This window comes from Marinobacter denitrificans (assembly GCF_008795955.1).
In the GTDB taxonomy this organism is placed as follows: Bacteria; Pseudomonadota; Gammaproteobacteria; order Pseudomonadales; family Oleiphilaceae; genus Marinobacter; species Marinobacter denitrificans.
Window position 1 is genome coordinate 1,268,775 of record NZ_VMHN01000001.1, and the last position, 57,061, is coordinate 1,325,835.

General features: G+C 58.3%; 52 protein-coding genes (2 of these 52 only partly in view). 24 read left to right on the forward strand and 28 right to left on the reverse strand.

What is annotated here, in order from left to right; translation table 11 throughout:
- The 4 genes from FO268_RS05895 to ald all read right to left on the reverse strand — a co-directional run.
- Nucleotides 1-478: the 5' end (the start) of an ABC transporter substrate-binding protein gene (locus tag FO268_RS05895; RefSeq protein WP_150990682.1), read on the reverse strand. 794 nt of this gene lie to the left of the window's left edge; 478 of the gene's 1,272 nt are visible here — the first part of the coding sequence; its start codon is at nt 476-478; its stop codon lies off the left edge, out of view.
- Between the two features lie 30 nt (nt 479-508).
- Nucleotides 509-1,861, reverse strand: coding sequence for a carbohydrate porin (locus FO268_RS05900; protein WP_225316509.1), 1,353 nt, complete (start codon nt 1,859-1,861; stop codon nt 509-511).
- 379 nt (nt 1,862-2,240) lie between these two features.
- Complete coding sequence (locus FO268_RS05905; protein ID WP_150990686.1) at nt 2,241-2,813, reverse strand: glutathione S-transferase N-terminal domain-containing protein; 573 nt, start codon at nt 2,811-2,813, stop codon at nt 2,241-2,243.
- A gap of 23 nt (nt 2,814-2,836) precedes the next feature.
- Nucleotides 2,837-3,955, reverse strand: coding sequence for an alanine dehydrogenase (gene ald, locus FO268_RS05910; RefSeq protein WP_150990688.1), 1,119 nt, complete (start codon nt 3,953-3,955; stop codon nt 2,837-2,839).
- A gap of 264 nt (nt 3,956-4,219) precedes the next feature.
- On the opposite strand from ald, the gene FO268_RS05915 reads away from it, so the two are divergent.
- On the forward strand, nt 4,220-4,948 hold the full coding sequence (locus tag FO268_RS05915) for a dienelactone hydrolase family protein (RefSeq protein ID WP_263645058.1): 729 nt from the start codon (nt 4,220-4,222) through the stop codon (nt 4,946-4,948).
- A 4-nt stretch (nt 4,949-4,952) separates the two neighbouring features.
- Here FO268_RS05915 and FO268_RS05920 read toward each other — a convergent pair whose 3' ends face one another.
- From FO268_RS05920 to FO268_RS05935, 4 genes are all read right to left on the reverse strand, one after another.
- Complete coding sequence (locus FO268_RS05920) at nt 4,953-5,648, reverse strand: lysophospholipid acyltransferase family protein (protein ID WP_150990692.1); 696 nt, start codon at nt 5,646-5,648, stop codon at nt 4,953-4,955.
- 138 nt (nt 5,649-5,786) lie between these two features.
- Nucleotides 5,787-5,993 (reverse strand): cold-shock protein, encoded by a 207-nt coding sequence (locus FO268_RS05925; RefSeq protein ID WP_007154967.1) that lies wholly within the window; start codon nt 5,991-5,993, stop codon nt 5,787-5,789.
- Nucleotides 5,994-6,234: 241 nt separating this feature from the next.
- Entirely contained in the window at nt 6,235-6,615 is a 381-nt protein-coding gene (gene crcB / locus FO268_RS05930) for a fluoride efflux transporter CrcB (RefSeq protein WP_137436223.1), read from the reverse strand.
- Nucleotides 6,616-6,733: 118 nt separating this feature from the next.
- Nucleotides 6,734-7,648 carry a LysR family transcriptional regulator gene (locus tag FO268_RS05935; RefSeq protein ID WP_150990694.1) on the reverse strand — a complete coding sequence of 305 codons (915 nt, stop codon included), beginning with the start codon at nt 7,646-7,648 and terminating at the stop codon, nt 6,734-6,736.
- 187 nt (nt 7,649-7,835) lie between these two features.
- Here FO268_RS05935 and FO268_RS05940 point away from each other — a divergent pair, with 187 nt between their 5' ends.
- Both FO268_RS05940 and FO268_RS05945 read left to right on the forward strand, forming a co-directional pair.
- On the forward strand, nt 7,836-9,347 hold the full coding sequence (locus tag FO268_RS05940) for a CoA-acylating methylmalonate-semialdehyde dehydrogenase (protein WP_150990696.1): 1,512 nt from the start codon (nt 7,836-7,838) through the stop codon (nt 9,345-9,347).
- Nucleotides 9,348-9,375: 28 nt separating this feature from the next.
- Nucleotides 9,376-11,046: a GMC family oxidoreductase gene (locus FO268_RS05945; RefSeq protein ID WP_150990698.1), complete on the forward strand. Its 1,671-nt coding sequence runs from the start codon at nt 9,376-9,378 to the stop codon at nt 11,044-11,046.
- A 7-nt stretch (nt 11,047-11,053) separates the two neighbouring features.
- On the opposite strand, the gene FO268_RS05950 is transcribed toward FO268_RS05945, so the two are convergent.
- The 3 genes from FO268_RS05950 to cysZ all read right to left on the reverse strand — a co-directional run bounded on the left by FO268_RS05950 (nt 11,054) and on the right by cysZ (nt 17,266).
- Complete coding sequence (locus FO268_RS05950; protein WP_263645059.1) at nt 11,054-13,507, reverse strand: acyl-CoA dehydrogenase; 2,454 nt, start codon at nt 13,505-13,507, stop codon at nt 11,054-11,056.
- Between the two features lie 103 nt (nt 13,508-13,610).
- Nucleotides 13,611-16,475: an RNA polymerase-associated protein RapA gene (rapA, locus tag FO268_RS05955; RefSeq protein ID WP_150990702.1), complete on the reverse strand. Its 2,865-nt coding sequence runs from the start codon at nt 16,473-16,475 to the stop codon at nt 13,611-13,613.
- A 35-nt stretch (nt 16,476-16,510) separates the two neighbouring features.
- Complete coding sequence (gene cysZ / locus FO268_RS05960; protein ID WP_150990705.1) at nt 16,511-17,266, reverse strand: sulfate transporter CysZ; 756 nt, start codon at nt 17,264-17,266, stop codon at nt 16,511-16,513.
- 144 nt (nt 17,267-17,410) lie between these two features.
- On the opposite strand from cysZ, the gene FO268_RS05965 reads away from it, so the two are divergent.
- On the forward strand, nt 17,411-17,764 hold the full coding sequence (locus tag FO268_RS05965; protein WP_225316510.1) for a VanZ family protein: 354 nt from the start codon (nt 17,411-17,413) through the stop codon (nt 17,762-17,764).
- Between the two features lie 426 nt (nt 17,765-18,190).
- Here FO268_RS05965 and FO268_RS05970 read toward each other — a convergent pair whose 3' ends face one another.
- Entirely contained in the window at nt 18,191-18,856 is a 666-nt protein-coding gene (locus FO268_RS05970; protein ID WP_150990709.1) for a class I SAM-dependent methyltransferase, read from the reverse strand.
- Between the two features lie 99 nt (nt 18,857-18,955).
- Here FO268_RS05970 and mnmH point away from each other — a divergent pair, with 99 nt between their 5' ends.
- From mnmH to FO268_RS05995, 5 genes are all read left to right on the forward strand, one after another.
- Entirely contained in the window at nt 18,956-20,047 is a 1,092-nt protein-coding gene (gene mnmH, locus FO268_RS05975) for a tRNA 2-selenouridine(34) synthase MnmH (RefSeq protein ID WP_150990711.1), read from the forward strand.
- 158 nt (nt 20,048-20,205) lie between these two features.
- A complete protein-coding gene (locus tag FO268_RS05980) occupies nt 20,206-21,039 on the forward strand; it encodes a mechanosensitive ion channel family protein (RefSeq protein ID WP_150990715.1) in 834 nt (277 codons plus the stop codon).
- Nucleotides 21,040-21,210: 171 nt separating this feature from the next.
- Nucleotides 21,211-21,768 (forward strand): aminoacyl-tRNA deacylase, encoded by a 558-nt coding sequence (locus FO268_RS05985; protein WP_150990717.1) that lies wholly within the window; start codon nt 21,211-21,213, stop codon nt 21,766-21,768.
- A gap of 86 nt (nt 21,769-21,854) precedes the next feature.
- Complete coding sequence (locus FO268_RS05990; RefSeq protein ID WP_150990719.1) at nt 21,855-23,141, forward strand: FAD-dependent monooxygenase; 1,287 nt, start codon at nt 21,855-21,857, stop codon at nt 23,139-23,141.
- Between the two features lie 39 nt (nt 23,142-23,180).
- A complete protein-coding gene (locus FO268_RS05995) occupies nt 23,181-23,546 on the forward strand; it encodes a histidine triad nucleotide-binding protein (protein ID WP_150990721.1) in 366 nt (121 codons plus the stop codon).
- A 342-nt stretch (nt 23,547-23,888) separates the two neighbouring features.
- Here the strand turns inward: FO268_RS05995 and phoU are convergent, their stop codons facing one another.
- The 5 genes from phoU to FO268_RS06020 all read right to left on the reverse strand — a co-directional run bounded on the left by phoU (nt 23,889) and on the right by FO268_RS06020 (nt 29,406).
- Nucleotides 23,889-24,611 (reverse strand): phosphate signaling complex protein PhoU, encoded by a 723-nt coding sequence (gene phoU / locus FO268_RS06000; RefSeq protein ID WP_150990723.1) that lies wholly within the window; start codon nt 24,609-24,611, stop codon nt 23,889-23,891.
- A 32-nt stretch (nt 24,612-24,643) separates the two neighbouring features.
- Nucleotides 24,644-25,540, reverse strand: a complete 897-nt coding sequence (pstB, locus tag FO268_RS06005; protein WP_265103230.1) for a phosphate ABC transporter ATP-binding protein PstB — start codon at nt 25,538-25,540, stop codon at nt 24,644-24,646.
- A gap of 11 nt (nt 25,541-25,551) precedes the next feature.
- A complete protein-coding gene (gene pstA, locus FO268_RS06010) occupies nt 25,552-26,829 on the reverse strand; it encodes a phosphate ABC transporter permease PstA (protein ID WP_150990725.1) in 1,278 nt (425 codons plus the stop codon).
- Complete coding sequence (gene pstC, locus FO268_RS06015; RefSeq protein ID WP_150990727.1) at nt 26,822-28,210, reverse strand: phosphate ABC transporter permease subunit PstC; 1,389 nt, start codon at nt 28,208-28,210, stop codon at nt 26,822-26,824. The genes pstA and pstC overlap by 8 nt, the downstream gene beginning before the upstream one ends.
- Nucleotides 28,211-28,356: 146 nt before the next feature.
- On the reverse strand, nt 28,357-29,406 hold the full coding sequence (locus FO268_RS06020; protein ID WP_150990729.1) for a substrate-binding domain-containing protein: 1,050 nt from the start codon (nt 29,404-29,406) through the stop codon (nt 28,357-28,359).
- A 192-nt stretch (nt 29,407-29,598) separates the two neighbouring features.
- Between FO268_RS06020 and FO268_RS06025 the strand changes: the two genes are divergently transcribed.
- Nucleotides 29,599-30,003 (forward strand): acyl-CoA thioesterase, encoded by a 405-nt coding sequence (locus FO268_RS06025; protein ID WP_150990731.1) that lies wholly within the window; start codon nt 29,599-29,601, stop codon nt 30,001-30,003.
- A gap of 32 nt (nt 30,004-30,035) precedes the next feature.
- On the opposite strand, the gene FO268_RS06030 is transcribed toward FO268_RS06025, so the two are convergent.
- Together FO268_RS06030 and FO268_RS06035 are read right to left on the reverse strand one after the other, a co-directional pair.
- The gene (locus FO268_RS06030; RefSeq protein ID WP_150990733.1) at nt 30,036-30,836 is read right to left on the reverse strand and encodes an ABC transporter permease; all 801 of its coding nucleotides are present in this window, start codon (nt 30,834-30,836) and stop codon (nt 30,036-30,038) included.
- Complete coding sequence (locus tag FO268_RS06035; protein WP_150990735.1) at nt 30,823-31,431, reverse strand: ABC transporter ATP-binding protein; 609 nt, start codon at nt 31,429-31,431, stop codon at nt 30,823-30,825. The genes FO268_RS06030 and FO268_RS06035 overlap by 14 nt, the downstream gene beginning before the upstream one ends.
- A gap of 88 nt (nt 31,432-31,519) precedes the next feature.
- Between FO268_RS06035 and FO268_RS06040 the strand changes: the two genes are divergently transcribed.
- The gene (locus FO268_RS06040) at nt 31,520-31,903 is read left to right on the forward strand and encodes a porin family protein (RefSeq protein ID WP_225316512.1); all 384 of its coding nucleotides are present in this window, start codon (nt 31,520-31,522) and stop codon (nt 31,901-31,903) included.
- 25 nt (nt 31,904-31,928) lie between these two features.
- On the opposite strand, the gene arsJ is transcribed toward FO268_RS06040, so the two are convergent.
- Genes arsJ through FO268_RS06055 form a run of 3 tightly spaced genes read right to left on the reverse strand, consistent with a single transcriptional unit; the run spans nt 31,929 to nt 34,936 of the window.
- On the reverse strand, nt 31,929-33,122 hold the full coding sequence (gene arsJ, locus FO268_RS06045) for an organoarsenical effux MFS transporter ArsJ (RefSeq protein ID WP_150990737.1): 1,194 nt from the start codon (nt 33,120-33,122) through the stop codon (nt 31,929-31,931).
- A gap of 1 nt (nt 33,123) precedes the next feature.
- Nucleotides 33,124-34,128: an ArsJ-associated glyceraldehyde-3-phosphate dehydrogenase gene (locus FO268_RS06050; protein WP_150990739.1), complete on the reverse strand. Its 1,005-nt coding sequence runs from the start codon at nt 34,126-34,128 to the stop codon at nt 33,124-33,126.
- Nucleotides 34,129-34,171: 43 nt separating this feature from the next.
- The gene (locus tag FO268_RS06055) at nt 34,172-34,936 is read right to left on the reverse strand and encodes a metalloregulator ArsR/SmtB family transcription factor (protein WP_150990741.1); all 765 of its coding nucleotides are present in this window, start codon (nt 34,934-34,936) and stop codon (nt 34,172-34,174) included.
- Between the two features lie 146 nt (nt 34,937-35,082).
- Between FO268_RS06055 and FO268_RS06060 the strand changes: the two genes are divergently transcribed.
- The 5 genes from FO268_RS06060 to corA all read left to right on the forward strand — a co-directional run bounded on the left by FO268_RS06060 (nt 35,083) and on the right by corA (nt 39,533).
- Nucleotides 35,083-36,405, forward strand: a complete 1,323-nt coding sequence (locus FO268_RS06060; protein WP_150990743.1) for a permease — start codon at nt 35,083-35,085, stop codon at nt 36,403-36,405.
- A gap of 32 nt (nt 36,406-36,437) precedes the next feature.
- On the forward strand, nt 36,438-36,668 hold the full coding sequence (locus FO268_RS06065; protein ID WP_150990745.1) for a thioredoxin family protein: 231 nt from the start codon (nt 36,438-36,440) through the stop codon (nt 36,666-36,668).
- Between the two features lie 29 nt (nt 36,669-36,697).
- Nucleotides 36,698-37,414, forward strand: a complete 717-nt coding sequence (arsH, locus tag FO268_RS06070; protein WP_150990746.1) for an arsenical resistance protein ArsH — start codon at nt 36,698-36,700, stop codon at nt 37,412-37,414.
- A 10-nt stretch (nt 37,415-37,424) separates the two neighbouring features.
- On the forward strand, nt 37,425-38,492 hold the full coding sequence (gene arsB, locus FO268_RS06075; RefSeq protein WP_150990748.1) for an ACR3 family arsenite efflux transporter: 1,068 nt from the start codon (nt 37,425-37,427) through the stop codon (nt 38,490-38,492).
- 87 nt (nt 38,493-38,579) lie between these two features.
- A complete protein-coding gene (gene corA, locus FO268_RS06080) occupies nt 38,580-39,533 on the forward strand; it encodes a magnesium/cobalt transporter CorA (protein WP_150990750.1) in 954 nt (317 codons plus the stop codon).
- 323 nt (nt 39,534-39,856) lie between these two features.
- Here the strand turns inward: corA and uvrD are convergent, their stop codons facing one another.
- Nucleotides 39,857-42,022 (reverse strand): DNA helicase II, encoded by a 2,166-nt coding sequence (gene uvrD / locus FO268_RS06085; protein WP_150990752.1) that lies wholly within the window; start codon nt 42,020-42,022, stop codon nt 39,857-39,859.
- Nucleotides 42,023-42,269: 247 nt separating this feature from the next.
- Between uvrD and FO268_RS06090 the strand changes: the two genes are divergently transcribed.
- The 5 genes from FO268_RS06090 (at nt 42,270) to FO268_RS06110 (ending at nt 47,365) form a co-directional block, all read left to right on the forward strand.
- Nucleotides 42,270-43,883: a methyl-accepting chemotaxis protein gene (locus tag FO268_RS06090; protein WP_150990754.1), complete on the forward strand. Its 1,614-nt coding sequence runs from the start codon at nt 42,270-42,272 to the stop codon at nt 43,881-43,883.
- Nucleotides 43,884-43,917: 34 nt separating this feature from the next.
- The gene (locus tag FO268_RS06095) at nt 43,918-45,120 is read left to right on the forward strand and encodes a hypothetical protein (RefSeq protein ID WP_150990756.1); all 1,203 of its coding nucleotides are present in this window, start codon (nt 43,918-43,920) and stop codon (nt 45,118-45,120) included.
- Nucleotides 45,121-45,131: 11 nt separating this feature from the next.
- Nucleotides 45,132-45,545, forward strand: coding sequence for a substrate-binding domain-containing protein (locus FO268_RS06100; protein WP_150990758.1), 414 nt, complete (start codon nt 45,132-45,134; stop codon nt 45,543-45,545).
- A gap of 189 nt (nt 45,546-45,734) precedes the next feature.
- On the forward strand, nt 45,735-46,919 hold the full coding sequence (locus tag FO268_RS06105; RefSeq protein ID WP_225316513.1) for a porin: 1,185 nt from the start codon (nt 45,735-45,737) through the stop codon (nt 46,917-46,919).
- Between the two features lie 14 nt (nt 46,920-46,933).
- On the forward strand, nt 46,934-47,365 hold the full coding sequence (locus FO268_RS06110; RefSeq protein ID WP_150990760.1) for a phosphate ABC transporter substrate-binding protein: 432 nt from the start codon (nt 46,934-46,936) through the stop codon (nt 47,363-47,365).
- Here FO268_RS06110 and FO268_RS06115 read toward each other — a convergent pair.
- Nucleotides 47,362-48,816 (reverse strand): NAD-dependent succinate-semialdehyde dehydrogenase, encoded by a 1,455-nt coding sequence (locus FO268_RS06115; protein WP_150990762.1) that lies wholly within the window; start codon nt 48,814-48,816, stop codon nt 47,362-47,364. The two genes, FO268_RS06110 and FO268_RS06115, sit on opposite strands and share 4 nt — an antisense overlap.
- A 160-nt stretch (nt 48,817-48,976) precedes the next feature.
- On the opposite strand from FO268_RS06115, the gene FO268_RS06120 reads away from it, so the two are divergent.
- A complete protein-coding gene (locus tag FO268_RS06120) occupies nt 48,977-49,990 on the forward strand; it encodes a histone deacetylase family protein (protein WP_150990764.1) in 1,014 nt (337 codons plus the stop codon).
- Nucleotides 49,991-49,994: 4 nt separating this feature from the next.
- On the opposite strand, the gene thiI is transcribed toward FO268_RS06120, so the two are convergent.
- Entirely contained in the window at nt 49,995-51,449 is a 1,455-nt protein-coding gene (thiI, locus tag FO268_RS06125) for a tRNA uracil 4-sulfurtransferase ThiI (protein WP_150990766.1), read from the reverse strand.
- A gap of 163 nt (nt 51,450-51,612) precedes the next feature.
- On the opposite strand from thiI, the gene ppnN reads away from it, so the two are divergent.
- Nucleotides 51,613-53,007: a nucleotide 5'-monophosphate nucleosidase PpnN gene (gene ppnN / locus FO268_RS06130; protein WP_150990768.1), complete on the forward strand. Its 1,395-nt coding sequence runs from the start codon at nt 51,613-51,615 to the stop codon at nt 53,005-53,007.
- 28 nt (nt 53,008-53,035) lie between these two features.
- On the opposite strand, the gene FO268_RS06135 is transcribed toward ppnN, so the two are convergent.
- Complete coding sequence (locus tag FO268_RS06135; protein WP_150990770.1) at nt 53,036-53,371, reverse strand: c-type cytochrome; 336 nt, start codon at nt 53,369-53,371, stop codon at nt 53,036-53,038.
- A 184-nt stretch (nt 53,372-53,555) separates the two neighbouring features.
- Between FO268_RS06135 and FO268_RS06140 the strand changes: the two genes are divergently transcribed.
- Nucleotides 53,556-54,659 carry an enoyl-CoA hydratase/isomerase family protein gene (locus FO268_RS06140; protein WP_150990772.1) on the forward strand — a complete coding sequence of 368 codons (1,104 nt, stop codon included), beginning with the start codon at nt 53,556-53,558 and terminating at the stop codon, nt 54,657-54,659.
- A 10-nt stretch (nt 54,660-54,669) separates the two neighbouring features.
- Here the strand turns inward: FO268_RS06140 and FO268_RS06145 are convergent, their stop codons facing one another.
- Nucleotides 54,670-55,365, reverse strand: coding sequence for an ankyrin repeat domain-containing protein (locus FO268_RS06145; protein WP_150990774.1), 696 nt, complete (start codon nt 55,363-55,365; stop codon nt 54,670-54,672).
- Nucleotides 55,366-55,445: 80 nt separating this feature from the next.
- Nucleotides 55,446-57,061, reverse strand: the 3' portion of a protein-coding gene (locus FO268_RS06150; protein WP_150990776.1) for a tRNA(Met) cytidine acetyltransferase TmcA. 514 nt of this gene lie beyond the right edge of the window; 1,616 of the gene's 2,130 nt are visible here — the last part of the coding sequence; the start codon falls outside the window, past its right edge; the stop codon is at nt 55,446-55,448.

Sequence of the window (57,061 nt, forward strand, 5' to 3'; positions counted from 1 at the left end):
GCCAGGTATCCGGCGCCTCCAGGCCGTACTTCTCTAACAAGTCCTTGCGGTAATACAGGACCCCGGCGTCGGTAAACCAGGGCATGGCAACCAGGCTGCCATCCACCGTGTTGTTTTTTACAAGCGCCTCGAAGTGATTGTCTTCCGCGCCCCCGGTGTACCCCGACAGATCCACCAGATGGCTGGCCAACATACCGGGCCAGACCACATCGATCTGGAACACATCCACGTCACCCGAGCGGGCGGCAAACAGCTGCTGATAAAGCGAGAGGCGTTCGGTGGCCGAATTCGGGGTAGAGACCACCTTGACCTCATGACCGGTTTTCTCCGACCAGGCCCGGGTGCCTTCTTCACAAATCTGCTTCTCTGCTCCGACGGCACCGCAGGAAATAGTGATGGTTTTGGCCTGCAGCCCCCCGGCCAGCAGGCTGACGGCGAGGCCGCCTAGAATCCATTGAAATCCACGGGATCTGAACATGGTGCTTACCTCATCTTGTTGTTGTGAGTATCAGAACCAGATTTCCATCTGGGTACCAAAGGTCCACTGGCTACCACCAAAGTCTTCCTGGCCCAGGGCATCACCGCCATCATAGCGGTCAAGCTCATCATCCCAGGTGGAGTAGCTGGCGAAGACACGGATCTCCGGGCGATTCCAGAAGCCGCCGGCCTGTGGCTTGAAGGTTGGAGCAATGGTAAAACGGGCGTAGTCGCCATCGACGTCAGCACGCCCCTCATAGCCTTGCGTCTGCAGATCCATAATCTGCCAGGAAGCCTCGTACTGCATCTCGAAGTTGGCCCCCAGCTCGTTGGCCAGGCGGGTATTGAAGGTGAGCCACTGGTATTCGTCGCCTTCCACATAACGGTCTTCACTGGTTTCCGCCATGATCATTGGAGCAACCCGCCAGCTGTCGCTCAGCCGGGTGGTGCCGTAAAGGGCGACCCGCGTGCTGACGGCGTCTTCGTGCAGGTTGCCATCGGCGCCGATGTTCTTGACCTCCGTGCCCAGGCCCTGGCCGTGTAACAGCGCCACCTTGAAGTTGCCATCCGACAGTCCGAAGAAGCTGTCGCCATGGTAGGCCAGCATGGTATTCACGCCGGTGTCGGCCGCTTCCATGACGCCGCCGACCACACGCTCATCGTTATCCGCCGCGGACATGCCATTGAGCATCCACTGAACGTTGCCGAAGTAGTTGTTGGCAGTGAGGATCAGGTTGTCAGTATCCGAGGTGCCCTCGGTGGCGTCGGGGTCGGACGGAAAGTCCAGAAAGCTGCGGCCATAGAGTGAGAAGTTGGACTTCACCGACTCGCTGAAGGTGACATCGTAGAGACCGGCCCCGGTGCCTGCCAGGAAGACGAAGTCGCTGTCGAGCCAGTGGATGTCAAAGTTGTCCCGGTCAAAGCGCTTACCGGCCCAGATGGAGGCGTCTTCGAAAATGCCGGTGAAACCGGCCAGGTTGCTGAATTCCACATAGGCCTGGCGAACGTTGAGGGCGCCATCGTCCGAAGTCCAGTCGTTACTGGAGGTGGTGGAATCGGCAATCATCAGTCGGTAATGGGACCTGGTGCCGTTCTCGGCCACGCTCTTGTAGTTGAGGATGGCTTCCAGATACGTGTCCGGCTCGTTGCCAAGCCGGCCGACCGCCCCGCCCACAGAACCGGCCGGGGTCAGGTAAGGGCCGCCGGGGGCGCTTTTGCCATCGCTGTTGAGAAGCAGCCCGGACCGGGCGTAGGTGTTGAAAGAGAAGCCCTGATCGCCCCGGGCGTGGGGTTCGACGTCTGCCAGCTGCTGCTCCAGCGCCGACAGGCGCTCTTCCACGCTCTCCTGAGCCTGCACGCCAACGGAAAAGGTGAATACTGACATGGTAGCTGCCATTGCCATCGGGCGAGGGCACGGTGAAATGCGAAAACTCATTGTTGGAACCTCATCTTGTTGTTGTAAGGTCTGATTTCCACACAGCTTTGAGCTGGAGCTTAATGCATTAAGTTATGCGACAAAAAAATCCTGTTTTCACAGGAATTGCCATAACGTCAATGAATCAGAGGGCTCTCGTACGGCCCAAGCTATCGTTGTTTCTCAATCATATTTGCCGGCTGCAATTTGAATGCACACGAACTTAAATGATTAAGTAACGACCAAGATAATTTCGATAGATAGGTTCTGCAACCTTGAGGAGAACTTAATTTTAACTTAATTTTTCAGGGTAGAAAGCAGGCCAGGCGGGGCCCGGCCTGCCAGAATGTTACGATTTTCTCGGGTCTGTGGTGCCTACCAGTTCATCGTTGCGATAGTGATCCCGGAAACTGAGAAGGCTTTCCACACCGGTAAAATCGACCAGGTCCCTGAAATCAACCCAATCCACCAGACTGTAGAGGCAGATGGCCGGGTAGTTCCACTGGCTGAACTGGCCCTCATCGACCATGGCCGCAAGGGTTCGCATCGTCATCATGATGCGCTCCCGCTGGAGGTTGAAGAACATCAGGTTCTCACTGGTGTCGATACCCGAGCGGGACGCCAGCAGCAGGATAACGGCGGAGTCGTTGGCCGCATCAATCAGCGTCAGCTGGTTTTCCTGATCCCAGGTCAACGGGGCGAGTCCCTGTTTCTCACTGATATAACGGGCAATTATCCGGGAGTCGTAGACCTCCTGGCTGCCGTCAACAAGCATGGGGATTTTAAGCGCCGGATTGTTGCGCCGGAGCTCGTCCCTGCCCTCGCCATAGATGTCGAGGTTCACAAACTCGTAGTCACTGCTGCCCAGCAACAGGCGGATACGCCGCACATAGGGGGATGTGGTAGAGCCAATCAGTTTCATGGAATCTCCTGGTGTGGATGGGGTTACTGGCCGAGCAAAGACTCGGGGGAAGCAAACTCGTAACCGGTGGACTCTGCCACCTCGCGAAAAGTCACCTTCCCCTGGTAGACATTGAGGCCATTACGCAAGTGATGGTCGTCTTTCATCGCCTGCTCGGCGCCCTTGTTTGCCAGGGCGGCAATGAACGGCAGTGTTACATTATTGAGCGCCAGGGTAGAAGTCCTGGCAACGGCACCCGGCATATTGGCGACGCAGTAGTGCACAACGCCATCCACCACGTAGGTAGGGGCATCATGGGTGGTGGCTTTGGAGGTTTCGGTACAACCGCCCTGATCAATAGCCACATCCACGATGACACTCCCTTCCGGCATTCTGCTGACCATATCACGGGTGACCAGCTTGGGCGCGGATGCACCCGGAATCAACACCCCGCCGATAACCAGGTCCGATTCGGTCACTGCCTCATCCAGAGTGGCCGCGGTGGAGAAAAGCGTGCTGATACGGTTACCGTACAGATGGTCGAGATTTCTCAGCACATCCATATTCCTGTCCAGAACAGTGACTTGTGCGCCCAACCCGATGGCCATGGCCACGGCATTCTGCCCCACCACCCCGCCGCCAATCACCGTTACCCGCGCCGGGCTGACGCCGGGCACACCGCCAAGCAACACGCCACGCCCTCCCAGGGACTTCTCGAGACAGTGGGCGCCGGCCTGAATCGACATTCGCCCTGCCACCTCCGACATGGGCGCCAGCAACGGCAACCGACCGTGGCTGTCAGTCACGGTTTCGTAGGCAATGCAGGTAGCACCGGATTTTATCAGGTCGTCCGTCTGTGCCTGGTCCGGTGCCAGATGAAGATAGGTGAACAGGATGTGCTCCGGCGTCAACAACGCGCGCTCATTGGCCTGGGGTTCCTTCACCTTGACGATCATCTCTGCGGCGGCATATATCGCGGGTCCATCCTCAAGAATCTCCGCGCCGGCCTTCCGATAATCCTCATCGCTGAATCCGATGGCCGAGCCGGCATCTGCCTGGACATAGACGCTATGCCCGTGACCACAAAGTTCGTGCACGGCTGCGGGAGTCATTCCTACCCGGTACTCATGATTCTTGATTTCCTTCGGTACGCCGATCTTCATTCGTTGCCCCTTGAATCCATCCGGTAAACAATGTGTCATCCGTTAGAGTGTAGTAAAAAGGTGTCACACCGGCAGTAGCAATTGAATGCATCGGTTCAGTGGATCCCGGCGTAAAACCCAGGACCCATCAGACAATCGACCCAAATGGAGCAGGAACGAATGAACATTCCCAAACGTGCGCTAACTGCCGCTGCCTTTTCCAGGCCCGCGGCACTTTCACTGGCCGCAGCCATTACCCTGGCAAGCGCGCAGGTAGCAGCAGAAATGCAGACAGAAACCGTGGAATATGAAGTTAACGGCGAGACCTTCACCGGCTACATGGCTTACGACGACGAAGCCGATGGCAAACGCCCCGGCGTTCTTGTAGTTCATGAATGGTGGGGACATAACGAATTTGCCCGTTCGCAGGCAGAAAAGCTTGCTGCAGCAGGCTACACAGCATTCGCCCTGGACATGTACGGTTCCGGCAAGCTGGCGGAACATCCTGAGGATGCCCAGCAATTCATGAAGGAAGCCACCAAAGACATTGATCAGGTCAAGGCCCGCTTTATGGCGGCCAAGGAGTTGCTGCAACAGCACGACACTGTGGACAGCAACAAGATTGCGGCGCAGGGCTACTGTTTCGGCGGTGCCGTGGTGCTGAACATGGCCCGCCTGGGTGTAGATCTGGACGCCGTGGTGAGCTACCACGGCGCACTGGGAAGCCCCATCAAGGCTGAAGCTGGCAAGGTCCAGCCCCGGATCCACGTCTACACCGGCGGCGCAGACCAGATGGTGCCCTCAGACCAGGTCTCTGCCCTGGTGAAAGAAATGCAGGATGCCGAAGCCGACCTGACTCTGGTCAGTTTTCCCGGTGTTCTGCACTCCTTCACCAACCCTGGTGCGGACCAGGTGGCCAAGGAATTCGACATGCCCATTGGCTACGATGAGAAGGCCGCAACACGTTCCTGGGACGGGACCATGCGACTGTACGACGAGGTCTTCAAGGACTGACGCTTCAAAGGGCACCTTCTATGGTGCCCTTCACTTCCTCCCTCACCTCGTCTGCCTCACGACCGGCGGTAGCCACCGGCGGGTGAATAACGATATCGATCACACCCGGCAAAAACGCTGCCGTTCCCTTCGGAAGGCGGTCGTGGGATCCCCGAATCGTCACGGGCAGAATGGGCAGCTTGCCATCACGGGCAATCACAAACCCGCCTTTCTTGAAGGGCAGCAATTTGCCGTCCCAGGACCGGGTTCCTTCGGGGAATATCAGAATACTGGTGCCCTCAGGCAATTGCGCCACACCCCGCTTGATGCTTTCCAGTGCGTCACTGCCTTTGGAGCGGTCAATAAACAGGTTACGTGAGGTTTCCAGGGCCAGGCCAAACAGCGGCACTTTTCTCAGCTCTTTCTTGATTACCCAGCGGTACTGCAGTCCCAGTGCCAGAACCAGGGCCGGGGGATCAAAGTAGGAAGCATGATTGCTGAGGATAACGTAGCGCTCGGTCGGGTCGATATTTTCGCGTCCGGAAACACGTAGCGGAATACCCGTCAGTTTAAGGATGCACCAGGCATAGACCTGAGTGCCGAAAAAGGCGGCATTGCCACTTCGGCCTGCCAGGGCGGCAATTACGATGGGCAGGAAAAGAATCAGCGTGAGCAGCGCGGCCCAGAACAGTATCCAGACTGCTTTCAGGATTTTCAGCATACGGGCCCCTGGGCAATATAACGACTCTGCTATCGCAAGCGGCAGGGGATAAAAGATGTCATATCCGGGCCAGAATCACAAAACCCGGGCACAAAAAAAGGCAGCCGAAGCTGCCTTTCTGGCGGTAACAACTATCGTTTAGATAGCAGTTACGTTTTCCGCCTGAGGACCTTTCTGGCCCTGAGTAACGGTGAACTCAACCTGCTGGCCTTCTGCCAGGGTCTTGAAACCGCTGCCCTGAATTGCGCTGTAGTGAACGAATACGTCCGGGCCGCCTTCACGAGTGATAAAGCCAAAGCCTTTAGCTTCGTTGAAGAACTTAACAGTGCCGGTAGTAGTAGACATACTTAAACATTCCTGAAATCAATCATTTTATCTTGCTGCCAGGCCATCGACATGATGCCCGATCAGCGTTTACGGAAATACAGAACTCGCGGAATCAAAAACAGGACGGTCACTACTAACTGCGGAGATACGTTCTATTCATGAAAGCTTTGCTGAATCTTTCCTACGAAAATAACTTTACTCTTTGTTACCGGGATTGCCAAGCCTATTTTCAATTTATTGCATAAGTACTGGTACCCATTCATCCGCGGACCAGACCAAAGGTATAAATTCCCAATGCGGTCATAAGGATAGAGCCAACCACGTGGGCCAGTATACCGGCCAGGGCCATGCTCCACTTGCCTTCCTGGATGGCAGAAAACATTTCCAGGGAGAAAGTGGAGAAGGTAGTAAGTGCGCCACAAAGGCCGGTGATGGCGAACAGTCGCCACTCGGGCGCAAGGGAACTGCCGTGCACGAAATAGCCGATCAGCAGGCCGACAAGCCAGCCGCCGGAGAGGTTCGCAACGAGGGTGCCGTAGGGGATGGCGTGGTAGCTGCTGTTGAGCCACAGGCCCAGGGCCCATCTCAGGTTAGCGCCTATTACGGCTCCGGCGCTGACGGCCAGAATTGATAGCCACATTCTGCGGTTCCATACTTCTTGCTTGGGAGTCTGGCCGGACGTCGGAGGCCTCCGACGCCCAGCCGCGTTATGCTGAGTATGCCGTCAAACAGCCTACAAGTTAAGCAATCGCTCCACGTTAAGCTATTGTTCCACTGAGGCCCCAGACTCCTGCCAGAGCCTCCAACGCCTCGGCAATCAGTGGTTCATCCTGCCGATCGCGATGCCAGATGAAACTCAGGGCACAGGGCAACTGGATGCCTTCCACGACCACCAGACCCCTTTCCTGGCGCTCGGCCATGGCCAGGGCGTCCCTGGCGAGGCTGAGGCCGACTCCGGCCCGTACCAGGTCCAGCATGCAGGCTTCCTGGTCCACCTGGGCGACGCCGTAGGGCACTAGCCCCAGCGGTTCCAGGGTGCCCTTGAGTAACCGGTGATGAACAGAGTTCTCGGGGGTCACGATCCAGGGCATGGCTGCAAGGTCCGGCCACTCGCTCGAAAGAATTCGCGGGCCCCAGCCCGCCGGAGCAATCACGTAATAGTGAAACCGTGTCAGTTCCCGGTGAGCAACTTCGGGCGCCAGCGCGCCCGGGCCGACACCGGGCGGCGCGAGGAAAAAACCGACATCCAGGCGGCCATCCCGAACCTGCTCCAGCACGCTGCCGCTCATTCCCTGCCTCAGCTCTGTTTCCAGCATGGGTGCGCGCTCCACCAACCGATGCAGGAACGCCCCCAGACGAATGAACTCGGGGTCAACGATGGTGCCCAGCCTGAGTCGACCCCGCAGGGTGCTGTGTAGTGCCCGGGCGCTCTGGTCGAATGCCGACATGGTGGCCAGCGCTTTCTCGGCGAAAGGCAACAGCGCCTGGCCGTCCGGTGTGAGAACCAGCCCCTGGGGCTTGCGCAGGAACAGTTTCAGGTCCAGTTCATCCTGTAGTTGCTTGAGCTTCAGGCTCACCGCCGGCTGTGTCAGGTGAAGGCGGGCTGCTGCGCGGGACACACTGCCTTCACGAGCAACCATAACGAAGGCCCGCAGGCTCTGAAGGGAATGCATAGGAAGCCCCATTCGCCCAAAAGTGATATAAGAATACTTTATATTGTGTTTTTAAAAAGCTCAATTGCTTTAGCCTCTGGTCCACTCTAGGCTTATGGTTAAAATTCCACCAATATTAGCAAAAAGCCGGACGAGTACCATCTAGTGCTACGTCCCAAGGCTTCACGCGGAAACACAGAGGCTAACCATGACTAGCGCAACCATCCAGCATTATATCAATGGCCAAATATCGTCGGGCGTTTCGGGCCAGTCTCAGGACGTGTCCAATCCGGCCACCGGCAAAGTGACTGGACAGGTGGCCCTGGCCAGTCGTACGGATGTTGATGCCGCCGTGGCCGCGGCCGATGCGGCCTTTCCCGCGTGGGCAGATACTCCACCCATCCGCCGCGCCCGCGTGATGTTCAAGTTCCTGGAATTGCTCAACCAGCACAAGGACGACCTGGCCCGCGCCATCACCGCCGAGCACGGCAAGGTCTTTACCGATGCCCAGGGCGAAGTGGCCCGCGGCATCGACATCGTGGAATTCGCCTGTGGCATTCCGCAGTTACTGAAAGGCGATTACACCGAGCAGGTGAGCACCGGCATCGACAACTGGACCATGCGCCAGCCCCTGGGTGTGGTGGCCGGTGTAACACCGTTCAACTTCCCGGTCATGGTCCCCATGTGGATGTTCCCGGTCGCCATCGCGGCGGGCAACACGTTTGTGCTCAAACCGAGCCCACTGGACCCAAGCGCCTCACTGATGATTGCCGACCTGCTCCGCCAGGCGGGCCTGCCTGACGGCGTGTTCAACGTGGTCCAGGGCGACAAGGAAGCTGTGGAAGCATTGATTGAGCACCCCGATGTGCAGGCACTGAGCTTTGTCGGCTCCACCCCGATCGCCAACCTGCTTTACGAGAAAGGCGCCAAACACGGCAAGCGCATCCAGGCCCTGGGTGGCGCCAAGAACCATATGGTGGTGATGCCTGACGCCGATCTGGACAAGGCGGTGGACGCCCTGATCGGCGCTGCCTACGGCAGTGCCGGTGAGCGCTGCATGGCCATCAGCGTGGCGGTACTGGTTGGCGATGTAGCCGACAGGATCATGCCGCAGTTGGCTGAACGAGCCCGTACGCTGAAAGTGAAAAACGGTGAGCAGCTCGACGCCGAGATGGGCCCCATCGTCACGGCCGCGGCACATCAGCGCATTACCGGCTACATTGACAAGGGTGTGGCCGAGGGTGCTGAACTGGTGGTTGATGGCCGTGAGTTTGACGCCTCCGGCACCGGCGAAGGCTGTGAAGGCGGTTTCTGGATGGGCGGCTCGCTGTTCGATCACGTAACCCCGGAGATGACCATTTACCGGGAAGAAATTTTTGGTCCGGTACTGGCCTGTGTGCGGGTTCCGGATATCGCCACCGCCATCCGGCTGATCAACGACCACGAATTCGGCAACGGCGTCAGCTGCTTCACCGAAAGCGGCACCGTGGCGCGGGAATTCGGCCGTCGTATCCAGGTGGGCATGGTGGGCATTAACGTTCCAATTCCGGTGCCCATGGCTTGGCACGGTTTCGGTGGCTGGAAGCGCTCGCTGTTCGGCGATACCCACGCCTATGGTGAAGAAGGCGTGAAGTTCTACACACGCCAGAAATCCATCATGCAGCGCTGGTCCGACTCTATCGACGCCGGCGCAGAATTTGTCATGCCGACTGCCAAGTAACGGCTGAACCAGCTGCGGGGAAAGCGCCATGTCCGACAACAAAAAAGCACAGGGACATCACGAGTTCGACTACATCGTGATAGGCGCCGGCACTGCCGGCTGCCTGCTGGCCAACCGGCTGAGTGCAGATCCGGCCAACCGGGTTTTGCTGATCGAAGCCGGCGGCCGGGACAACTATCACTGGATTCACATTCCGGTGGGCTACCTGTACTGCATCAACAACCCCCGCACCGACTGGTGCTTCCGCACGGAGCCGGACCCCGGCCTTAACGGGCGCACGCTCATCTATCCCCGGGGCAAAACCCTTGGCGGCTGTTCCAGCATCAACGGTATGCTCTACATTCGCGGCCAGGCCCGGGATTACAACCAGTGGGCGGAGATCACCGATGAAGAAGACTGGAGCTGGGACAACTGCCTGCCCGACTTCATGCGCCATGAAGACCACTACCGCCTGGATGACGGTGGCGACGCCGAGCCGGAGCACGATAAGTATCACGGCCACGGCGGTGAATGGCGCGTGGAACATCAGCGCCTGAAATGGAAAGTGCTGGAGGACTTTGCCACCGCCTGCGTCGAGGCCGGAATACCCCGGACCCGGGACTTCAACCGGGGGGATAATGAAGGTGTCGATTATTTCGAAGTGAACCAGCGCTCGGGCTGGCGCTGGAATACCGCCAAGGCCTTCCTCCGTGGAGCCCGGAAACGCCCCAATCTCACCCTCTGGCATTCCACCCACGTGCTCGGCCTGGAAACGGAAACCTCCGATTCCGGGCCCCGTTGCACGGGCGTGCGTGTTGACCGGCCGGTTGACGGTGAGGTTGTTGCCAGGGCAAAACGGGAGGTCATCCTCTCAGCTGGCGCCATTGGTTCACCGCAGTTGCTGCAGCTTTCCGGCATTGGCCCGGCTGACCTGTTGAAAGAGCATGGTATTGATGTGGTCAAAGACCTGCCCGGGGTTGGCGAGAACTTGCAGGATCACCTTCAGATCCGCTCTGTGTACAAGGTAAAGGGGGTCACTACCCTGAACACCATGGTCAATTCAATGGTCGGCAAGGCCCGCATCGGGCTGGAATACCTGCTCACCCGCTCAGGCCCCATGAGCATGGCACCGTCTCAGTTGTGCCTGTTTACCCGCAGCTCCGCGGAGTACGATTACGCCAATATCGAGTATCACGTCCAGCCCCTGAGCCTGGACGCCTTCGGTCAGCCGCTGCATGACTTCCCGGCCATTACCGCCAGTGTCTGCAACCTGAATCCGACCAGCCGTGGCACGGTACGTATTCGCAGCAAAGATCCGAAACAGGCGCCGGCCATTGCCCCCAATTACCTGAGCACACCGGAAGACCGGAAAGTGGCCGCGGATTCACTGCGGGTGACCCGACGCATCGCAGAACAGCCTGCTTTCATGCAGTACCAGCCTGAAGAGTACAAACCGGGCCTGCAGTACCAGACCGACGAGGAACTCACCAAACTGGCCGGAGATATCGGTACCACCATTTTCCATCCGGTAGGCACCACCCGAATGGGCCGTGCCGACGATGAGCTCGCCGTAGTGGACCCCCACCTGCGGGTGAGGGGGGTGGCAGGTCTGCGGGTGGTCGATGCCGGCGTGATGCCCACCATTACCAGTGGCAACACCAACTCGCCCACCCTGATGATTGCGGAAAAAGCCGCCCGCTGGATCCTGGGCGGCGATTAGTCGCTGATCAGGCCGGGTTGTGGTCGATCAGCGTGTCCTTGTTGCGCGCAAACTCGTCGAACGGGAAATCGTCCACGGTCAGCATTTCCAGGACCAACGCTTCGTATTCACGCATGAATTCGGCCTCTTCCTTCGTGAAGATGTCCGCTTCCAGTGCGGCTTCGAAGCGCTCTTCCGGATGCAGGGCCTCCATCGGCAACTGACCCTTGGCGTAGGCCTTGGTGGCCTTACGGTAGAGCTGTTCGGCCTTGTCGTAGTCTTTCAGCAGGCTGTTGTACTGGGCAACGGGGTTTGCAACCGCGCCCTTGCCTTCACCGGCCGTAGTCCAGGAGCCAGCCAGCAGTTTTTCGCGAATCGGGCTGTCGGTTGAGATTGCCCGGGCCAGCTTGCGGGTCAGGTCGTCGTGGGGTTTGTCCCAGCGACGACCCAGAGGCATGGTGATGACACGCAGGGCCAGGGCTACCGGGCGATTGGGCAGGTTCTGGAGGAACTCATCCATGGCATTTTCGGTGCGATACAGCAGCAGTGCCATGCTGTATTCCATCAGGTCCCGTTCGCCATCCACCGGCTGGGTTTCATGCCAGTTCTTGAGCACCATAGAGGCCAGATAGAGATTGGCCAACACGTCGCCGAGGCGTGCGGAAATCAGCTCACGCATTTTCAGCTCGGACCCCAACGTGGTCATCGCGGCGTCTGCACACAGGCCGAAAGCGGCGCTGAAGCGGGCTACGCCCTGGGCGTACCTGCGAGCGACGTGGTCGAATGGCACATCGGCCTTGCCAATTCCAAGCGCCTGAGTAAAGGCACGGGCAGCGTTGCCAAAGATCAGGCCGGCATGACCAAAGAAGGCGTCGTCGAATGCATCGATGTCATCGTTATCCTTGGCCGCCAGCTCTTTCAGGACGTAGGGATGGCAGCGGATCGCACCCTGGCCAAAGATCATCAGGCTGCGGGTCATGATGTTGGCGCCTTCCACGGTGATGGACACCGCCGCTCCACTGTAGCCGATGCCCAGGTAGTTGCGGGGGCCAAGCGTCACGGTTTTGCCGCCGTGCACGTCCATGGCGTCTGTCAGCACCCCGCGCTGGAATTCGGTGAGGTGGTATTTGAGAATCGCCGAAGGTACTGCCGGCTTTTCGCCCCTGTCGATCATGTTTGCAGTGTGGTTCACCGCTGACTGGGCGATGTAGGTTTTCGCAGCAATGCGAGCCAGGGGCTCCTGCACGCCTTCCATATCCGCCACCGGGGTATTGAACTGGCGACGGATACGGGTGAAGCCGCCCGCCGTGCCCACGGAGTAAGCAGCCGCACCAGCCGCGCCAGATGGCAGCGTTATACAGCGGCCAACGGAGAGGCATTCAACCAGCATGCGCCAGCCCTGCCCTGCCATTTCCTGGCCACCGATGATGTAGTCCAGCGGAATGAATACGTCGGTGCCCTTGATGGGGCCATTCATGAACGGTGTACCGATAGGGCAGTGACGACGGCCGATCTCCATACCCTTGGTATTCCGGGGGATCAGCGCACAGGTAATGCCATAGTCCTTGGTATCGCCCAGCAGACCGTCCGGGTCGAACATGCGGAACGCCAGGCCCACCACGGTGGCGACCGGCGCCAGGGTGATCCAGCGCTTCTCGAAGTTGAGGCGCAAGCCCAGCACTTCCTTGCCTTCGAATTCGCCCTTGCAGACGATACCGGTGTCCGGCAGCGACGTAGCATCGGAACCGGCGCGCGGGCCGGTAAGGCCAAAGCATGGAATTTCGCGACCATCAGCAAGGCGCGGCAGATAGTGATTCTTCTGCTCCTCGGTACCGTACTTCACCAGCAGTTCGCCGGGGCCGAGTGAGTTGGGTACGCCCACCGTAACCATCAGCATTTCATTGCCCGCCAGCTTCTGCAGTACAGCGGTCTGGGCTTTCGCAGAGAAATGCAGGCCACCGTATTCCTCGGGAATGATCATGCCGAAGAATTTTTCCTTCTTGAGGAATTCCCACAGGTCCGCCGGCAGATCGGCACGCTCAACCGCCAGGTCCCAGGAATTGCACATGGAAATGGCCTGGGTGCACTGGTTGTCGACGAACGCCTGTTCTTTTTCTGACAAGCCGGTATTACGGTTGATCAGCAGGTTGTGCCAGTCAGGACGGCCGGTAAACAGCTCACCGTCCCAACTGACGGTACCCGCTTCCAGAGCCACCTTTTCGGTATCTGAAACCTTTGGAGCGACTTTCTTGAACATGGCAAACACCCGCGGAGTCAGCCAGCTCTGGCGGAAGCCGGGCAGGCCGGCGGCGGCTGTGATCGCTGCACCAATAAACAGAATCAGCGCCAGCACGCCCGAGGCGAAGAACAGGGAAAGCAGGCCTGTCACTACCATGACCCCGATGGCGGGTTTGGCGCCTGATTCATTGCGCATTACAACAAGGAGCCCTGCAACAGCAACAAGAAACAGTATGAAAGTCATCATGGATACTCTCTGTCGTCCGTGGTTATGAATGTCAGAAACTACAATTTGTTACGTTCAACCTACCTGATCAGATGAAGCCTGGCTAGCAACTGGTTCACCATCAGGCAGTTACAATCACCCGAATACCTTCCAGAGACAAACTGGCCTGGCCCAGCGCAGTCTCCGCCGCTGCCAGTTGCTCCCGGAAAAATCCGATCTCCTCATCGCGGATGGCCGGGTTTACCTTCTGCATTGCCTCCAGACGGCGGATTTCCGGCCCGAACACCTCCCTTACCCGGGACAGGGCAGAGGTTCGTAGTGGCTCCAGGTGTGGTTCGGCCAGATTTTCTGCATGGTCAACCATGGTTTCCACCTGGGGGCGTATCTGGGGCACGATGGCCTGCGCGGTTCGCCTGCGAATGTTGGAGCACATATCGTTAAGCCTGTCGTGGGGCAATGTCGCTGACAGATTCCGCCCGTTCACGTCCACCAGCAGCCGCAACGGCGACACCGGCAGGTAGCGCGACAACTGCAGCGATTCCGGCGCCGGACAATGCACCGTGAACAGCGCCTCCAGTAGCAGCGTGCCCGGAGGCAGTGCCTTGACCGTCATGCTGGCCAGTGCGGCCTTTCCCAGCCCGGAACTGGTCACCGACTCCATCACCCCGGTCACCAGCGGATGCTCCCAGCTCATGAACGCCATGTCTTCGCGTTCAAGAGCCTGCTGACGGCTCCAGGTAACGGTCATCCCGTCTTCTGGCAGTTCCGTCACGTGCCCCGCCTGGTATTGCTCTCCCGGGCGGAGCACATCCGCGTGTTCGGAATGATCTTCCACATCCACACCCAGGATGTCGCACGCCTCAATCATGTAATCCCGTACTTGGGCAGATTCTTCCTCCGCCTCGATCTGGCCGATCAGTGCGTCCGCCACCTCCGGCCGGCAGGAATTGAGCTCGATCAGCGCATCCCTGCCATTTCGCAACAGGGTGCGCAGGCGTTCCGCTTCTTTTTGCGAGGCCTCCAGCAGCGCCGGCATCTGATCAACCTGCCCATCAATGGCAGCCTGCCACTGCGATGCAACGTGATCATGCACAGCAACACCCACAGAGCAGCTTTCGTTGAACGCATTCAATCCTTCTTCAAACCAACGGTACTGGATCTCCTGCGCGGTTCCCTGCAGGTAAGGAATGTGTATGTCGATGGTGTCTGTCTGCCCGATACGATCGAGGCGGCCAATCCGCTGTTCCAGCAGGTCCGGGTTGGCCGGCAGGTCAAACAGGATCAGATGATGAGCAAATTGGAAATTGCGGCCCTCACTGCCGATTTCCGAACAGATCAGCGCCTGGGCGCCCTGCTCGGTATCGGAGAAATAGGCAGCGGCCCGGTCCCGTTCGATCAGACTGAGGTGCTCATGGAAGGCAGCACTGCGGATGCCGGCTCGAAGCTGCAGATAGTGTTCCAGCGCCATTGCGGTGGAGGCATGGGCACAAATAACCACCACTTTGGCGGGTTTCAGTCCCGTGAGGGTCTTTTCGAGCCAGGCCACTCGGGGGTCTTCCGCCAGCCAATGCTCCTCGTCCACGGCTGTTTCGGGGGTCAGCCCTGCGCTGCCGTGGCACAGGTCATTGCCCTGATAAAGCTCGGGACAAGGCAATGCAGCCGGCAACGGGTGACGCTCCGGAAACCCCTTGATGGCTGCACGGGTATTACGAAACAGCACCCGCCCGGTGCCATGGCGGTCCAGCAGAGCATCAATGACCGCCTGTTCCGGCTGCTGTGCGGACATCAACGCACCAAGCTCATCGCCCAGCCACTCCTCCAGAGAACGTCGGTCCTCGCTGGAAAAGGCTGTTATACCCTGCTCATTTATACGGGCCACCACCCGGTTGATGACTTCGTACTGTTTTTCTTCTTCCCTGAAGGCCTCCAGGTCGTGGAAGCGTGCAGGATCCAGCAGACGCAGGCGTGCAAAATGGCTGGCCACCCCCACTTGCTCCGGCGTTGCCGTCAACAACAACAAACCGTTGCTGACCGCAGAGAGCTGTTCAACCAGACGATACTCCGGGCTGGCCACGTCAGGGCTCCAGGCCAGGTGATGGGCTTCGTCCACCACCATCAGGTCCCATCCCGCTGCGATCGCGTCCGCCTGGGCCTGCTCACTGGACATCAGGAAATCCAGGCTGCACAGGGCCAGCTGTTCGCTTTCAAACGGATTCTCGTCAGCGTCGGCCAGATCGTCTTCTTCATCCGACAGATCGTCAAAGTCCTCCATGGCTTCGTATCGACCCTGATCAATGATGGAGAAACGCAGGTTAAACCGCCGCAGCATTTCCACCAGCCACTGGTGAATCAGGGAATCCGGTACCACAATCAGCACTCTGCGAGCACGACTGGTATGCAACTGATAATGCAGAATCAGCCCGGCCTCGATGGTCTTTCCCAGCCCAACTTCGTCCGCCAGCAATACCCGGGGCGCATAACGGGTGGCGACTTCGTGGGCAATATAGATCTGGTGCGGCAGGTGCTGGGTACGCGCGCCGATCAGGCCCTGGGCTGATGAGGCCCGCAGCCGGTCCTGATGCTGCGCCGTCGCGACCCTCAAACGGAACGCGCCATTGCGATCAAACTGGCCGGCAAACAGACGTTGGTGGGGCGCAGAGAAATCCACCACGCTGCTGAGTTTCACTTCGGAAATCTGGGTCAGGTTTTCGCTTCCGTTGTCGGCGTGATACATCAGCACGCCCCCGAGGTCCTCGACCGCACGAACCACGTACCGCTCGCCGTCAAAGGTCTCAATTTCCTCCCCAATCTGATAGATGATCCGTGACAGCGGGGCATTGTCGATGGCGTAGGTGCGCTCCTCGTCGGCGGCGGGAAAACCCAGGGTGACCCGGCGCCCGGAAATATCCGTGACAATCCCGAGCCCAAGTGCTGTGTCGCTGTGACTGACCCAGCGCTGGCCGATTACAAATTCCGATGTATCCAAGAAACCTCCGACAGATTCAGCTTGCTTTAACGGCGTTATACGTCTGTGTCCGACGGCCCGTTTTCACGTACCCAGTAGGCAGTTGCTCCGCAAACCGCTGCCGGCACCACAAACAGATTCAGTACCGGCACCATCGCGGCCAGCGCAACCGGCAGCCCGAACCCGAGGGCTGACAGACGGGTATCCCCTAACAGACGGCGCAGGGCGGGAAAGCTGACCCGGTGATTGTCCGCCGGGTAATCCACATACTGCAGCGCCATCATCCAGCAGTTGAAAACAAACCACAGTACTGCTGCGACCAGATTCACCACCGGGATAACGCCGATGATAAACAGGCCGATCGCCCTGGGCAGGTAATAGATGATCTTCTGGACTTCGCGCCAGAGCGCGCGGGGAATGTCCCGGACAATCTGGCTCCAGCTGTCGTCCGTACTGACCTCTTGCCCCGTCAGGTGCCTCTCCGTCACTTCTGCAAGATAACCGTAGAAGGGAGAGCCGATCAGGTTAGCCACAATCACAAATCCGTAAGCCAGCATTAACAGAATCACGGCCCCGTAGAGTATCCAGAACAGCCAGTCGAGGCTTTGCAACCAGGCCCAGTCCGGCAGCCAACTCATGGCGGCGGCGATCATGCCAGTAAAAAGTTCGGCCAGGAAGTAGAACAGGAGCCCGAATAACAGAATATTGATGACAAGCGGAATAACAACGAACAACCTCAGCCCCGGCTGCCGTATCAACCGGAACCCCTCTCCGAGATATCCCAGACCGCGGAAAAAGTTTCCTTTCAACATACCTCGCAGCACCTCAGCTTCGATGACAGTGACGGGGCGCAAAGCATATCATGTTGCAAACTCCACCACAGCCCGACGGTGTACATGGGATTTCTGACACAACGCATTCGTTTTCTGCTTGATTATCAGCCATTCTGGAGGGCCATGCTGATAATTTCCGCAACAGCCATCCTCTACCTGGCCACCACCAGCGAGCCCTACCCGGTTCCTTCGGCGGACAGCGACAAGCTGAATCATCTGCTGGCCTTCCTGCAACTGACGATTGTCACACGCCTGGCCTGGCCCGGGCTGAGCCGCCTCTGGATAGCCTGCGGCCTGCTTGCCTTTGGGGTGACGATTGAAATCGTACAGGCCCAGTTACCCTATCGCACCTTTGCAGTGGCCGACATTGTGGCGGACGCCGCTGGCATTGCCATCGGCCTTCTGCCTTGCCCTGCATTCATCAGGCGACGAGCCGCGCAAGCTTGCGAAAAAACGGATGTGCGAGATTCGCCCTGAGGCTTGTGAGATATTTCCTACAAAGCCGTAGGCTCTTGCTGCTCTGTTACGTACGCTTACATAACTTGGATCAAGCATAAATTACCAAATCATTGATATAAAACGAATTATCTGATTTGTAAAAAGATTGTAACCTTCCCGACATGCATATTTCACTCACATATAACATTTCAGTTGCTATAGTGGTTACATCAAGGATGACAGGGAAAAGGACGACGCACTGGATGCACCCCGGCAACTGGACGCCGGGAGAGGCAAGGACACAGGGACGCCTCGCTTAAGGGATATCTAATCGGATCGCCGGCTCGGACGCTGGCACCAGGGACGGGCAAAGGAAAACGGCAACAGGATAGTTGCCCATCGCGCAAGGACGCGCCTGTTCCGAAAGAGGGTAACCGAGAGGTTGCCCTTTTTTTTTGTGCTTCTCTATCCGGCCAGGCCCCCTGCGGCCTGGTAAACCCGCACCCGATTGAACTCTTCGAACTCGTGCAGGTCGGGCCAGGTGCGGGCCTCGATTACCGCTTGCTGCCGGTACCGGTCATCTCCCAGCTCCCTCATCCGTGAATCGGCCAGCAACACCCGTGGCGCAGTCAGCCTGAAAACGGACAACAGAGGGCGGTTATCCGGGTCATACAACACGTCCGCCGCTGTCACCACGCCCACGTGGCTTGGCCGGGCGTTCCAGTCGCTACACAGAGACACCGTGACGCCGTTCAGCCTGGCATTGGCTTCCACAGCATCCAGTGCCGCCGGATCAATGTCACAGGCGATGGCCTCCCTCGCCCCCGCCATCTTGGCCGCAATCGCGACAATGCCCGAACCGGACCCGAAATCCAGTACTGTCTCGCCCCTGACCAGATGAGGATTGGCGAGAATATAGGCGGCAAGCACCTGGCCACTTGCCCAGCAAAACGACCAATACGCCGGTTCAGCCACCACAGCCTGGGCTTCATCGTGACTGATCGGGCCTTCCAGAACCGAAGGGTCGAACAGATACAGCGAAATGTCAGGGCATCCCGCCGGAGCTGTGGCTGCCACCCGTCCACGGCTCAGAGTTTTTGCGAGGTGCTGGTCAAGAATGTCAGGGGTCATGTTTACTCCGGGGCACAGGCCAAGGGGAGGCATTGTAAGCAAAAAAACCTCATGTCCGTTATACTGCGACCTCATTTCCAGCACGAACCTGAACCTGTCATGCCGTCCAGACCCGATACCAGCGACTACCTTGCCCTGTTTCTCAACGACGTGCCGTTGATGGACGTGCGGGCCCCCGTCGAGTTCAGCAGAGGCAGTTTTCCCTGTGCCATCAATGCACCACTGATGAACGATGAAGAACGCCACAGGGTGGGCATCTGCTACAAGGAAAAGGGGCAGGATGAAGCCATCAAACTCGGCCACCAACTGGTTTCCGGGGATATCAAGGCACAGCGCCTTGAAGCCTGGCGGCGCTTCACCGCAGACCACCCGGACGGCTACCTGTTCTGTTTCCGTGGTGGCCTGCGTTCACGGCTTAGCCAGCAATGGGTCCGTGAGGCCGGCATCGACTACCCACTGGTTACCGGTGGCTACAAGGCAATGCGCCGCTTCCTCATCGACAGCCTGGGAGCACTGATTGAATCCTCCGAGTTTGTCATTCTCAGCGGCCGCACCGGCACCGGTAAAACCAGGGTGCTGCAACAGCTACCGAACCCGATAGACCTCGAAGGGCTGGCCAATCACCGGGGCTCCAGCTTCGGGCGCCAGGTAACGCCACAGCCGTCGCAGATTGACTTCGAAAACTCCCTGGCCGTTGCCCTGCTCAAGGCACATCATCATGTCGGGGGACCGGTCTACCTCGAAGACGAAAGCAGACTGGTGGGCCGTTGCGCTTTGCCGGAAAGCCTGCGGGAGCGCATGGCAGCTGCCCCCCTGATGGTACTCGACCAGCCAATTGAGGAGCGTGTCCGGATTATCCGCGAAGACTATGTCGACCAGATGACCACCGACTACGCAGCCCGGGACGGCGAGGAGGCCGGCTGGCTCAACTTCCGCGATTATCTGCTCAGTGCTCTGGACCGGATCCGCAAACGCCTCGGCGGTGAACGCCACAGCCGGCTGCGACAACTGATGGAGAATGCCCTCGACATACAGGTCAGCACGGGGGATGCGAGCGCGCATCACCAATGGATCAAGGGCCTGCTGGAGGACTACTACGACCCCATGTATGACTACCAGCTGAACCAGAAAGCAGGCCGGATAGTGGTGCAGGGCGGGCCAGAAACCATCACGGAGTGGACCACTCGCTGATCTGAAACGTAAATCGCCCCTGGCGAACCGGGCATGCCGGTTATACGTTTGACATCAACCTCTGCTATAACGACATGCAACGAGCCATTTTCCCGATTGCCGTTATACCCGGCCGGATTCAAGGCACTAGCAATCAATACCCAATAAGGAGTCGATGAATGGAAGATCTTCTGGGAGAGAACATAAACGCCACAGAACTATGGGATCAGGCGTTAGCGCTGGTCATGACGTACGCTCCGAAATTTGTACTTGCCATCGTTACGCTGATTGTCGGCCTCTGGCTGATTAATCGCTTTATTGCCGTTCTCGACAAAAAGCTCGGCGCAAAAGACCCGACCCTGAACAAGTTCCTCTGTGGCCTGATAAGCGCCATTCTGAAGGTCATGCTGCTGATCTCGGTTGCCTCAATGATCGGCATTGCGACCACCTCGTTTATTGCCGTCATCGGTGCCGCCGGCCTCGCCATTGGCCTGGCCCTTCAGGGCAGTCTTGCCAACTTTGCCGGTGGTGTGCTGATCCTGATCTTCAAGCCCTTCAAGGTAGGTGACACCATCGAAGCCGAGGGCTTCCTGGGCGCAGTCGCAGAGATCCAGATTCTCTACACCGTAGTGAACACCTTTGATAACCGTCGTATCGTCATTCCCAACGGCAGCCTGTCCAACGCCACGCTGGTCAATGTCAGCATCTACGAAAAGCGCCGTTGTGACATGACCTTTGGTATTGGGTACGGTGATGACATCGACAAGGCCAAGGCCATTCTCCAGCGCCTGTTCGATGAAGACGAACGGTCCCTGAAAGATCCGGAGCCGCGTATTTGCGTCGCCGGACTGGGCGATAACTCCGTGGACCTCATGTTCCGCGCCTGGGTGGCTACTGACGATCTCTGGCCGTACTACTGGGACATGCACGAGAAGGTGAAGAAGGCGTTTGATGCCGAAGGTATCACCATCCCCTTCCCTCAGCGGGATGTACACGTCTACAAAACCGAGTGATCGGTATCTCAACAACACATTCTGTAACTCGCATTCTGAGCAAGCTCAACTAAGCTGACCAATAATGGCGGGGCCCCGGTGATACCGGCGCCACCGTCAGGCCACCGGAACCGGGCACACAAAAACCACCGGTTCCAGTAACGCTGTCATTGCTGGTAGGAGGTTGTCACGATGCCGGTACAGCAGTTGAAGGAATATCTCGACCAGGCAGGCACGGAGTACATGTGTCTGTCTCACCCCCCTGCTTTTACAGCCCAGGAGCTGGCTCACCACGTCAAGATAGCCGGCGACCGGGTGGTAAAAACCGTCATTATTGAACTGGATGGCAAAATGGCCATGTTGGTCATGCCTGCGACCTGGCGTATTCGCTGGGACCGGTTAAGCCATATCCTCGATACCGACTTTGTGGACCTGGCGGACGAACAGGAGTTCCAGGACCGTTTCCCTGAGTGCGAAGTGGGCGCCATGCCGCCGTTCGGCAACCTCTTTGACATGTCGGTGTACTGCGCTGAAGCCCTGACCCGGCAACCGGAGCTGGCCTTTGCCGCCGGCAGCCATACCGAGTCCATTCACATGAAAACCGAAGACTTCCTGAACCTGGTTCACCCTATGGTTCTGGAGCAGGGGTTCGTCAAGCCGGGAGCTCAGAAACCGGCGTGGCTGAAAGGTCGCACCCGCAGAGCAGAGTCGCTGACAGACAGCCCCACTGCCAACATCGCGGGTTACTGACAGCACCAGCAGGCGCTGGTCTGATCCGGGCCGCTTGTCTGAACGCGCCCATCGCGTAAACTGGGCCTATCAGACAGGAACCCGTTATGACCCAAGCCTTTGATGTTGTTATTGTTGGTGCCGGTATGGTCGGTGCTGCCCTTGCCACCGGTCTTGGCCGCAGCGGCTTTCGCGTTGGCCTTGTGGACCAGGGGGCCGCGCCCTCCTATGATCCTGGCCAGTCTCCCGATATCCGGGTATCGGCCCTGAGTGCTGGCAGTGAACGTTACCTGACCGAGCTCGGCGCCTGGCCAGACATCCTCGCGATGCGGGCCACCCCCTATTCCCGCCTGGCAGTTTGGGATGAAGCCGACCACCCGTTGAGCAGCGTACTGCCCCGCAAGATTGCCGAGGTGATTTTCGACGCCCGCAATCTGTCCGCCAGCCATCTTGGCCATATTGTTGAGAACCGCATCACTCAGCAGGCCCTCTGGAACAGCGCTTCGGCCCAGCCGTCGGTTACCCTCTTTACCGGCCACGCCGTCACCAGCCTCCACAATGGCGCCGACCAGGCCGCTGTGACACTCGACGATGGCACTGAACTGACCGGCGAACTGGTGGTGGGCGCAGACGGCGCTAACTCCGGGATCCGCAACCTGGCCGGCATCGGCGTCACCCGCGACCAGTACCAGCAACAGGCGATGGTGATCTCTGCGCGCTACCAGGGGCCGGTGCAGGACATTACATGGCAGGGCTTCTACCCCAGCGGCCCACGCGCCTTCCTGCCACTGCACGCTGCCGGCAACGGCGAAAGCTGGACCTCCCTGGTGTGGTACGACTCGCCAGAAGCACTGGCACGCCTCAAATCACTGGACAAGAGCGTGCTGATGGCGAAGATACAGAACGCCTTCCCGCCAGAACTGCCGTTGCTGACCCATATTGATGGCAAAGCCAGCTTCCCGATAGCACGGCAGCACGCCAAAACCTATGTGAACAACCGCGTAGTGCTGGTGGGCGACGCCGCCCACACCATTAACCCGCTGGCAGGCCAAGGTGTGAACCTGGGTTTCCAGGACGCCCGCTGCCTGCAGTCAGTCCTCCGCGAAGCCAGGCGCGCCGGCACCGACCTGGCCAATGCCGGCCGGCTGGACGAGTACGAACAGCAGCGCCGGCCGGCCAACCGCCGCATGATGCTGGCAATGGACGTGTTCTACCACCTGTTCAGCAACCGCGTGCCGCCCCTGCACCTGCTACGCAACCTGGGCCTGGGCGCGGCTAAAGCCATGCCATTTGCCAGAAACCGGGTGGCCAAATACGCTATGGGTATCGATGACGACCTGCCCCCGGTCATCCGCCACCTGGCGGAACGGCTACCGGGGTTCAAACAACTGTAAGCCGCTGTTCTGGCAAACATTCATCAAAAAGGACGCAATATGTCGGAGACAATCTTCACCAAGATCATCAACCGCGAAATTCCGGCGGATATTGTTTATGAGGACGACATCAGCCTGGCTTTCAGAGACATCAATCCACAGGCACCGGTACACCTGCTGATCATCCCAAAAAAGGAAATCGCAACGATCAACGATATCGAAGAGGGTGATCGCGAGCTTGTCGGCCATTTGTACTGGGTGGCTGCCAGGCTGGCAAAGGAGATGGACTTTGCCGACGACGGCTATAGGGTAGTGATGAACTGCGGAGAGAACTCAGGGCAGACGGTGTTTCACATCCACCTGCACCTGTTGGCCGGCAAACCGCTCGGCTGGCCGCCGTATACCGATAAAATGAAGCAGGCCTGAGAGTTTTTTAACTTGGGGGAGGCAAGCGGGCCGGTCCTCCTGTTTGGGACACGCTCAAGGCATCCATGCGCGCTTAGCTTTGGCCCTCCATGGCCAAAGATAGATCCCAAACAGGAGGACCGGCCCACTTGCCGATACCTTGGTGCAAAACTCCACCCAACACCGACTAGTGGCGTTACCTGAGAGGTTTTTGCGGCGGGCCCGGGGGCAGTGTTCAGGAACGTGGAGCGCCAGGGATGGCGCGACCGAGCCCTACAGGGACGTATTCACGGGCGTTTCCTGAAGGCTGCCCCCGGGCCTGCCAAGGCATCCAACCAGCAGGCTACAGAGGCAAGAACAGAATCAGCGACCGACGACCTTCTCGGCTTCCTCAACAGGCGTATGCCGAACATCCTCACCCTTGACCATGAAGATCACGTTCTCGGCAATGTTACAGGCGTGGTCCCCCACCCGCTCCAGGGCCCGGAGAATCCACATCACTGACATGCACCGGGAAATATTGCGGGTATCCTCCATCATGAACGTCAGTAACGTCCGCGTGGCCGCCTGGTATTCCTCATCAACCCGTTTGTCTTCCTTCATGATTCGCAGCGCCTGCTCCGAATCCAGGCGCGCGAAAGCATCCAGGGCATCATGCAGCATGCTCAGTACGTGTGTGCCGATGTGGCGCACTTCCACGTAGCCACGGGGCGCCTGGCCTTCCTCTGACAGCTTGATGGCAAACTTGGCGATTTTCTTGGCCTCGTCACCGACACGCTCCAGATCTGCCACCATCTTGATGACCGAAATCACCAGACGCAGATCCCGAGCCGTGGGCTGGCGACGGGCAATGATCAAAGTGGCTTCCTCGTCGATATCGATTTCCATCTGATCAACTTTCTTGTCCGTGGCACGGACTTCATCCGCCAGGTGGCCGTCGTTGTCCACCAGCGCGGTGATGGCCCGGTCTACCTGGGACTCCACCAGGCCGCCCATCTCCAGGAACTCGCTTTTCAGAGCCATCAGTTCATCATTGAACTTGTGCGAAATATGATCGCCGTATACATCGTCCTTTTTCGTTGGCATAACTCGTTTCTCCAGTGTTCAGCGTACCGGGCTCAGCCGAAGCGGCCGGTAATGTAGGATTCGGTGAGCTCGTGCTCTGGCGAGGTGAAGACCTTGTTGGTTTCATTCACTTCTACCAGATGCCCCAGATGGAAGTACGCGGTGCGGTGAGACACCCTGGCTGCCTGCTGCATGGAGTGGGTCACGATCACAATGGTGTAACTCTCGGACATCTCGGCGATCAGTTCTTCCACACGGGCGGTTGCAATCGGGTCCAGGGCGGAACACGGCTCGTCCATCAGGATGACTTCCGGGCTGACGGCAATGGCGCGGGCAATGCACAGGCGCTGCTGCTGGCCGCCGGACATACCGGTTGCAATGGCATCCAGGCGGTCCTTGGCCTCGTCCCAGAGCCCGGCCTTGCGCAGGCTGTTTTCCACGATATCGTCGAGGTCGGACTTGCGGTTTGCCAGGCCGTGAATACGAGGGCCATAAGCAACGTTGTCATAGATCGACTTGGGGAAGGGATTGGGCTTCTGGAACACCATGCCTACGCGAGCGCGGAGCTCAACCACATCTTTCTTGGAGTGATAGATGTCTTCATCATCCAGCATCAGCTGGCCCTTGATGCGACAGATGTCGATGCTGTCGTTCATACGGTTCAGGCACCGCAGGAAGGTAGACTTGCCACAACCGGAAGGCCCGATGAAGGAGATTACCTCGTTCCGGGCGATATCAAGGCTGATATCCTTGATGGCCCGATCCTGTCCGTAGAACACCTCCACGTTGCGGAGCTTGAACTTGGGGTCGTCCGCAAAAGGTTTGCCAACCGTCTTTCCTTCCTCAACGTGAATCGACTCCCGCTTGCCTTCTTCGATCGGGTCTTTGACAGGAATGATCGTTTCTTCCTGCGTACCCACTGCGCTGGCAATTGTTTCGTTAACACTCATAATTTTCTCCTTTACCACCGGCGTTCAAGACGCTTACGGAGCCAGATGGCCAGTGCATTCATACTGATCATGAAGGTGAGCAGCACCATGATGCCGGCAGATGCCAGCTCTACAAACCCCTGCTCGGAGCTGCTTGCCCAAAGGTAAATCTGTACCGGCAGCACGGTGGCTGAATCGAAAAAGCCGCCTGGTACATCCACGATGAAGGCGACCATGCCGATCAACAGCAGCGGAGCTGTCTCACCCAGCGCCTGGGCCATACCAATGATGGAACCGGTCAGCATGCCGGGCATCGCCAGGGGTATCACGTGGTGGAGCACCACCTGCATCTTGGAGGCACCGACGCCCTCGGCCGCCTCACGGATGGAAGGTGGCACGCTCTTGATGGCGGCGCGACTGGAAATGATGATGGTCGGTAGCGTCATCAGTGCCAGTACCAGACCACCCACCACCGGGACCGAACGGGGCATGCCGAACAGACTGATGAAGACGGCAAGCCCCAGCAGGCCAAAGATGATCGACGGCACCGCAGCCAGGTTATTGATGTTGACCTCGATGAAATCGGTAATCCTATTCTGGGGCGCGAACTCTTCCAGGTAGACCGCTGCCGCAATACCGACCGGAAACGAAATCGCCAGCGTGACCAGCATGGTAAGCAGGGAACCAACAATGGCACCAAGAATACCCGCATTGGCAGGCTCCCTGGAATCGCCACGGCTGAACAGCACGTCGTTGAAGCTGGTATCGATAACGCCCTTCTCCAACAGTTGATCCACCCAGCCCTGCTGCTGTTCAGACAGCTTTATACTGTATCTGGGATTATCAGCATGTTTGACATAGGTCGAGACCCGGTCATGGGCAAGAAACTCCATGGTTTGGGTGGTGTTCAGCATATCCGGATTATCTTTCAGAAGATCACGAATCTTGCTGGCGCCATAGGTACCGATCAACCGACCCAGCTCCCGCTTTTCGGCCGCACTTTCAACCTCCGGGAAATGCTCCTGCAAGGAAGCAATGATCGGCGCGACAAAGTCCGCCATGGACCGCTGGTCCTCGTCAGTGGGGTCGTCCAGGTACATGGTCTCGGAATCGAGAGTCACATCCAGCGTGATCGTGGTCTTGAGGAACCCAGTGTGTCCCTTGCTAATAATGTCTGCAAAAAGAATGAACAGGGACGCAAGGGCAATAAAGATCGCCAGAATGCCATACATGCGGAACCGGCGTTCCTTACGATAACGGCGCTTCAGGGAGTTGCGGACAATTTCCGCCTGAGAACTCTGATCAGTCATACTGTTCCCTATACTTGCGTACGATCTTGAGTGCGACCACGTTGAGCAGCAGCGTAACAATGAACAGCAACATGCCCAATGCGAACGCGGACAGGGTCTTGGCGCTGTCGAATTCCTGGTCCCCCACCAGCAATGTCGCAATCTGCACGGTCACAGTTGTGACCGACTCCAGTGGATTCGCTGTCAGGTTGGCGGCCAGTCCTGCCGCCATCACCACAATCATGGTTTCGCCGATGGCACGGGATGCTGCCAGCAGGATGCCGCCAATGATGCCGGGCAGAGCTGCCGGAAAAATCACCTTCTTCATGGTTTCCGACTGGGTTGCGCCCAGCGCCAGAGAGCCATCCCGCATGGTCTGGGGAACGGCATTGATGACGTCGTCTGACAGTGAAGACACGAACGGAACAATCATGATGCCCATGACCAGACCAGCAGCCAGCGCGCTCTGGGAGGAAGCTTCCAGGCCCACCGTTTGGGCAAGGTCACGGATAAACGGCGCCACGGTTAAAGCGGCGAAAAAGCCGTAAACCACGGTGGGAATGCCCGCCAGCATCTCCAGCACCGGCTTCACCGTTGAACGCATGCGCTTGCTGGCGTACTCGGAGAGGTAGATGGCAGACAGCAACCCGACAGGTACCGCCACCAGCAAGGCAATGGCAGAAATCAGCAGGGTACCGGTAAACAGCGGAATAACACCAAAGGCCCCGTCTGAGCCCACCTGATCAGCACGCAATGCGGTCTGTGGGCTCCAGCTGGTACTGAACAGGAACTCGGTGATTGGCACGCGGCCAAAGAAACGTACCGTCTCCAGAATGACTGAAAACACAATACCTGCGGTAGTCAGCACCGCCAATGCCGCGCACACGAAGAAGATGCGGCGGAGCGTCGTCTCGACGTTCAACCTGGCATTGATGTGCGGGGCAACACGGGTCCACGCAAAACCGGCTCCAGCCAGGGCAACAAGCAGAACCAGAGCCGCCTTGAAGTTCTCACTCTGGCTTTCCATGGCTTCCAGTACCGATGCGGCCCCCGCAATATGCTCCGGCACAAATTCAGGATTAAGCTTGCCCGCGGCCACGTTGCTGATCTGGGAAAGAATCAGGCTGGCCTGCCCCGGGGATTCCGGCCACGTATCCTGCGGCAAAGTGGCAATCACAATGCCCTGAATAACCTTGCCTTCAAAACCGGCCCAGGCGGCGAGCACAATCAACGCGGGAATGGCACACCAGAGTGCTGCGCGCGCCGCGTAGTAGAAAGGAAGAGCCTTCAGATTCCGGATGCCACCGAGGGGCGCTGCTACCGCCCGGGATCGCATATAGGCGAGGCCATAGGCGACCGCGGCAAGAACCAGAACCAGGGGCAGAAGATTGGCCGTCTGCATAACACTCTCTATGTTAATGGCTTTAAGTGCGCTGAACGTTTATTTTGCCAGTTTGTCGCACAAAAATGTTCATACTGATGTAACAAAGGAACGCGAGCTGCAAGCCCGCGTTCCTTTTTGTCTTCCCTGACAATGTTCCGGGAGCCTTACAGCTCGTTACCGGTCATCGGCTCCAGATCCTTTACTCGCTTGGCGGTTGCCATGCGCTGGTCACGCGGGAGCGGGATCAGGCCCACATCAACCAGGTAGCCGTTGTCACCCCATGTGCTTTCGCTGGTGAACTCGGCTACGTATTCCTGAATGCCAGGAACGACACCTACGTGCGCCTTTTTAATGTAGAACCACAGTGAACGCGCAACCGGGTACTCCTCACTGGAAATGGCTTCGGGAGTCGGCTCAACCCCATTAATGGTCGCTGCCTGGATCTGCCCGGTGTTCTCCATCAGGAAGCTGTAGCCGAAGATACCCAGAGTTTGCGGATCCTGGGACAGACGCTGAACGATCAGGTTGTCGTTCTCGCCGGCTTCAATGAACGGGCCGTCTTCACGCATGGCATGACAAACGGATTTCATTTCGCTCTTGTCCATGTTCTTGATGAAATCATACTTCTTACAGCCACCCTGCATGGCGATTTCAACGAAGGCGTCGCGGGTACCGGACGTTGGGGGCGGCCCCATTACGCTGATTTCAAAGTCTGGCAGGCTGGAGTCGATATCGCTCCAGTTCATGTAGGGGTTGGCAACCAGCTCGTCACCACCGTCCGGGTTCGGCACTTCCTTGGCCAGCGCCAGGAATACCTGCTCCAGAGTCAGGTCCAGTTTCTCCGCGTTCTTGGAGTTGGCGATAACGATACCATCGGCACCAATGCGCACTTCCGTGATTTCCTTCACGCCGTTTGCCTGGCAGTTTTCAAATTCGCCCGGCTTCATACGACGGGAAGCGTTGGTGATGTCCGGGTGCTGCGTGCCAACACCTTCACAGAACAACTTCAGGCCGCCGCCGGAACCGGTAGACTCAAGCTTCGGAGTCGGGAAGTCGGTGTTACGACCAAAACGCTCGGCAACCACGGTGGCGAACGGGTAAACAGTGGAGGAACCGACAATGTTGATGGTGTCGCGTGCCATGGCCGGGGCAGAGACAGCGGCAATGCTGCCTGCCAGTGCCAATGTTGTAAGGGCTGTTTTAAGTTTGATCACGTTGAGTCTCCATTTGTCACTTTGACTTATTTACGGGTTGCTTCACCGATGAGAGAACAATAAAGGCCGTCTGTGACAACTTTGTTACAGCCACTGAAATATGGCACAACGCGTTCAATTTTTCTTGCAGACGCCGTGCAGGCCGCTAACATGCGGGGTACTAAAACAATTCCAGACCAGAAAGGTTCATTCATGACAGCGCTCGATGACGATAGACCCACCCCCCGGGGAGAACTGATCATTCAGATAATCCCCCTGCCCTCCGATACCAACCCCAATGGTGATGTGTTCGCTGGCTGGCTGGTCAAACAGATGGACATTGCCGCCGCTACCATGGCCGGGCGTATTTCCCAGGGCCGTAACGCAACGGTAGCCATGGACAGGATGGAGTTCCTTTCGCCATTGCGAGTAGGCTCCCAGGTTGGCTGTTATGGCGAACTGGTCGAAGTGGGCCGCAGCTCAATGAAAATCAACATCGAAGTCTGGACCCTGGACCGCTCGGCCAAAGCTCCACGGAAGGTGACGGAGGGGCTCTTCATTTATGTTGCTATTGACGAGCACGGACGTATTCGGGAAGTCCCCTCACGAAAAAGCTGAGCCAACGCCCGAATGAAAGAGGCGCTGGAGCGTTAACCGGAACTTACCAACCGATCCAGACGCAGGCGTTCACGATCATCAAACAGCCGGCGGCTACCCCAGGTAACCGCGATCAATGCACCGAAGCCGGTGCCGACGGTAATGATCAGCATTACCAGGATCTGGTATTTCACCGCCACCGCCGGCGGACTACCGGCAAGAATCTGGCCCGTCATCATGCCAGGCAGGCTGACAATGCCGGCCGCCGCCATGGCATTGATCGACGGCATCATGCCGCTGCGCATGGCATCCCTGCGGATATCCTCCAGCGCCTGCTGCCAGGTCTGCCCAAGCATCAACCGGTTTTCAATGACCGCCCGTTGGCGCCAGACCGATTCATTAAGGCGATCCAGGGCCAGACTGACGCCGGTCATGGTATTACCCAGCATCATGCCCAGCAACGGAATTGCGTATTGGGGGGCGTACCAGGGGTTGGGGCCGATGACCACCGTAAGGGCCAGAACCGTGACCGTAAAAGAAGATACGAACATGGCCCCGGTACCAATGCCGAACGCCCACCAACCATGCAATCGGCGGCCCTGCCGGGCCACCACTTCGCGGCCTGCCACCAGCAGCATGATCACGGCAAGAAGGGCAATCCAGTAGAATTCAGAGGAAGCGAACAGGGCTTCCAGTACCAGCCCGATCAAGGCCAGCTGGATGACAGTGCGAGTACCGGCAATCAGCAGACTGCAGGTAATACCCAGGCGGGCAAGATATCCGGTCCCGGCCAGTGCCAGCACCAGCAGGGCCGCCAACCCCAGTTTCCACCAGGCAAGGTCAATCACCTCCATGGACAGGCTCCAGTCTGGTTCCGTGAATCCGGTAGTGGGCATCTGCCACACGATGAATCTGACCGGGGTCATGGGCGACCCAGAGGGTAGCGATATGCCGCCGCCGAATCTCCTCAAGCAACCAGGTTTCCAGGGTTTCCGTGCTGCTGCCATCCAGGTTGGCAGTCGGTTCGTCCAGCAACAGAGCCTCCGGCTGCAGAGAAAGCGCCCGCCAGAGGGCAAGCCGCTGACGTTCGCCGGAGGACAGCCGACTAACCGACCAGCCCATCACCTCGGACGGGAAGCCCAGAGCCGACGGCAGTCGCGAACCGGCATCCTCTGGGAAATGCCCTCCCACCTCGTCAAACCACCACTGGCTGTCTGCCGGCACCATCACCACCCGGCTCCGCCACTGGTGGGCAGGCATGCCTTGCTGACGGGTGCCCCCCAGAGAAATGCCACCACCATGAGGTTCCAGATCGGCCACTGCCCTCAGCAGGCGACTTTTGCCACTGCCGGAAGGTCCGGACAGGCAAACGATCTGCCCGGCAGGCACCACCAGTGACACTTCACTCAGGGCGCCAACACTGACGTTTTCCAGCAAAAGTTCTGTCAAAATAGGTTCACCAGGGCCTTCAGAATCCATAATGGTTACACCATTGCACAGGATTTTGCCAGCAACCAGCCATACAGAGCGGGCATGTATGAACCCCCGAACCCTCACAGCGATCCTATTCGCCCCGGGCATTGAGTCCATTGATCTTACGATCTACCAACTCCAGTTCGGGGGGCTCTATTTTCCGGGCGGGAAAAGCTACGGAGGGTTTGTCTCCGGCGTGCTGGGCGTTACCCGCCTGGAGCCGGAGGACTCGAGATACGATAACCACCACCGGGCAGCTCTGTCGCTCGGGGTCGGCTATCAGTTTTTCCTGACCGAACAGCTACGCCTGCGGCTGGATCTTCGCGGCATTTACACCGCCCTGAACTCGGGAGGCTCGGCGTTCTGCTCCGGCGGATGCGAGCTCAGGTTTCGCAGCGACGGCTACTTGCAGGTGGAAGCCGGCGCAGGATTGGTGGTGCGTTTCTGATGCCGACTCACGCCACTCACGCCACTCACGCCACTACGGGCCGCCTCTCGGGCAATAACAAAGACAGTAGCGCTGCCATGGCCACCAACGCCGAGGATATCCACAGACAGGCTTCCAGCCCGTAGGCCTGGTAAACCCAGCCGGACAGGATCGTTCCCAGCAGGCGACCGGCGGCATTGGACATGTAGTAAAATCCAACATCCAACGACACGCCATCGCCCCGGGCATAGCTGACAATCAGGTAGCTGTGCAGCGAGGAGTTGATGGCGAACAGCACCCCGAAGAGCAGCAAACCGCCCACGATAACCAGCTGTGGCGACCAGCCCGCCATCAGGCCACCGGCAATGGCCGCAGGAACCACCGCCAGCGCTGCCGCCCAGAGCACCGCTAGTTGCTTGCCTTCCATATTGCCGGTAATGCGCGGCGCAATGGTCTGGATAAAGCCGTAGCCAATGATCCAGGTGGCCATAAATCCGCCCACTTTCCAGAAGTCCCAGCCGAACACCGTGTGCAGGTAGACTGGCAAAGCTACCACAAACCACACATCGCGGGCCCCGAACAGGAACATCCGCGCCGCCGACAGCACATTGATGGCCCGGCTCTTTGACAGGATCTCACTGAACTTCGGCTTGGCCTTGCTCTTACCCAGCTCCTGCTTGAGCAGAAACAGGCTTGCCAGCCAGACCACGGCGAGGGCGACCGCCATAATAACCACCGCACCAGTGAAGCCCGCGGCCATTAGTAATACACCGCCAAGGAAGAAACCCACGCCTTTGAGGGTGTTCTTGGAGCCGGTCAGGATTGCCACCCATTTGTAAAGTGTGCCCTGCTGCTCATCGGGCACCAGCAGCTTGATGCCGCTCTTGGCGGACATCTTGTTCAGATCCTTGGCAATGCCGGACATCGCCTGGGCCGCCATCACCCAGGGCACGGTAAGCATAGCCGCAGGCACCGCCAGCATTGCCAGCGCCACGATCTGCAGGAACAGCCCGATATTCATGGTGCGGTTCAGGCCCATGCGGGCCCCCAGGTAGCCGCCCACCAGGTTGGTCACCACCCCGAAGAACTCGTAGAAGATGAACAGCAGCGCGATTTCCAGCGGCGAATAGCCAAGCTGGTGGAAATGCAGCACTACCAGCATTCGCAAAGCCCCATCCGTCAGGGTGAAGGCCCAGTAGTTGCCGGTGATCACCAGGTACTGTCGGATGGCGGCAGTCATATCAGGCAGAACCCACCTTGCGGGCCAGTTCCACGGTGCGGTTGGCGTACCCCCACTCGTTGTCGTACCAGGCGTAGATTTTCACATGGGTGCCATTGACCACCAGGGTGGAAAGGGCATCGACAATGGAAGAACGGGGATCGGTCTTGTAGTCGATGGACACCAGCGGGCGTTCTTCGTAGCCCAGAATGCCTTTCAGTTCGCCCTCGGCGGCTTCTTTCAACAACCGGTTCACCGTGTCTCTATCCGTAGGCTGGTTCACTTCAAACACACAGTCGGTCAGCGACGCGTTGATGAGCGGAATCCGCACTGCGTGGCCATCCAGCCGCCCCTTCAGTTCCGGAAAAATCTCGATAATGGCGGTGGCGGAACCGGTACTGGTAGGAATCAGCGAGCTACCACAGGCCCTCGCCCGCCGAAGGTCCTTGTGGGGCGCATCGATGATGGTCTGGGTGTTGGTCAGGCTGTGGATGGTAGTCAGGGAGCCGTGTTTGATACCCAGGTTCTCATGAATCACCTTCACCACCGGAGCCAGACAGTTGGTGGTGCAGGAAGCGGCGGTGATGATCCGGTCGCTGGCCGGGTCGAAGATGTGTTCATTCACTCCCAGCACAATATTCTTCGCCCCGGCTTCCTTCACCGGCGCGGTAACCACAACGCGCTTCACGCCCTGGTCAAGGTAGCCCTGCAACACCGCCACCTTCTTGTTCACGCCACTGGCCTCAATGACCAGATCACAGCCCGACCAGTCAGTCTCGGCAATGGCCCTGTTGTGGGTGACGCGGATGCGCTGGCCATCAATTACCATATCATCGCCATCGGCGGCGGCTTCGTGGTCCCAGCGGCCATGCACACTGTCAAAATTCAGCAGATGCGCCAGGGTGTGGGTGTCTGCCCCGGGATCGTTAATGGCGATAAATTCCAGTTCAGGCCAGCCCCAGGCCGCCCTCAGTGCCAGTCGGCCAATGCGGCCGAATCCATTTATTCCAACTTTGATCTTGCTCATAATGTTCTCCTTGCGAGATTCGCAATCCGTGTAATGTGTCAGATCAGGGGCACTGCACTACCGGGCGGTCCGTCATGGCCTGCAATCTGGCCAGCGGCCGCTCGACCAGTGCGGCATTGTTGTGCGCGGTGTCATCCAGAACCCGCAACACCCAGTCTGGCAGGCCCGGGTCAAGGTAATAATAGACCCATTGCCCCCGCCTCTCCGTTTCCAGCAATCCTGCGTCACGCAATAAAGCCAGATGGCGACTGACTTTTGGCTGTGATACCTCGAACGCCTCGGTCAGTTCGCAGACACACAGTTTTTCTTGGCTCCTGATCAACAACAGGGCGGCCAGACGCAGTTCATCAGCCATGGCCTTGAAAATGGTCACCGGGTTGTAGCTGGCAGGTTTCAGGCTAGTCTCTTTCTGGTGGACCAGGGTGAACAGGCCGATGCGCTCCTTGAGTTCCTTGAGCGTCAACGCAAAGGTGAGATGTCGGTTGCTCTCGGCAGGGTCCGGGAAGTCCCAGGCAATCTGCTGGGCTTCCGAAGCCACGGAGGTGCATTCCCGCGCGGCCTTTTCACACAGGGTGATCACGTAGTCCCAGTAGCGGCCCTGAAGTTCTGTCAGCGGCTTGCTGTACAGCCCCTCAACCGGAACACCTGCCTCGCGCAACACCTGCAGTGCCAGAGGATGGGGTTCGGCAGGCTCAGTACCTGCACTGGCCACCTCGAACCGGTCACCCGCCATATGCCGGAGCAGGGCTTCCGCCATCAGTGACCGGGCACTATTGGCAGTACAGACAAAAAGAACTCTTCTCTTCATACGAACTTCCGCATATTCGAATTGCCATATATTCAATTTTTGCGATAATAACGCGGTAATATGACAGAGTAAAGACAGCCGTCACACCAGGTACCAGCAAAGAAGAGAGCTCCCAGAGCAACGAACAAAGGACACCAGAAAACGCCATGACAGAAAGACTTCTGGAAATCTACCGGGGCAATCAGCGGGAAGGAAACCTCCTGTTTTTCATGGTCCTGGCCTTTGTGGTCATCTTCTTCATGCCCGCCGGCACCGAACGTTTTGATAATGCCGTTCTTGAAGCCTTCCGGCTGACCCACTGGTATGCCCAGGAGCATGTCATCCTGTGCCTGCTGCCGGCTTTCCTGATTGCCGGTGCCATGTCGGTGTATATCAGCCAGGGCTCAGTGATGCGTTATCTCGGCCCCTCCGCCTCCAAGCCAGTGGCATTCAGTGTGGCATCGGTATCCGGCACCCTGCTGGCTGTCTGTTCCTGTACCGTTCTACCACTGTTCGGCGGCATCTACCGTCGCGGTGCAGGATTGGGAGCGGCCGTTGCCTTTCTGTATTCCGGCCCGGCCATCAACATCATGGCCATAGTAGTCACCGCCAAGGTACTGGGGGCCGAGATCGGTTTCGCCCGGGCCATTGGCGCCATCGGGTTCGCGATAGTCATTGGCACCATCATGCACCTGATCTATCGCCGGGAAGAAGCCGAACGCTCAGTGAGCAATGCCCGGGGGTTTGGCGGCGACGAAGCAGACAAACCCGTAGGTATCATTGCCCTGTTCTTTGCCCTGATGGTCGGTATTCTGGTGTTTGCCAATTGGGCTGCGGCCGAGAATGATGCCTGGATGGTCATCCACCATCTCAAATGGCCAATCACGGCAGGCCTCGCTGCCGCGCTGGGTGGGCTCCTCGTCTGGCGCTGGGGCTGGCCAGTACGCCAACTGTTACTTCTGGCCATTATGGTGGCGGCGATTGCCGCAGTGGCTCCGGGAATACCCGAACTACCCTTTGTTATCGGCATAGGCGGTCTGATGCTGATTGCCACACTGCGGGAGGAAGACCGGGAATGGCCGGTACAAAGCTGGGATTTCGCCAGGCAGATCCTGCCCCTGCTGCTTGCCGGAGTGTTTGTGGCGGGTTTTGCCCTGGGCCGGCCCGGCCATGAAGGCATGATCCCGTCAGAATGGGTAGCCGCTGCTGTGGGCGACAACTCCCTGCTTTCCACCGTTCTGGCCTCGGTGCTCGGTGCTCTGATGTATTTTTCGACTCTGACCGAGGTACCTATTGTAGAGGCCCTGATGGGTTCCGGTATGGGCAAGGGGCCCGCGCTGGCGTTGCTGTTGGCAGGCCCGGCGTTATCCCTGCCCAACATGCTGGTTATCCGCACGATTCTGGGCACTCAGAAAACCCTGGTGTACTGTGCCCTGGTGGTGGTGATGGCCACCATCACCGGCTTTATCTATGGAAACTGGTGGGTGTAAGTCTGCCCTGCATAAACCCGAAGGAGATGGCAATGAAATTCACTATTTATGGCAGCGGTTGTGCCAAGTGCAAACAACTGACTGCCAACGCCGAGGAAGCGGCAAAGGCTCTCGGGCTGGACTACGAAGTGGTAAAAGTAACCGACGTAAACGACATCATTGATGCCGGCATCATGCGTACGCCTGCACTGGCCATGAATGATGAGATTGCCGTGGAAGGCAAAGTGGCCACTGCCGATGACATCAAGAAACTTCTGGGCTGAACCCGATTACAGGAAACCTGACGCTGACCATGAGTCTACCTGACCTACCCAATATCGATACCGGGCTTTTCCGCGCCCCCACCAACGAGGATCTGTTTGCCGCAGCACCTTCCAGCCACCGACCGAAGATTCTGCTGCTTTACGGTTCCCTGCGCGAGCGCTCGTTCAGCCGCCTGGCAGTGGAAGAAGCTGCGCGTCTGCTCGACGTCATGGGCGCTGAAACCCGCATTTTCAATCCGCGCGGCCTGCCGCTGGCGGACGCCGAGGACGCCTCTCACCCGAAGGTGCAGGAACTACGGGACCTGGCAGAATGGTCCGAGGGCATGGTGTGGTGCTCTCCGGAGCGCCACGGTGCCATGACCGGTATCATGAAGACCCAGATCGACTGGATCCCCCTGTCTATTGGTGGCATGCGGCCAACCCAGGGCAAAACCCTGGCAGTCATGCAGGTTTGCGGCGGCTCCCAGTCCTTCAATGCAGTGAACCAGTTGCGGGTATTGGGCCGCTGGATGCGGATGGTGACGATTCCCAATCAGTCATCGGTGCCCAAGGCGTTCACCGAGTTCGACGAGCATGACCGCATGCTGCCGTCGCCCTATTACAACCGCATCGTGGATGTGATGGAGGAACTGGTGAAATTCACTTTGCTGATACGCGATCGCAGCGGCTATCTGACGGACCGTTATTCCGAGCGGGTGGAAAGTGCCGAGGAAGTATCAAAGCGCGTCAATCAGCGGTCCATCTGAGAGGCAGACCATGAGTAGCAATGCAGAAGCCACGAACGAAAACACCAGCGGTGGCATGGACCTGTTTGGAAAATATCTCTCAGTCTGGGTAGCGCTGGCCATCGTCGCCGGAGTGGCTCTGGGTCAGTTGGCCCCCGTGGTGCCGGAGACATTGTCCCGTTTCGAATACGCCCAGGTGTCCATCCCCATCGCCATTCTGATCTGGGCCATGATATTCCCAATGATGGCTCAGATCGATTTCAGTGCGGTGGTCGGCGTGCGGAAGGAGCCCAAAGGACTGGCCATCACCACCGTCGTGAACTGGCTGATCAAACCCTTCACCATGTTTGCCATTGCATGGTTCTTCCTGATGGTGGTGTTCGAACCGCTTATTGCACCGCAGTTGGCAAGCGAATACCTGGCCGGCGCCATTCTGCTGGGGGCGGCACCCTGTACCGCCATGGTGTTCGTATGGAGCTACCTGACCAAAGGTGACGCGGCCTATACCCTTGTGCAGGTCTCCCTGAACGACATCATCATGCTGTTTGCCTTCGCACCCATCGTGGTGTTTCTGCTGGGCATCTCCAACATCCAGGTGCCCTGGGATACGGTCATCCTGTCAGTGGTGCTGTACATCGTCATCCCCCTGACCGCCGGCTACCTGACCCGCCGCACCCTGATCGCCCGGCGCGGACAACGCTGGTACGACGACGTTTTCATGAAGCGCCTGAGCCCCATAACGCCTGCAGCTCTGATCGTTACACTTGTACTTCTGTTTGCCTTTCAGGGGGAAGTGATTCTGGAAAATCCCCTGCACATCGTGTTGATCGCCGTGCCGCTGATCGTCCAGACCTTCCTGATCTTCTTCCTCGCCTACGGTTGGGCCAGATTGTGGAAAGTGCGTCACTGCATTGCGGCACCCGGTGCAATGATTGGCGCCAGCAATTTCTTCGAGCTGGCGGTGGCCGCGGCCATTGCCCTTTTCGGGTTGCAGTCCGGCGCAGCTCTGGCAACGGTGGTTGGCGTGCTGGTGGAAGTTCCCCTGATGCTGGTATTGGTGCGCATCGCCAACAAAACCCGGGATCGCTTCCCGGCCTGAGGGGACAGGGACGGGGACCGCTCCCCCGCAAGCTCCTGATGAGCTAGGCTCCTTAATGAGGCCACTCAGACTGTTTGGAGCAAACGCATGCTTAGGTTCTTCAGGATCATGGATGGTTTGATCAAGGAAATGGGCAGTTCCGCAGAGGACCCGGCAACCCGGGTAAAACAGGCGGACTGGATCGACGCCTGCGAACCCGACGAAAAGGAACGACAGATACTCCAGGAATTGCTGAAAACCGATATCCCGGAGTTCGATGACGTGGAGGAAATCGAGGCGTCAGCGCGCTGCTTTGTCGATCAGGCCGGCGTGCACGTGCACTCCCTTTTCCTGAACCTGGCGGAAGGACGTCACAACACGGTATCTGTCGCGTTCATACTGCAAAGGAACCGCCTGATTACCATCCGCGAAAGTGAGCTTGCGGACTTCCGGTTGCTCAGAATGCGGGCACGCCGTGAACAGGTCGAGGCGCGGGATGTGTCCGAAATGCTGGTCACTCTACTCGAACAGAAAGTGGAGAACCACGCCGACGGGCTTGAGGACCTGCACCGGCAGCTTGAGGATGTCAGCTACCTGGTGCTTGAGGATGAAGAGGCCGAACTGGACGAGGCCATCAACCGCCTTGCCAGGCTCGAAGACAGCAACGGCAAGACCCGTCTGTGCCTGATGGATACCCAGCGCAATATCTCGTTTCTGTTACGTCACCTGCGCAAGGACAGCGAGCAACGGGAGACGCTCCGCGAAATCAATCGCGACATCGAAACCCTGATGTCCCACACCACGTTTCTTTTCGACAAGATCAACTTCCTGATGGACTCTACCCAGGGTTTCATCAACATCGAGCAGAACCAGATCATCAAGACTTTCTCGATTGCCGCTGTGGTTTTCCTGCCACCGACACTGATTGCTAGCATTTACGGCATGAACTTCGAGCACATGCCGGAGCTGGAGTGGCTCCTGGGCTATCCGGGGGCGATTGCTTTGATGGTATCAGCCGGGTTTGCGCCTTACTGGTACTTTAAGCGCAAAGGCTGGCTTTGAGTTTTGAGCCTGGTGGAAGCAGGTATCGGGAAGTCCCTTCCAAAACACGCTCCTTCGGCACATCCATGTGACGCTTGGGCTCCGCCATCCCTGGCTCCGCACAGTTTTGGAAGGGACTTCCCGATACCTGCCCGAGCCCCGGAGAAGGCCTCAAAAATTCAACGACACTGGTGCAGGCTGCAATGGAGTCTGGGGCGCAGGTTGGAGGGTGCTGTTTAAAACTGTGCGGAGCCATGGATGGCGGAGCCCAAGCCGAACAGGACGTCTTGAGGCGTGTTTTAAACAGCACCCTCCAACCTGTGCCTCCCCCAAAACAAAAGAACTCAGCAGGCCTCCAGAGGCGCATAAGCCAACACCAGCCACTTGGCACCTTCATCAAAGTTCACCTGAACCCGGGTGTGATGACCGCTGCCCTCGCTGTTCATCACGATGCCCTCACCAAACTTGGGATGACGCACCCGCTGCCCCAGGCTGAATCCGGCCTGTTCCATGGGAGCGGAGTCGAACAGGCTCTCGTTGGGACGGGAGACCATGGCCGGGCGGGTGACGGTGTTGCGCAGCCGTACTTCCTGGATGCAATCACCGGGTATTTCGCGAACGAACCGGGACAGGGCATGGAATTTCTCCTGGCCGTACAAGCGGCGGGATTCGGCATAAGTTAGCACCAGCTTTTTCATGGCGCGGGTGATGCCCACGTAGGCCAGCCGCCGCTCTTCCTCCATGCGTCCTGGCTCTTCCAGTGACATGCTGTGAGGGAACAAGCCTTCTTCCACCCCTGCCAGGAACACCAGCGGGAATTCCAGGCCCTTGGCGGAGTGCAGAGTCATCAGCTGTACGCAGTCTTCGTTGGCTTCGGCCTGTGCTTCGCCGGCATCCAGCGCCGCCTGGGCGATAAACTCCGACAGCGGATCAACGCCGTCTTCCGCCTCAAAGTCCGACAGCGCATTAACCAGTTCGTCCAGGTTCTCTGCACGCGCCTGACCTTTCTCGCCTTTTTCGTTGGCGTGGTAATCCCTGAGACCACTCAGCTCCAGCGTTTTCTTCATCAGCCCGTGCAGGGACGCGTCGTCCACCATCTCCGTCAGGGTTTCGATAATACCCATGAACGATTGCAGGCCGGTTTTGGCACGGCCCTTGACCTGCCCGGCTTCCAGTAAACGCTCGGCGGATTCCCACAGGGAAATACTGCGCTCGGTAGCATAAGCCCGCATATCCGCCAGACTCTTGGCGCCAATGCCCCGGGCCGGGATATTCACAACCCGCTCAAACGCTGCGTCGTCACGGCGGTAGTGCACCAGCCGCAGGTAGGCAATGGCGTTGCGGATTTCCTGGCGGTCGTAGAAGCGCAGGCCACCGTACACCCGGTAGGGAATGCCCTGGCGGATCAGGGATTCTTCCAGCACCCGTGACTGGGCGTTGGAGCGGTACAGAATGGCGGACTCGCTGCGCAGATTGCCTTCGCTGACCCAGCTGCTGATGGTATCGGCGATGTAATTGGCCTCGTCCTGCTCGTTGAACGCGGCGTACAAGCTGATGGGCTCGCCATCAGGTCCGTCGGTCCAGAGTTCCTTGCCCAGCCGGCCCTGGTTATTGGCAATCACCGCGTTGGCCGCTTTCAGGATCAGTTGTGTGGAGCGGTAGTTCTGCTCCAGCCGCACCAGTCGGGCATTGGGGAAGTCCCGCTGGTACTGCTGGATGTTTTCGACCTTGGCACCGCGCCAGCCATAGATTGACTGGTCGTCGTCCCCCACCACCGTCATCGGTACCCGGTTGCCAGCCAGTAACCGTAGCCAGGCGTATTGAATGGTGTTGGTGTCCTGGAACTCGTCCACCAGTATCTGCTGAAAACGGCTCTGGTAATGGCTCAAGAGTTCCGGGCGGTGGAGCCACAGCTCGTGGGAGCGCAGCAACAGCTCACCGAAGTCTACCAGACCGCTCAGGTTGCAGAGTTTTTCGTACTGGCGGTAAATCGTCAGCATGGTACTGGTGAAATGGTCGCCGGGGTTTTCCTGGATGTGCTCGGCTCGTAGCCCTTCATCTTTCTGGCCGTTGATGAACCACTGGGCCTGTTTTGGCGGCCAGCGGCTCTCGTCAATCTGCATCTCACGCATTACCCGCTTGATCAGGCGCAGTTGGTCATCGCTGTCCAGCACCTGGAAATTCTCCGGCAGGCCGGCCTCCCGGTAATGGGCCCGCAACAAACGATGGGCGATGCCGTGAAACGTCCCGAACCAGAGGCCCCGCGCCGGAATGTGCATCATCTGCTCGATGCGATAACGCATCTCTTTCGCCGCCTTGTTGGTAAAGGTAACCGCAAGAATGCCCGTGGGCGGCACCTTGTCCACCTGCATCAGCCAGGCGATCCGGTGAACCAGCACCCGCGTCTTGCCACTGCCCGCGCCAGCAAGAACCAGCAAGTGGTCGTTCTGGGCCGTGACGGCTTCGCGCTGGGCGTCGTTCAGGGGATCAATAATCGGGGAAACATCCATTGATAGTTATCGCTGTGCTTGGGTGGCTTTGACTTGCGAATTATAACAGGGCAGAGACCCACGGGGGTGCCTGGAACCCTATTTCGGCATTCACCTAGATCTGGCTGGGAACAGTCGCCAAGCGGGCGCCAACTCCTCTGAAAACACAAAGTAACACTGTGATACAAATCACAATTTCATCCAGTTAGTAGACTACCTAAACTGCCGCAGCCTCAAATCCGGAGGTGGGTTGCCCGGGAACCACACCATGTTGTCATCTCTCAAGATCTCACAAAAGCTCAGTCTGCTGGTCGGCGTTGCTATCATCGCTTTCGTTGTCAGTCAGGGTTTCTCCATCATTACCGAACGTTCGAACTCTGAACGGCTGAATCAGGTCAAGGACAGATTGTACCCGACCCTAGAGCTCACCACGGTTAACCTCGGCCAGCTTGAGCTGATGGAAAAGCAGATCAATGGTTCCGTAGCTACGGGTGACGATCAGCAACTGGAAGCAACACAGGAATTCCGTGACATCATTGTTGCCAACCTTGAGGAGATCGCTGAACTGAACCCCGACCTGGCCAGAGAGGCCAAGGCACTGGACCAGGCCATCGAACGCTACTACTCCGAAGCGACCCGCATTGCCACTGCCATTATTGAAGGGACAGCCGATTTTGCCCGCATCGGTGATGAAGCCTCCGCCAACGCCCGCAGGCTTGAACAGCTCAGAGACGATCTCAACACCATGCGCCTGCAAACCCGGGAGCATTTCCAGGCCGCCATAACCAACACCGTTGAGGCGTCGAGTCAGTCTACCTCGCTGGCCATCATCATACTTATCGTTGCCCTGGCCTTATTGGTCGGGCTAAGCCTGGTCATCGGCAAATCAATCAGCAGCAACCTGCAACAGATCATCAGGTCCCTGCAGAATATGGCTTCCGGTGAAGGTGACCTGACCTCCCGCATTGATTATCAGGGCAAGGATGAACTGCGCGATCTGGTCGACCAGTTCAACCTGTTCGTCGAGAAACTGCACAAGTCCTTTGCCGCTATCCGGGAAGATGTCGGCCGCCTGAATTCTGCGACAGATCACCTGACCCGCACCAGCCAGACCAATCTGGAGCGCATCAGCAACCAGGCCCAGGCAATTTCATCCACCCGCAACTCGGTGGACGAGTTGGTCCGTAGCGTTGAGGAAGTGGCCGGCTTTGCTTCCAGTGCATCTGATCAGACTCAGGACGCTGCCAGGTTCGCCCAATCCGGCCAGGAAACAGTCAACACCAACGTGGCAACCATTCGCGAGCTGGTATCCGAGATCGAGAAAACCTCCAGCCTGGTTAACCAGTTTGATGAGTTCTCTTCACGGGTGGGCGGTCTACTCGACACTATCCAGACCGTTGCTGAGCAAACCAATCTTCTGGCCCTTAACGCAGCCATTGAGGCAGCGCGCGCCGGTGAACATGGTCGCGGCTTTGCCGTAGTGGCAGACGAAGTTCGGGGGCTTGCGGTTCGCACCCACAAATCCACCGAAGAAATTCAGGGTGTCATCAGCGAACTCTCCAAGCTTTCATCCGCCGCTGTGTCCTCCATGGAAACCAGTGTCAGCAAGGCCCATAAGGGTGTGGAAGCCACCACCGAGTCCGGCGACATTCTCAACCAGATCCTCCAGAACGTTCAGCAGATCAGCGAGCTGAACGAACAGATTGCTGCCGCCACTTACGAACAGAGCACAACGTTCAATGAAGTGACAGGTCACATGACAACCATGCATCGCAATGCCGAGGCCGTCATGGAGAGCACTGACGAACTGGATACGGTCAGCCGTGACATCCAGAAAGTCAGCTCCGGCCTGCACTCAGTGGCCAGCCAGTTTCGCGTTTAATTTGCCTTACCCTCCCAACCAGGAATAGCAGACTATGAAAACCTACTTTCGCGTAGCGCCCCTCGCGCTCGCCATCAGTGCTGGTGGCGCTGTGGCACAGTCCAACGACGAAGCTGTTGCCCAGATGCAACAGCAACTGAACAGCATGCAGCAGCAGTTGAACTCGGTGAAAAATGACCGGGTTCGGTTCAACGGCTTTTTCAGCACGGGTTACAGCCGTGCCAGCAATGACGTTGGATTTACCGGCGTGTCCGAAGACTCAAGCGTTGGAGATCAGAGCTTGCTGGCACTCCAGGGTACGTTTGATGTCACCGAGAAAAGCCAGGCAGTGATGCAGTTGGTGGGCCGTGGGTATGAAGACTGGGAGCCGGTCATCGAGTGGGCCTACCTCAGCCATCGCCCAACCAACAACCTGCAACTGCGCGCCGGTAAAATGCGACTGCCATTCTTCATGTACTCGGACTCACTGGAAGTGGGCTATTCCCAGCCATGGGCACGTCCGCCGCAGAGCGTTTATGGGCCCATCGAGTCCACGAGTTACGTTGGCGCCGACGCCACCTACACCATTAATCTCGACAACTCTGCCATTACTACCCAGGCCTTCACCGGCTTTAATGACCAGAACACCCGATCTGCAACAACCGAGTTCCGGAATCTCATCGGCTCCACGGTGAGCTGGACAGACTATCTGTGGACCGTCAGAGCTGTTGCAGTAACTACGGAAGCAACCGTCGAGGCTACCCGTCTTGCCGAGCGAGCTGCAAGCTTCGGAATCCAGCTACCCCCGGGAACCACAACACTGGCAGACAGCGACAGGGCTAACTTCTTCGGCGTTGGTTTCAGTTACGACGATGGCACCTGGCAGGTTATCTCTGAGGTGACCAGGTCTGAGGTTGATGGCCGCTTCACAGATACCGATTCAGCCTACATATCTGCTGGCCGCCGCTTTGGCAGCTGGACCCCATACCTGGCAATCGGCTGGTCCGAGACTCAGGATGATGACGAGCGCACTGGCGAGTTTTTGCCCACCGTGCCGGAAGCCATCCTTAATACACGCCGGGACGAATATAGCGTAGGCACTCGTTGGGACATCACCCCTGGCGTTGCCATCAAGATGGATGTTACTCACGTGCGCGGCTTTGAAGACGCCCCGGGCGGGCTGAACCAGGACTACGTTCTGGTAAACGAGAAAAACAGCACCAACGTCTATACCCTTAAACTCGACTCGGCCTTTTAAGGAGCCCTGCCATGAGCAAGTACAGTCTCACGTTACTGGCAAGCCTGCTGGCAAGCCCCATTGCGATGGCCGAAGTCGTGGTCATTGGCCACACCGCTGGCCCGGACAGCATTACCCAGAACCAGGTACGCGATATCTATCTGAACCGCAGCCAGGAACTGCCGGATGGCCAGAAGGCGAAAGCGTTTGAATTACCCGAAGGCAACGGCACCCGCGGAGAATTCCACGGCAAGGTCACGGGCCGTAATGATGCACAACTCAAGGCATTCTGGTCACAACAGGTGTTCACCGGCCGAGGTCAGCCTCCGGAGGAGCACGCCAACGCCGCCGCAATGAAGGCGACGGTCGCTTCTACACCAGGCGCCATCGGTTACATCGATTCGGCTGACGTAGACAGCAGCGTAAAGGTGATATTGACGCCATAAATCACCTTTTAGCCGGGGCAAGTGCGACCGCTTTGCCCCGGCCATCTGACTTTCGTCCTGAAAAAGCAGATGTGTTCATAGTTTGGCTACATAAATTATGAATAGTTTTTCATCTTCGATATACTCCGCGCCGCGGGCCAGGAAGGCGCCCGCATCATTGCGACCAGACATCAAAGGAGATGATGTACGATGTACTCCGTATACGGAACCACCACCCGTTTTGCCCTCACGTCCCTCACCCTGACTGCAGCCCTGTCACTACCGGCCATGGCCGATGACAGCCAGCGTATCGACCAGCTGGAACAGCGGCTGGACTCCATGCAGAAGCAGATGACCGAATCCAGCCTGGAAAAGGTCCGCCTGAACGGCTTCTTCAGCACCGGTTATACCCGCGCCAACAACGATGCAGGCTATGACGACGCTACCGAAAAGTCCGACCTGGAAACCCTCAGCCTGTTCGGCCTGCAAAGCACCTTTGCGCTCGGCCGCAATACCGAAGCGGTGCTCCAGCTCGTTTCCCGCGGCAATGAAGACTGGGACACGGAGCTGGAATGGGGCTACCTGCGCCACCAGTTCAGCAACGGCTTCGAAACGCGCGCCGGCAAAATGCGCCTGCCCCTGTTCATGGAATCCGAAACCCTGGAAATCGGCTATGGCCAGCCCTGGGCACGCCCGCCCGAAGCCGTGTATGACCCGGTGCCGGTCCGCAGCTATCTGGGCGCCGATGCTGCCTATACCTTCAACCTGTCCGGATCGTCTATCCAGGCCCGGGCATTTGCCGGCCATCTTGATGACGAGGCCGACTCCCTGGGCCGGACCGTAAACGTTGAGCTACGGAACATCACCGGCCTGACCGCAAACTGGACCAACTACCTGTGGACCTTCCGCGGCGTCTATGCACGGGCAGAAGCCACCATCGGGGGGACACCTCCACTCGGCGACGATGAAAAGTCGGAGTTCATGGGACTGGGCCTTTCCTACGACGATGGCAGCTGGCTGCTGATGTCTGAACTGACCCGCGTTGAGGTGGATGGCTTCTACCAGGACACTGACTCTGCCTACATCACCCTCGGTTACCGGATCAAGGAAGTTACCCCTTATGCAACGGCTTCCTGGGTGGAAAGCCAGGACAATCACGAGCGCGAGGCAACCCCGCTTGAAGTGCTGGATGTGCGCCGCCAGGCCTACAGCCTGGGCTTTCGCTGGGACATGACCCCGTCGGTTGCCATGAAGATGGACTGGACTCATGCCCGCGGATTCGGCAAAACCACCGGGGGACTGATTGGCAACCAGCTGGACGCGCTGAGCGGCAATCCGGGCGGCCGCTTCGACAGCACCGACGTGTACACGGTTAGACTCGACGCCGCGTTCTGATAACGGAGTAACCCATGAAGACTCGACGGACATCCCTGACAGTGGTTCTGGCCGCGCTATGCCTGTTCGTGGGCGGTGCCCGGGCGGAACTGGTCATCATTGGCCATCACGGTGGCCCGGATACCATCACGCCACAACAGGTGAAAGATATTTATCTGAACCGCAGCTCACGCTTGCCCGACGGTCAACGTGTTGTGGCGTTTCAGTTACCGGCGGGCAACAGCATGCGGGATGAGTTCAATGAATTGATCACCGAACGCAACGATGCCTGGCTGAAGTCATTCTGGTCACGACAGGTGTTAACCGGAAAGGGGCACCCGCCGAGGGAGGTGTCCTCGGCGAATAGTATGAAGAGCGTGGTGTCATCCACCCTGGGCAGTATCGGCTATCTCGATTCTACCCTGGTGGATGATTCGGTGAAGGTCCTGCTGACCCCGGAGCCTTAAAAGCCGCGGGGTACAGTCTGAGCTTCGACGAATTCGAACAGGCCTTCCAGGCCGCCTTCGCGGCCGATGCCGGACGCCTTCATGCCACCGAAAGGTGCTTCTGGCGTGGGGCCGGTCCCCGTATTCCAGCCACAATGACCAAAGCGCAGCCCGGCAGCCACTCGCTGGGCGCGCTCCGCGTCTGCGGTGAACACATAGGACGCCAGTCCGAACTCGGTGTCGTTACCAGCCTCGATGACCTCTTCTTCACTGCGGAAGGTGGCCATGGGAACCAGCGGGCCGAAGGTTTCCTCACGGGAACAGCACATATCCCGGGTAACACCGGAAATCACCGTTGGCGGGAAGAACAGGTGGCCTTCGCCCAGATCCCCCGGTTTCTTGCCAGCGACCAGTTCGCCGCCCTTCTCGAGTGCATCCTCGACGTGGCGCTTCACCTTGTCGAAACCGGCCTTGTTGATCAGCGGGCCAAGGTCAACGTCTTCCGCCAGGCCATCACCTACTGTCATACGGTTTACCCGGTCCGCCAGCTTCTGTCCGAACTCACCCACCACCTTTTCGTGGACAAATATCCGGTTGGCACAAACACAGGTCTGGCCGCCACCACGGAATTTGTTGGCAATCAGGTTATCGGCGGCCGCATCCAGGTCGGCATCGTCGAAGACGATATATGGGGCGTTACCACCCAATTCCAGTGCCAGCTTCTTGACCTGGTCGGCCGTATCCAGGATCAGCTTGCGGCCCACTTCCGTGGAGCCGGTGAAACTGAGCATGGGCACATCAGGGCTTTCACACAGCACCTTGCCGATCACGCTCGCTTTGCCCATCACCAGGTTCACCATGCCATCTGGCAGGTCTACATGTTTGTCCATCAGTGTAAACAGCGCAATCATCGTCAACGGTGTTTCACTGGCCGGCTTGATCACTGAGGGGCAGCCAGCTGCCAGGGCGGCAGACAGCTTCTTGGCAATCATGCCAATGGGGAAGTTCCAGGGGGTGATCAGCCCGGCAACGCCGATGGGACGGTAGTGCACAGTCCAGGTACAATCCTTGGGCTTTTCCGTCAGCGTGTGGGCGTCCAGTGCCTGGATATGTTTGGAACAGTAATCAAAGAAACCGGCAGCATAGTCCACCTCGCCCTGGGCTTCCTTAAGGGGTTTGCCGTGCTCCATACACAGGATGCGACCCACTTCCTCTTTATTGTCCTTGAGCGCATCGCGAATATCTTCCAGCCATTTACGCCGGGTCTCAATCGTGTAGGGACTGGTCAGGCGAAGGGCGGATTTGCCAGCTTCAACGGCGTTTTTCACCTCACTTTCCGACATAGACGCCACACCGGCAATTACCTTGCCCGTGGCCGGATTATAGACATCGAAGGTGTTTCCGTCCGGGGATTCAGTCCAGCGACCGCCGATGTAGCCAGTCAGCTTGGGAAGCAGTGGTGACTCGATCATCTCGGCTCCTTTCAATAATGTATAAATTCGGGTTTGCGTCAGTGTGATATGTCTCTCATAGTGGATGCAGAAACCGCTACTGTAAAGTCAGACAAAGGTGTTTTGACCAGCACCCGCGGACGCCTATACTCGAACAATGTCATTATCAGGAGGTCGGACCATGAAGGCGTTTTTTCATCCCTCACAGGATCAGCATCTACCGAAGACCTACTTTACTCGGGGCCAGATGCGCCAGCCACAGGAGGTCCCTGATCGCACCGGGCAAATGCTGGAGGGGCTGAAAGCGATGGGGGTTGCCGTGTTGCAGCCGGCTGACCAGGGCGCCGGGCCCATATCCCGGGTGCATGACCTGGGCTACCTGCGTTTTCTTGAGTCCGCTCACCGCCGCTGGTCGCAGATGGAAGACTGGGGCGACGAAGTGATTTCCAATATCTTTGTGCGCTCACCCAATGCCCTTAAAGGTATTTTGGCTGAAGCCGCCCGCTACCAGGCCGACGGCAGCTGCCCGATCGGAGCGCATACCTGGGATGCGGCCTACTGGTCTGCGCAGACCGCCCTGGGTGCTGCCGATGCCCTGATCGCTGGTGAGCGAACTTCCTATGCGGTCTGTCGTCCCCCGGGGCACCACGCTCGCAAGGATGCTGCCGGTGGCTTCTGCTACCTCAACAATGCTGCGATTGCCGCAGAACACATGAAGTCCCGCTTTCCGCGAATCGCCATACTGGATACCGACATGCATCACGGCCAGGGCATCCAGGAAATCTTTTACCACCGCAACGACGTCCTCTACGTGTCGATTCACGGCGACCCCACCAATTTCTACCCGGTGGTGAGTGGCTATGAGGATGAGCGAGGTGAAGGCGAGGGGCTTGGTTACAACATCAACCTGCCCATGCCCCACGGCTCGTCAGAGGAGGACTTCTTCGCAAAACTTGAGGAGGCTCTGGCCGCCATTCGCCTGTTCCAGCCGGATGCACTGATACTCCCGCTCGGCTTCGACATCTACCACAATGATCCTCAGGCCAAAGTATCGGTCTCTTCAGAAGGATTCTGCCGCCTGGCCACCCATATCCGCCAGACCGGCCTGCCCACACTGATTGTGCAGGAAGGCGGCTATGACCTGGAAACCCTGAGCGAAAACGTGCAGCAGTTCTTCAAGGGGCTGGAGGGGTAAGGAATCAGTAAGCGGGGGCGTACACCTTGATGTTGGTGTGGCCCTCGGCTTTCAGGTTACAGGCGTGCATCCGGCTCATGGTGCCGCGGTCGCAGTACAACAGGTACTGTCTGTCGGCCGGGAGAGTCCGGATGCGTTCACTCAGTTCGTAAAAGGGAATCTCCACCACCCGATTACTGGTCAGGTGCAGCGGTGACTGCTCGCCTTCCGACGGGTGGCGCACATCAATAATTACATCGCTCACCTCCGGCGTATGGACCAGTTCCACTTCTTCAGGGGTGGTGGTGGTTTCCATCAGGCGGTTGACCGGTGTGTCCCCGCGGCTTGCAATGGCCTGCTCCAGCACCTGCGGATCCATATTGGCCTCGTCTTCCTCAACACGATGAAGCTTCGCCCGGGTTGCCGGCTTGCGGGAAATAACCCCACAGTATTCTGGCATGGTGCGGGCGAATGGCTCTGTGCCGATCTCCCGTGCGATATTGATAATGGCTTCCTTGTCCATGGAAATCAGCGGCCGCAGCACCACCTCGCTACTGGCCCGGTCGACCACGTTGAGGTTTGACAGGGTCTGGCTGGAGACCTGAGCTACTGCATCGCCTGTGACGAGGCCGGTCGCGTTATTGATGACGGCAATCTCTGAGGCAGCCTTCAGCATCTGACGCTTGAGCACCACGCCCCAGTGACGCTGGTTGACCGAGCGCATGATTTCTTCTACCACACCCTCGAAAGGTACGGAAATGAACTTGGCACCGTGAGAAGCGCCGTAGCGATCCCAAATGTAATGAACCACCTGCCGAACACCCAACTCATGGGCAGGGCCACCCAGTCTGAAGAACAGGAAATGGGACCTCAGCCCCCGGCGCATCATCAGGTAGGCCGCCACAGAGGAGTCATAACCCCCGGAGATCAGGGTCATCACCGTTTCTACGGCCCCCAATGGATAGCCACCGGCACCGCGGTGTTTGCGGTGGGCAATATGATAGTCCTGGTCCTGGATCTCAATACGCACCTCGACTTCAGGCTTGCCCAGGTCAACACCTTTTGGTGCGGAGGCTTCAAACAGCGCGGAGCCAACGAAGCGTTCAAGGTCGATAGATCGAAAGTCATGATTTCCGTGACGGCGCACCCGAACCGCAAAGGTTTTGCCCCGGATACGCTCGGCAAAGGCCGCCACCGCCTTTTCCGCAACATCGTCCATACTTACCCATGGAAAGACGCCGATTTCCTGGATCGTGGAAATGCCAGGGATGCGCCGGAGCTCTTCGATAACAGGGCCCGCCAGGCCACGGTCATCGGGAATCGCCACATCCACCCGGTCCCAGGAACCTTCAACATGGATGTCATTATCAAGGCGTGTAAGCAACTTGCGAATATTCTGGCGCAGGTGCCGCATCTGCTGTCTGCGAACGGGCTTGCTCTTGATCGCAACTTCAGGGGCAGGACGGATAAGAAGTTTCATAAATCGGACGTCTGTCGGGTGGCGTATTCACGTTAAAGTGCTTAGTGTAACGGTTTCACTGCATGCCTCAAAATCAGGCATTCCCGAAGCTGGTTATAATCAGACAAAAAGGCATCAATATGATTGCAGGGTGCCCGCGAAATATTCAGGAGTTTCACCGTTCATGACCGAATCCACCATCAATGCCCTGGTCTCCCCTGAGGGCAGCCTGGAAATCCTGTCCACTTTTGAAGTCAATCGTCTCAAGGATAAAAGCGAGGGCGGTCTCTACCGTCTCTTCCGGCAATGCGCGCTGGCCGTGCTCAACACCGGTGTAGAAACCGATGACTGTAAAACGCTGATGGAAGCCCATGCGGATTTCGACGTTCGGCTGGTGCCTCAACCCCGGGGGCTGAAGCTGGAACTGGTCAACGCCCCTGCCCACGCATTTGTGGACGGGCAGATGCTGCGCGCTATCCGCGAGCACCTGTTTTCGGTATTGCGGGATATTATTTATTCGTATTCCATTCCCCAGTCAGCCTCCGGACTGCGCCGGGATGATCCCGAAGGCATCACCAACCTGATTTTTCACATATTACGTAATGCCAGGGTATTACAAGCCGGCCGGCACCCCGACCTGGTGGTGTGCTGGGGCGGGCACTCTATCAATGAACGGGAATACCAGTACAGCAAGGAAGTAGGCCACCAGCTCGGCCTGCGGGGGCTGAGCATCTGTACCGGTTGTGGCCCCGGCGCCATGAAAGGCCCGATGAAAGGCGCCACCATCGGCCATGCCAAGCAGCGGGTAAAAAACGGGCGCTATATCGGCCTGACGGAGCCAGGCATCATCGGTGCCGAGGCCCCGAACCCCATCGTTAACGAACTGGTCATCATGCCGGATATCGAGAAGCGTCTTGAAGCGTTCGTTCGCACTGGACACGGGGTGATTGTGTTTCCGGGCGGCGTAGGCACCGCCGAGGAAATCCTCTATCTGCTGGGCATTCTGTTACATCCGGACAATGCGGACCTGCCCTTCCCGGTGGTCTTCACCGGTCAGCCGGAAAACGCCGAATACTTCGAGATGATTGATCAGTTTATCCGCAACTCGCTGGGAGACGAAGCTACCAAAAAATACGAGATCATCATTGATGATCCGGCACGGGTGGCGCGCACCATGAAGCAGGGAATGAAAGATGTGGAAACCTTCCGCCGGGCCATGCAGGACGCTTACTACTTCAACTGGATGCTGAAAATCGACCCGGTGTTCCAGCCGCCATTCGAGCCCACCCATGAAAGTATGCGGGCGCTGGAGCTGCATCGGGACCAGCCGGTTCACCTGATTGCGGCCAACCTTCGCAAGGCATTCAGCGGCATTGTGGCTGGTAACGTCAAGGAAAGTGGTATACGCCAGGTGCAGGAATACGGCCCCTTCGAGATTGCGGGCGACCCTGCCTTGCTGACGCCATTGGCTGCCATGCTCAAGGAATTCGTGGCCCAGAACCGGATGAAGCTGCCGGGCTCGAGTGCCTACGAACCCAGCTACCGGATTGTCAGTGGAGCAGCGCAGGCCACTCCCTGACAATAGCGGGGCAGACTGTGGCGGGGGATTATTTCCCGCCGTCTGCCGGCAAGCTGGCGTAGTAGGCTGCCAGGTTGGCGATATCCTCATCGCTCAGGCCAGTAGCCTGGCCTTGCATAACCGCAGACTGCCCGCCGCTACGCTGCTTGTTCTTGTAGGCCTTGAGGGCGGACACAAGATACTGTTCGTTCTGCCCGGCCAGGTTAGGATAGCCAGGAATGGCCGCGATGCCATTCTTGCCATGACAGGCAGCACAGACTGCTGCTTTGGCTTTGCCTGCCTCAGCATCGGCAGCCATTGCACCAGCCGGCAAAGCTGCACCCAGTGTAAACAGAACAGCAATGGTGTGGTATTTCAGTTTCATTGGTTTTACCCTCTCATCGTTTCGGGATCCGACAGATATCTGAAGGATGAAATCTGGACAAACTTATAGCACACACAAACTAAAGCTCAAATGCGATAAATCAATGCGCCAGCTATAGGTAAGTAATACCAGATACGTAACATCGCGCCCATTACGGCAACGTATTTTCAGCGGAGAAGTGAACATGCCCATTCAGGTTCAGGAAATTGAATGCAGGGAAGGCTCCATTGGCCAGATCATTCTGGACGCTCCCGGCAGCCTGAATGCACTTTCGGGCTCAATGATTCAGGAGATTCAGCGTACGCTGGACCAGTGGGCCAGCGCCAGCCATATCTGCATGGTTATATTCCGCGGAGCCGGGGACCGTGCATTTTGCGCCGGGGGCGACATACGCGAGCTCTATGGCGAGCTGTCCGGCCCTGAAAACAGCGAGGTTGCGGCCGGCTTCTTTGCCCGTGAATACCGTATGGATTACACCATCCACCGCTTCCCCAAACCGGTCATCACCATTGCTCACGGCGCAGTGATGGGCGGCGGCATGGGCATTCTTTCCGGCTCCCGCTACCGGGTCATTACCCCGGATGTCAAAATGGCCATGCCCGAAATCTCCATTGGCCTGTTTCCCGATGTAGCCGCCAGCTGGTTTCTCAACCGCTTGCCCGGCCGGCTTGGCCTGTTTATGGGTCTGACCGGCGCCAGGTTGAATGCCACCGATGCTCTGCGAGTGGGGCTTGCCGATATGGCCATTCTCCCCGAGCAGATCGATTCCCTGATGAGTCGTCTGCAGGAGGAACGCTGGACCGGGGACTCCGCCGCTGATGACAACCGCCTGTTCCGTCTCATCAAACAGCTGGAGCACCCGGACTACCGCGCACTGCCGGCCAGCGATCTGGCCCGTCATGAGCAGAGCATCGCGACGCTCAGTGCCGGAGAAGATCTACCGGAGATCGTTGACAACCTGCTGTCCGCAGATATCGACAGTGACTGGTGGAAGACATGTATGGCCAGCCTCCGTGGCGGCTGCCCGGTAACAGCCTGGTTGGTGTGGACCCAGCTCAAAAAGGCACAGCAGATGTCCCTGAAGGACATCTTCAGGATGGAACTGACCATGGCAACCCATTGCACCCGGCGGCCAGACTTGCGGGAAGGCATCAGGGCCAGGCTGATTGAAAAAGACAACACGCCCCAATGGTCATTCAGCACGGTGGCCGAGGTGCCTGAAAGTGTTGTCGAGGAACACTTCCTGCCAGAACTGGACGACAGCAACGACCCCATGAACCTGGACTGAAAAGCTCCCGTCAGATTTCAGCACCGGCCTGGATCAACAGCATTTCCAGGTCCCGGTTGTTGCTGGCGCGGGCCAGATCCAGTGCTGTCTGTCCGTTCGAGCCCCGGTAATTCACATCCGCGCCCGCGGCGAGCAACATCTCTGCGGTCAGCAAATCCCCGCCTTCCACAATATGCATCAGTAATGAACGCCCATCCTGACTGACGTTCACATTGGCGCCCGCTGCCAGCAGTACCTTGACCACTGACAGATGACCATTACGCGCCGCCCGAATCACGGGCGTGGTGCCTTCGCTGTCTTTGGCATTCACCCTGGCGCCGGCCGATAACAGCAGCCTTACCAGACGGCGATGCCCCTCCTCTGCCGCAATCATCAGCGGCGTCACGCCATCTGCCGCTGCGCGATCCGGGTCAGCCCCTTCGCTGAGCAGGAACAACGCGATGCGGTCCTCGCCGGCTTTCACAGCAGCTGTCAGGGGTGTGCCTTGTTCTGTCAGCGTGTTCAGCGACGCGCCCCAGGATGCCAGAGACTCCACTTTATCAAGATCGCCGCTGCTGACTGCGGCCATCATCGGTGTATTGGCCACTGATGACTGGTGTTGCTCGAGATTGGAAGGATCGTCCCTTGTGGCACAGGCCGTGGCAAGCACAGTGGTGAGCAGCGAAAGCAGGAGTTTTGGAAGGATGGAGCCGGTTCCCTGGGCCATGATATTTCGGTCTCTGTTGGTTCATTCTTGCAGGTATTCTGGTCAGTAACCGGGCAGAATTAAATCGAGCTGTTCACAAGTCAGGCCTGTTTATCAAACCCACCACTGATCAGATCCCCCGCAAGCGTCCTCAAACCGGCCTCGCCAGCCTTCCGCCCCGTACAAAAACCTCCCTCCCTGAGCACGTCCCACGAGTGATTCTGCAGCACAGCTTTCACCCACAACAGGGCACAGGCATGCCCCTGAAGCCGGTTCGCAACGCCGCCCTGCAGCGTCAGTCGTTTCAACGCAGGCAGGGTCAGCTGGAAACCCCGGTGCCCGTACGCGAAGGCTTCCAGTTCAATGCGCTCCTGATCCGTCAGTGGCAGTGCTGCTGGCAGGTCTGCAGCGATTGCCAACACCAGTTGCGGCGAAAGGCCGGCCCAGACCGCCGGCAACATGGTCGGCCATTGCTCGGCAAATCTGGCGGACAGTCGCCGTTGTGCGGCCACCCCCTTACCACTCAGCCCCTTCAGCATCTGCACGGCGTACTCGCCAGAGCTTGCCTCGCGACTGATACCCAGCCTTACGGTGGCGAAGCCGGACGAGTGCCAGAAAGGCAGGAGATCCTCCGCAGCGCCATAGCTGGTGCCAATAGCGTCGAGCTTCAGAGCTCCGGCCCTGTCGGTGGCGCTATTCAGTAACTGCCTGCCGATTCTTTGCCTGCGATACTGGCCTTGAACAGCCACCCTCACCACTCTCAGTATGCGCAGGGTGGCCGCGTCCAGATCACCACCATGATTGGCCAGGGACTGGGGCAGCAGGTGGCCTTTCAGTCGCCGCTCGCCCCGCAACACCTTCCGGGCAAGGGCAGGCTCGAGATTCCCCTCGATCGTTGCCCAGAGTACGCCGATGATGTCACCCCCCTGTCTTGCCACGAGGGTCACAGCGTTGGGGTCATCCATCCACTGACGCAGGTCGCCGGGCGTGGTTCGATAGTGGGCATCGACCAACAGGCCAAAGGCCTGGGAAAGTTCCGTCTCTGTGGCATGTTCCGGCTGCCATTCGTCAAACGAGAGCTCACCTGCCGGCCCTGCCCCCTGCGCCTCTGCATCGAGCAGGAACAGACGGTTGATCAATGGTTCCAGGGGATCCTGCGGCGACCAGCGTACCGGGTGCGCCAGAGTCAGCGATTGCCAGTGGGGCGTTTCCCGGTCCAGAACCCTGTGGAACCGAAGCTTGAACCCCCGCCCTGACCCTTCATAGCCATGCACCGTAGAGGCAAATACCACCCGCGGCCAGCCAAGCAGAATCTGCTTCAGCAGGGGGGCCGGGATGGCGGCAGCTTCATCCACCATAACCAGTTCCGCCTCCGGGCGAGTGGCCAGGAGATCGTCCACCGGAAACCACTCAAGGCTGGCGCCGGAATCAAGGTAAAGGGCAGTCTGCCCGTGATATTCAACGCCAGCCTGTTCCGCCGCATGACGGAACAGGCTGGCAACGTTGTCTTTACGGGGCGAGACCACGGCTATACGGTTGCGCCCGCCCTGCAGCAAACGGACCGCGCCCATGCCCATCGCAGCCGATTTACCACGGCCACGATCAGCAATGATAACCAGTGGTCGCCTGCGCCGGCCTTCGCCGGTACGGGCAATAGCGTCGATGGCCTGCTTCTGATCTGGAGTACCGGCTACCATGAATGGCGTCTCAGCAGGCT

What these genes read in the sequence shown, in the direction of transcription:
- FO268_RS05900 (WP_225316509.1), bottom strand. Translation starts at nt 1,861, where the DNA reads ATGTCAGTATTCACCTTTTCCGTTGGCGTGCAGGCTCAGGAGAGCGTG.
- FO268_RS05905 (WP_150990686.1), bottom strand. Translation starts at nt 2,813, where the DNA reads ATGAAACTGATTGGCTCTACCACATCCCCCTATGTGCGGCGTATCCGC.
- ald (WP_150990688.1), bottom strand. Translation starts at nt 3,955, where the DNA reads ATGAAGATCGGCGTACCGAAGGAAATCAAGAATCATGAGTACCGGGTA.
- FO268_RS05915 (WP_263645058.1), top strand. Translation starts at nt 4,220, where the DNA reads ATGCAGACAGAAACCGTGGAATATGAAGTTAACGGCGAGACCTTCACC.
- FO268_RS05920 (WP_150990692.1), bottom strand. Translation starts at nt 5,648, where the DNA reads ATGCTGAAAATCCTGAAAGCAGTCTGGATACTGTTCTGGGCCGCGCTG.
- FO268_RS05925 (WP_007154967.1), bottom strand. Translation starts at nt 5,993, where the DNA reads ATGTCTACTACTACCGGCACTGTTAAGTTCTTCAACGAAGCTAAAGGC.
- crcB (WP_137436223.1), bottom strand. Translation starts at nt 6,615, where the DNA reads ATGTGGCTATCAATTCTGGCCGTCAGCGCCGGAGCCGTAATAGGCGCT.
- FO268_RS05935 (WP_150990694.1), bottom strand. Translation starts at nt 7,648, where the DNA reads ATGCATTCCCTTCAGAGCCTGCGGGCCTTCGTTATGGTTGCTCGTGAA.
- FO268_RS05940 (WP_150990696.1), top strand. Translation starts at nt 7,836, where the DNA reads ATGACTAGCGCAACCATCCAGCATTATATCAATGGCCAAATATCGTCG.
- FO268_RS05945 (WP_150990698.1), top strand. Translation starts at nt 9,376, where the DNA reads ATGTCCGACAACAAAAAAGCACAGGGACATCACGAGTTCGACTACATC.
- FO268_RS05950 (WP_263645059.1), bottom strand. Translation starts at nt 13,507, where the DNA reads ATGACTTTCATACTGTTTCTTGTTGCTGTTGCAGGGCTCCTTGTTGTA.
- cysZ (WP_150990705.1), bottom strand. Translation starts at nt 17,266, where the DNA reads ATGTTGAAAGGAAACTTTTTCCGCGGTCTGGGATATCTCGGAGAGGGG.
- FO268_RS05965 (WP_225316510.1), top strand. Translation starts at nt 17,411, where the DNA reads ATGCTGATAATTTCCGCAACAGCCATCCTCTACCTGGCCACCACCAGC.
- FO268_RS05970 (WP_150990709.1), bottom strand. Translation starts at nt 18,856, where the DNA reads ATGACCCCTGACATTCTTGACCAGCACCTCGCAAAAACTCTGAGCCGT.
- mnmH (WP_150990711.1), top strand. Translation starts at nt 18,956, where the DNA reads ATGCCGTCCAGACCCGATACCAGCGACTACCTTGCCCTGTTTCTCAAC.
- FO268_RS05980 (WP_150990715.1), top strand. Translation starts at nt 20,206, where the DNA reads ATGGAAGATCTTCTGGGAGAGAACATAAACGCCACAGAACTATGGGAT.
- FO268_RS05985 (WP_150990717.1), top strand. Translation starts at nt 21,211, where the DNA reads ATGCCGGTACAGCAGTTGAAGGAATATCTCGACCAGGCAGGCACGGAG.
- FO268_RS05990 (WP_150990719.1), top strand. Translation starts at nt 21,855, where the DNA reads ATGACCCAAGCCTTTGATGTTGTTATTGTTGGTGCCGGTATGGTCGGT.
- FO268_RS05995 (WP_150990721.1), top strand. Translation starts at nt 23,181, where the DNA reads ATGTCGGAGACAATCTTCACCAAGATCATCAACCGCGAAATTCCGGCG.
- phoU (WP_150990723.1), bottom strand. Translation starts at nt 24,611, where the DNA reads ATGCCAACGAAAAAGGACGATGTATACGGCGATCATATTTCGCACAAG.
- pstB (WP_265103230.1), bottom strand. Translation starts at nt 25,540, where the DNA reads ATGAGTGTTAACGAAACAATTGCCAGCGCAGTGGGTACGCAGGAAGAA.
- pstA (WP_150990725.1), bottom strand. Translation starts at nt 26,829, where the DNA reads ATGACTGATCAGAGTTCTCAGGCGGAAATTGTCCGCAACTCCCTGAAG.
- pstC (WP_150990727.1), bottom strand. Translation starts at nt 28,210, where the DNA reads ATGCAGACGGCCAATCTTCTGCCCCTGGTTCTGGTTCTTGCCGCGGTC.
- FO268_RS06025 (WP_150990731.1), top strand. Translation starts at nt 29,599, where the DNA reads ATGACAGCGCTCGATGACGATAGACCCACCCCCCGGGGAGAACTGATC.
- FO268_RS06030 (WP_150990733.1), bottom strand. Translation starts at nt 30,836, where the DNA reads ATGGAGGTGATTGACCTTGCCTGGTGGAAACTGGGGTTGGCGGCCCTG.
- FO268_RS06040 (WP_225316512.1), top strand. Translation starts at nt 31,520, where the DNA reads ATGAACCCCCGAACCCTCACAGCGATCCTATTCGCCCCGGGCATTGAG.
- arsJ (WP_150990737.1), bottom strand. Translation starts at nt 33,122, where the DNA reads ATGACTGCCGCCATCCGACAGTACCTGGTGATCACCGGCAACTACTGG.
- FO268_RS06050 (WP_150990739.1), bottom strand. Translation starts at nt 34,128, where the DNA reads ATGAGCAAGATCAAAGTTGGAATAAATGGATTCGGCCGCATTGGCCGA.
- FO268_RS06055 (WP_150990741.1), bottom strand. Translation starts at nt 34,936, where the DNA reads ATGAAGAGAAGAGTTCTTTTTGTCTGTACTGCCAATAGTGCCCGGTCA.
- FO268_RS06060 (WP_150990743.1), top strand. Translation starts at nt 35,083, where the DNA reads ATGACAGAAAGACTTCTGGAAATCTACCGGGGCAATCAGCGGGAAGGA.
- FO268_RS06065 (WP_150990745.1), top strand. Translation starts at nt 36,438, where the DNA reads ATGAAATTCACTATTTATGGCAGCGGTTGTGCCAAGTGCAAACAACTG.
- arsH (WP_150990746.1), top strand. Translation starts at nt 36,698, where the DNA reads ATGAGTCTACCTGACCTACCCAATATCGATACCGGGCTTTTCCGCGCC.
- arsB (WP_150990748.1), top strand. Translation starts at nt 37,425, where the DNA reads ATGAGTAGCAATGCAGAAGCCACGAACGAAAACACCAGCGGTGGCATG.
- corA (WP_150990750.1), top strand. Translation starts at nt 38,580, where the DNA reads ATGCTTAGGTTCTTCAGGATCATGGATGGTTTGATCAAGGAAATGGGC.
- uvrD (WP_150990752.1), bottom strand. Translation starts at nt 42,022, where the DNA reads ATGGATGTTTCCCCGATTATTGATCCCCTGAACGACGCCCAGCGCGAA.
- FO268_RS06090 (WP_150990754.1), top strand. Translation starts at nt 42,270, where the DNA reads ATGTTGTCATCTCTCAAGATCTCACAAAAGCTCAGTCTGCTGGTCGGC.
- FO268_RS06095 (WP_150990756.1), top strand. Translation starts at nt 43,918, where the DNA reads ATGAAAACCTACTTTCGCGTAGCGCCCCTCGCGCTCGCCATCAGTGCT.
- FO268_RS06100 (WP_150990758.1), top strand. Translation starts at nt 45,132, where the DNA reads ATGAGCAAGTACAGTCTCACGTTACTGGCAAGCCTGCTGGCAAGCCCC.
- FO268_RS06105 (WP_225316513.1), top strand. Translation starts at nt 45,735, where the DNA reads ATGTACTCCGTATACGGAACCACCACCCGTTTTGCCCTCACGTCCCTC.
- FO268_RS06110 (WP_150990760.1), top strand. Translation starts at nt 46,934, where the DNA reads ATGAAGACTCGACGGACATCCCTGACAGTGGTTCTGGCCGCGCTATGC.
- FO268_RS06115 (WP_150990762.1), bottom strand. Translation starts at nt 48,816, where the DNA reads ATGATCGAGTCACCACTGCTTCCCAAGCTGACTGGCTACATCGGCGGT.
- FO268_RS06120 (WP_150990764.1), top strand. Translation starts at nt 48,977, where the DNA reads ATGAAGGCGTTTTTTCATCCCTCACAGGATCAGCATCTACCGAAGACC.
- thiI (WP_150990766.1), bottom strand. Translation starts at nt 51,449, where the DNA reads ATGAAACTTCTTATCCGTCCTGCCCCTGAAGTTGCGATCAAGAGCAAG.
- ppnN (WP_150990768.1), top strand. Translation starts at nt 51,613, where the DNA reads ATGACCGAATCCACCATCAATGCCCTGGTCTCCCCTGAGGGCAGCCTG.
- FO268_RS06135 (WP_150990770.1), bottom strand. Translation starts at nt 53,371, where the DNA reads ATGAAACTGAAATACCACACCATTGCTGTTCTGTTTACACTGGGTGCA.
- FO268_RS06140 (WP_150990772.1), top strand. Translation starts at nt 53,556, where the DNA reads ATGCCCATTCAGGTTCAGGAAATTGAATGCAGGGAAGGCTCCATTGGC.
- FO268_RS06145 (WP_150990774.1), bottom strand. Translation starts at nt 55,365, where the DNA reads ATGGCCCAGGGAACCGGCTCCATCCTTCCAAAACTCCTGCTTTCGCTG.